Here is a 55,453-nt window from a genome sequence, read left to right as displayed (position 1 = left end):
GCTGGTTCTGCCCCGTCGGTAGGCACGCTTCTCCGCGGCGTCCTCCTCCGCGTCCTCCTCGGCGTCCTCCTCGGCGGGGCGTCCCCGAGCCGCGGCTCGGGGACGGCATGGGTGCGCCGTCCTCCTTCGCCGGCCTGGTCGTGCCGGGTGGCAGCGCCGCGACCGGCGCCCTGCTCGGTACGGGCCGCCCGCCGCCGTCCGGGAGGCCCTTGCGGGCGTACCGCTGCTGGGCCCGGTGGCGGGGCGCGGTGCGCACCCGCGACACCGGCGGGACGCCGCGAGTGGGACACGGCCCGGAGTGGGATACGGCCCGGAGAGGGACACGGCCCGGAGAGGGCGAGGACCCGGCGGAGTGACCAGCGGCGGCCGACGAGCCGTACACCCACCACCCGGCGCACCCGTGCGGCGCCACCGGCAGGAGGTGCTGGAGGACGGCACGTCCCATCGAGTGCCCCGCCAGGGAGAAGCGCTCCCGGCCGAGCGCGTCGTCGTCCCGCGCACCGTCCGCAAGGGCGCACCGTCGGCAAGCACGCACCGTCCACAAGGGCGTACCGTCCACAAGGGCGTACCGTCGGCAAGACCGTCGGCCGCCTCCGATCGCCGCTCCGAGCGGGCAGGCGCCGCCGCCCTGAGCGGCCAGGTGCCGCCGCTTCGAGCGGGCGGACGCCGCGGCCCTGAGCGGGCGCGCGGCGCGGGGTGGGGGCCACGGCGGGACCCCCGCGCCCGTCCGGGGCTACTACCCTTGACCCCGTGACTCTTCGCCTGTACGACACCAGCACCCGGCAGATCCGCGACTTCAGCCCGCTCGAGCCCGGCTGTGTCTCGATCTACCTGTGCGGCGCCACCGTGCAGGCCGCCCCGCACATCGGGCACATCCGCTCGGGTCTGAATTTCGACATCATGCGCCGCTGGTTCGTCCACCGCGGCTACGAGGTGACGTTCATCCGCAACGTCACCGACATCGACGACAAGATCATCGCGAAGTCCGCCGAGCAGGGCCGCCCCTGGTGGGCGATCGGCTACGAGAACGAGCGCGCCTTCAACGCCGCGTACGAGGCCCTCGGCTGCCTGCCGCCCACCAACGAGCCGCGCGCCACCGGCCACATCCCCGAGATGGTCGCGATGATGCGCGTCCTGATCGACCGCGGCCACGCCTACGCCGCCGACGGCAACGTCTACTTCGACGTGCGCTCCTTCCCGGAGTACCTCGGCCTGTCCAACCAGGACCTCGACAACCTCCTCCAGCCCGCCGGCGAGGGCGAGACCGGCAAGCGCGACCCCCGCGACTTCGCCATGTGGAAGGCCGCCAAGCCCGGCGAGCCGTACTGGGAGACGCCCTTCGGGCCCGGCCGCCCCGGCTGGCACCTGGAGTGCTCCGCGATGGCGCACAAGTACCTGGGCCGCGCCTTCGACATCCACGGCGGCGGCGTCGACCTGGTCTTCCCGCACCACGAGAACGAGATCGCCCAGTCCCGCGCCTTCGGGGACGGCTTCGCCCGCTACTGGGCCCACAACGCCTGGGTCACCATGAGCGGCGAGAAGATGAGCAAGTCGCTGGGCAACTCGGTGCTGGTCAGCGAGATGGTCAAGCGCTGGCGCCCGCTCGTGCTGCGCTACTACCTGGGCGGGCCGCACTACCGCTCCACCATCGAGTACAGCGAGGAGTCGCTGCGCGAGGCGGAGGCCGCCTTCGGCCGTATCGAGGGCTTCCTCCAGCGCGGCGTCGAACTGGCGGGCGGCCCCGGTGAGGCGGCTCCCGCCGAGCGCGTGCCCGACGCCTTCGCCGAGGCCATGGACGACGACTTCTCCGTGCCGCAGGCGCTGGCCGTCGTCCACACCACGGTGCGGCAGGGCAACGCCGCGCTCCGTGACGGCGACAGAGCCGCCGTCACCCGGGCCGTGGCCGAGGTGCGCGCGATGCTCGGCGTCCTGGGGATGGACCCTCTCGACCCGGCCTGGAGCAGTGGCTCCTCCGGCGAGGAGGCCGACCTGAGGTCCGTGGTGGACGCGTTGGTGGGCCTGGTGCTGGAGCAGCGGCAGGCGGCGCGGGCACGCAAGGACTACGCCGCCGCCGACGCCCTCCGTGACGAGCTGAAGCGCGCCGGCCTGGCCATCGAGGACACCCCCGCGGGCCCCCGCTGGGAGCTGACCGGCGACTGAGCGGCGACCGGCCATCGACCGGTCGCCGACCGGCCGCCGGCCGATCCGCGGCGGACAGGCGGCAGATCGGCGGCCGACCGGAGACCGATTCGCGGAGGGCCGGCGACCGACCGGCGGCGGACCGGCTCCCGGCCCGCCGGGGACCGGCCACCGCACGATCCCTCCGGCCACCGGGCGATCCCTCCGGTCCCCGTCCCCGTCCCCATTCCCGTCCCCCGTCCCCCGTCCCCATCCGCTTCCGCGGGCGGGGCGGGGGGCGGGTACCGGTACCGTTGACAGGCCGCACGTACATCCGAACCGCATCCGAACCAGCGATCCCCTACGCGAACCAGCGACCCCATAAGCGAGCAAGGTAGGTACCCATGCCCGGGAAGAAGAAGGGCCCCATGATCGGCAGCGGAGGGCAGCGCCGCCGTGGCCTGGAGGGCAAGGGCCCCACGCCGCCCGCCGAGATGCGCAAGGGCCATGCCAAGCAGCGCGCCGCCCAGGCGAAGGCGCGCCGTGCCCAGAACCGGCCGCAGCGGGGCCCCCGTGGCGGCAAGGGCACCGCGGAGCTGGTGGTGGGCCGCAACTCCGTGCTGGAGGCGCTCCGCGAGGGCGTCCCGGCCAACGCCCTCTACGTGCAGCAGTTCATCGACAACGACGAACGCGTCCGCGAAGCGGTCCGCGTCGCCGGTGAGCGGGGTGACATCCGCCTGGTCGAGGCGCCCCGGCCCGAGCTGGACCGGATGACGAACGGGCTCAACCATCAGGGCCTGGTCCTCCAGGTCCCGCCCTACGAGTACGCGCACCCGGAGGACCTGGCGGCGGCGGCCTACGACCGCGGCGAGGACCCGCTGGTCGTCGCGCTGGACGGGGTCACCGACCCGCGCAACCTGGGTGCCGTGGTCCGGTCGGTCTCCGCGTTCGGCGGGCACGGGGTCGTGGTGCCGGAGCGGCGCGCGGCGGGGATGACGGCCGGCGCGTGGAAGACCTCGGCCGGTACGGCGGCGCGCACGCCGGTCGCGCGCGCCACCAACCTCACCCGTGCGCTGGAGGGGTACAAGAAGGCGGGTCTGACGGTGATCGGGCTCGCGGCGGACGGCGACGTGGAGCTGGGCGACGTCGCGGCGCTGGACGGCCCGCTCGTGGTGGTCGTCGGCAGCGAGGGCAAGGGCCTCTCGCGGCTGGTGGGGGAGACCTGCGACCTGCGGGTGCGGATCCCGATGCCCGGTGGCGCCGAGTCGCTGAACGCGGGTGTCGCCGCGGGTGTCGTCCTCTACGAGGCGGCGCGCCGCCGCCGGGGCTGAGGCTCCCCGGCGCCCCCCGGCGCCCCTCGGTACCCCCTGGCCCGGAGTGCCCGGGGGCGCCCTGTCCGGAGTGCCCGGCCCCGGCGCGGAGTGCCTGGCCCGGGGTGCCGCCGCCCGCTTGACGGGCCTCCGACAGTTCGGGGCGGTCAAGGCAGTGTCCTAAACGTCCGTCACTCGGTTAGATGAGTGTGGACACCAGAACACCCCGCGCACCCGGTGCTTCGGGCCGCGGCTCTGGGCACAGCCCAGGGGGAAGCCCCCGCGGTTTCTTCGACGACGAGCCGGTGCTGAGCACGGTCAAGGTCCCGTCCGACCCCGCTGAGGTGGTCGTCAATCACGCGAGTTTCCGCGTGCGGCTCGGCGCGTCCTCGGCGCCGGCCGCCGTCTCCTCGTCGGTGGCCGCGCGCGCGGCCCTGGCGACCGCCGCCTCCACGGCGTCCCCCGCCCTCGTCCCCGCGGCCGCCGCGGGGTACCCGGCTCCGGCGTATCCGGTGACCCGTGGCGCCTCCGGGCGCGAGGCGGCGGCGTTCGAGGACACCGAGCCCCTCCCCGTCGCCGCCGGAACCGGCGCGTCCGCCGCGCCAGGCGCGTCCGCCGGGACCGGCCGCTACTCCGGCGCCGCTCCGGCGGCCCGGCGCCGCGCCCCCGTGGTGTGGAGCGGCGGAGCCGAACCGGACGACACGGGCGCCACGAAGGTGATCCAGGCCGCCCGCACGGCGGGCCTGGTCGGCTTCGCGGGCGCGCCCGCCGGCACCGGCACCGAGGCGGATCCGACGTCCACCCAGACGCTGCCCCGCGTCCCCGGGCGCCCCGCCCGGGCGCGGCGGCACGGGACGCGGCCCCGCCACCGTCGTCGGCCCGCCCCGCGGCCCCCAGCCCTCCGAGAGCGAACCGCCACCCCCGGCGGAGCCGCTGCTGAAGGGGGTGCGCCCGGCGCGCGGCGCGTTCGACGACGACCACGACGAGACCGCCGGATTCGGTTACGGCTCCGACGAGGACACCGGGGAACTGCGCACCGTCGGGCAGGACACCGGCGAACTGGACGCGGTCGGCTACCGGGGCCCGTACGGCGACCCCCACCACGGCCCCGGCCACGGCCCCCACGGCGCTCTCCACGGCGCCCCGTACCCGGCCGCCGCCGGTGCCGAGGACGACGAGGGCGAGGACAGGGCCCTCGACGCCGACGGCCGGCGCCGCCGCGACGGGGTGCGGCACGCCTACTACCCCGGGCGCCGGATGAACCTCGGCGTCGTCCTCCTCCCCCTGCGGATCTTCCTCGGCTTCATCACCGTCTACGCCGGGATGGGGAAGCTGTGCGACCCCGTCTACTTCGACGGCGGCGAGCGCGGCTCCATGGTCACCTGGCTGCGCTCCCTCGACCCGTGGACGATCGCCTCCCCGCTGCGCGACTTCGCCCTCGCCCATCCGGTCGGCTCCGGACTGACCGTGGCCTTCTCGCAGGTCATCGTCGGTGTGCTGACGATGTTCGGGCTGTGGCAGCGGATCGCCGCCGGGATCGGCGCGCTGCTGTCGGTGGCGCTGCTGCTGACGGTCAGCTGGAGCAGCGTCCCCGCCTACGAGGCACCCGACATCATCTACCTCGCCGCCTGGAGCCCGCTGATCATCGCGGGCGCACCCGTCTTCTCCGTCGACGGCAGGCTGGCGAGTGAGGCCTGGCGCAAGCTGGGGCCCCGGGTCGCGCTGTGGGACCTGCGCCGGCGCGTCCTGCGCCGGGGCGCCGTCGTCGCCACGGTGATCGTAGGGCTCGCCCTGCTCATCGGCTCGCTGCTGGGCAGCGCCGTGCGCTCCTCGCAGACGGCCACCGTCCCCGAGCGCGGCAAGATCCCCACCAACCGGCTGCCGGGCTCCCCGATGCCCCAGGTGCCCGGCCAGGGCCCGACCGCCGGCCAGGCCACCGAGGGCCCCGACGGCGGCGCCCACGGCCGTCGTGGCGCGGAGTCCCGCCGCAAGGACGGCCGCCCCTCCGCGAACGAGACCCGCCCAGGCGAACGGCGGGCCACCAGCGGCCCCCAGTCCACGCCCAGCCAGGGCCAGACGCAGGGCGCGGGCCCGGGCGCCCGGCAGGGTGCGACGACGCCCGGCCAGCAGCAGGGCACCACCGCGCCGCCCCGCCAGCTCCCGCAGGAGCCGCAGGCGACGACGGGCAACAGCACCGGCTCCCGTACCGGCCTCTCCCGTCAGTCGGACGCCTCGGGCGGCGGCTCCTCCACGGGTTCCGGAGGCGGCGGTGCCGCCTCCGGGGGCAGTGGCAGCGGCGGCCGTGGAGCGCTGGGCGGCCTCCTGGGCCGCTGACCGGGGCGTGGGCAGGCGGTTCCGCAGGTCGGGGGTGCCGCCTCGCGCCCCTCAGCCGTCAGGGCCGTCGGTCTCCCGAGAGGGACCGACGGCCCTGACGCGTTCGAGGTGGGCCTCGGGGACGTCATGACCCCGGGTGGGCCCACACTCGGGTGGGCCCACAGGGGCGCGCTGCCGCGCGGGCACAGGGGCGCGCTGCCGCGCGCCGGGCTCAGCGGTGTGCCGTACCGCCGCCAGCCAGTTCCTTCGCGGCTTCGGTGAGGTCCTTGGCGGTGTCGATGGCACGCCAGTAGGAACCCTGGGGGAGTGGGAAGCCCGCCAGGGCGCGTTCGCGGGCGAGGCGGGGGAAGGTGGTGCGCTCGTGGTCGCCGCGTTCGGGCAGCAGCCCGGCGAAACGGGGCGCGAAGACGTACACGCCCGCGTTGATCAGATAGGGCGAGGGCGGGGCCTCGATGAAGTCGAGGACGTGGCCGAACTCGTCGGTCTCCACGGCGCCCCACGGGATGCGCGGCCGGGCGAGCGCGAGGGTGGCGGTGGCGTCCCGTTCGGCGTGGAAGGCGGCCATCTCCCGCAGCGAGAACCGGGTCCAGATGTCACCGTTGGTCGCGTACCAGGGCTCGTCGGGACGCGGCAGGGAGCGCGCGGCGAACTTGAGCGCGCCGCCGCGTCCGAGAGGCTCCTGCTCGGTCACCGTGGTGACGCGGCAGGGGAGTTCGGCTTTGGCGAGCCACTCCTCGAGCACCTCGGCGAGGTGGCCGGAGGAGACGACGGCGTCGGTCACGCCCTCGGCCGCCAGCCAGGCCAGTTGGTGGCCGATGATCGGCACCCCCGTACCGGGGATCTCCACCATCGGCTTGGGGCGGTCGTCGGTGTACGGCCGCAGCCGTGATCCCTGTCCGCCTGCGAGGATCACGGCCTGGGTCGGATGCTGGGTCATGTGCCGCAGCCTATGCGCGCTGTGCGCGCGGGCGGCACCGCGCTGTGTGCCGCGGGGCGGTACGCGGGACGCTGCCCGCGGGGCTCAGCTCAGCTGGGCGACGCCGTAGGCGAAGGACGTGTCGCAGACGGGCCGCGAGAAGCGCTGCGCGCGCTGGGGGCCGTACTTGTGGACGGCCGCCTTGCCGAGCGCCCGCGCGATGGAGGTGCAGTGGCGGGCAAGCGCCGGCTTGCGGGCCACCGCGCGCTGGAGACCGGAGAGGGCCACCCCCGGGTCCTTCTCCTGGAGTTCGGCGATGAGGCGGTCGCGCAGGACGTCCTGCGGGGCGCGGTGGGCGGGGGCCGGCGGCGCGGCGGGCGTCGAGGCGGCGGCGGATGAAGCGTCGGGCGAGGAGGCGTCGGGCGAGGAGGCGTCGTGGGTGGAGGCGGTGAGGGCTTGCGAGTCCGCGGGCGAGGTGGCCCACGGGACGCTGGTGACGGCGAGAGTCCCGGACAGAACGAGCACGACCGGGAGTACAAGGGCGAGGGATCGGCCGATACGGCGGGCTGCGTGGTTCACGCCCGTGATGGTAGCGAGCGGTAGTGATTTGGCGACATTTTGTCACCATATCGAGGGACAGGGAAGGGGGTTGTTCGAGAAATGTCGCACGAAAGAGGGCCGTGTCGGGCGCACTGCCCGACACGGCCCTCGCGTTCAACTCGGCAGGGGAGGCCGGTGGTCGTTCACCGGACAGACCGACCGGTCGGTCCGCGAACCGCCCCCGCCCCGCCTCCCGCCTCCGGCTCAGTCGCTGAGGCGCTCGCCGGAGGAGGTGGAGAAGACGTGGGTCTCCCCGGCCCGCGGCACCACGTGGACGGTGGTGCCCTTCTCCGGAACACTGCGGCCGGAGACGCGGACCACCAGGTCGCACTTCTCGCCGCCGACGTCCGCGGTGCCGTACACGTAACCGTCCGCGCCGAGTTCCTCGACGACGTTCACGGTGACGGCGACACCCGCCGCCTCGTCCTTGGAGAGCTTCTTGCCGCTGTCGCCGCCCTCGCCGTTGACCACGTCGAAGTGCTCCGGACGGATACCGACGGTGACCGTCTTGTCGCCCTTGTCGGCCGCGGCCGCGATGGCGTCCCGCTCGACCGGCACCACGCTGTTGCCGAACTTCACCCCGCCGTCGGTGATCGGCACCTCGACCAGGTTCATCGCGGGCGAGCCGATGAAGCCCGCGACGAAGAGGTTGGCCGGGCGGTCGTACATGTTCCGCGGGCTGTCGATCTGCTGGAGCAGACCGTCCTTGAGGACGGCCACCCGGTCACCCATCGTCATCGCCTCGACCTGGTCATGCGTGACGTAGACCGTGGTGATGCCGAGCCGGCGCTGCAGGCCCGCGATCTGCGTACGGGTCTGCACACGCAGCTTCGCGTCCAGGTTGGAGAGCGGCTCGTCCATGAGGAAGACCTGCGGCTCCCGGACGATGGCCCGGCCCATGGCCACACGCTGCCGCTGGCCGCCCGAGAGCGCCTTCGGCTTGCGGTCCAGGTACTTGGTGAGGTCGAGGATCTTGGCCGCGTCCTCCACCTTCTTGCGGATCTCCGCCTTCGGCACCCCGGCGATCTTGAGCGCGAAGCCCATGTTGTCGGCCACCGACATGTGCGGGTACAGCGCGTAGTTCTGGAAGACCATCGCGATGTCCCGGTCCTTCGGCGGAAGGTGGGTCACGTCCCGGTCACCGATGCGTATGTTGCCCTCGTTGACGTCCTCCAGCCCCGCGAGCATCCGCAGCGAGGTGGACTTGCCACAACCGGAGGGACCGACGAGAACGAGGAACTCCCCGTCCGCGATCTCGATGTCGAGCTTGTCGACGGCGGGGGTCTCGGCACCCGGGTACACCCGGGTCGCCTTGTCGTAGGTGACCGTGGCCATGTTCGCTTCTCCTTCACCGGCAGGTACGTGCCGGACGATCCGTGGTAAAGGCGGAGGTGTAGTCCACTGCGTGGACCTGGCGAGACGCTAGCCTCTGATCCGGCTTTTGTCAGTAGTCCGACCGGCCCGATCCACCGCCCGGTACACTGCACGAGCGACACCGCACACGCCGCCTTAGCTCAGCTGGTTAGAGCATCTGTCTTGTAAACAGAAGGTCGTCGGTTCGAATCCGACAGGCGGCTCCAGTGGCTTCATGGCCGGTCAGAGGCCCCGTCCCGGGTGTGGGACGGGGCCTCTGTGGTGCCGTACAGCAGCGAAGTGCAGCAACCAGGGTGATCGCTACGGGCCGTTGCCGATGTGGTCATCTTCGCAGCGGGCTGAGCCGATGGGCGGGACAAGGAAGCGCTGGCCAGGAGCAAGATGATCAGGGTGGACCGCTGAAGCGGACCGCGCGCGTTGGCATCCTGTGACCGCCGCCGGCTCCTGTCTCCGCCCTCTCGACGTCGGCCTCGGACCACTCGGCCCCCATGCAGGCACAAGCCGATGCCCGCACCGGTTGCGGCGCTGGTGGCCACGTCGCTGTGTTCCACGAACAGCCCCTCCCGGTCATCTGTACCGAGGGGGAAGGCGGCGGGGCGGGTGGTGTAGCGCCAGTGGGTGGTCGCGCGGCGGCCGTCGGGCATCCGGCCTGGGCGAGGACGATGGCGCGAGCGTGGCGTCACCGGCCACCCCGCCGCAGCCTCAAGAAGCAGGCAATGAGGGCCGTGCCCGCCTCGGACCCGATCGCCGCGACTTCACTTCACCCCTTCACACGCAGGCGGGGACATTGGGTGGCCAACTATCGCCAACCGACACAGAGTGCCTGAGTACACGTACTCAACTTCCCCCAAAACGGGTCGGCCTGGGGCGCCGACTTGATAGGTTGCGAACTCTAGTTGTCACTGTCCCGTCGGTACCCCACCCCTGACGGGCACACTCAACCAGCGAGAAGCCACGGGGGCAGCGAGTGGTAGGGCGTTCGGCGATCTACGATGTGATCGGCGTGCCCGCCCCGCGTGCCACAGCCGAGCCTGACTCTTCGGCGATCAACGACTTGTCCCCCGACAGCCATGGGCCGGCGCGGATGCAGCTGGCAGGCCAGGCCCCATCCCATTCGGGTGAGACCGGTTCGGACGGGCAGACCGTCTCCGACCGGGCTGCCTGGCGCAAGGCCGCGCATGACACCGACCAACTCAAGCGCCCCGTCATCAGGGCCGGACTGCAGATGGCCTTCAACACGCTCAACACGCTCTTCGACGTAGACGGGGACGACGGGGACTTCGAGTGCGCCGGCGTCATCGACGACACCCTGAACAGCTCTTGGGCTGAGTACGCCAACAAAGTCGCAGACCGCTGCACCCGCCTGGCCGGCAGCATGCAGAACGCAGGCACCATGCAGCACAACAACGACGAAGAAAGCCGCGGCGAATTCGACCGGCTTTCACACCGCTACCGCGACACCCCCGGGCGGTAGAGAGGGTGAAATGGCAGACGCTCGCCAAGCTCGACACTGAAAAACTGGGCCGCGCCGCACGCGTCTACAAGAGCCTCTCCTCTGCGGGAGAACAGGGTAAAGACGGGCTCAACAACACCGTTTCTCCCGGCATCCGAGGCAAGCTCGAAGGCCGCGCCGCCAACGCTGCCCTGCGTCAAGTGGGCCAGCTCGCAGACAACTTCCACTACCTGCAGGTCCAGACCGGACTGATACGCACCAACATCGATCTGCTGCAAGAAATGCTCCGCAAAGCCCAGGTCAGGCTCCACCAGGCCCTGCGCGAGGCCGAGCGGGAAGGTTTCACCGTCGAGTCCGACGGCTCTGTCTCCTGCTCCACCGCCGGCTCGGAAGACGACGGCGGAAACAAACCCGACGGCGGCGCGGCCCACGGCGCCGACAGCGAGAAGAAGAGAGCCCTGGGGATCGCCCAGGAAATCTTCGATGCCGTCGAGCAAGCAACCGAAGCCGACAGGACGTACGCCCGCGTCCTGCGGCGCCTGAAAGCAGACGACGAACTGTACGTCTCGTCCGGGGACTGGAACGACACCGCTGCCGACACCAAAGTCTCCCGGAAAGCCGCCACCGAAGCCGGGGCCTACTTGCCCCAGCCCCCCGAGAGCGGGAGTCCACTGGAGAACAAGCGGTGGTGGGACCTCCTCGGCGACGAGGACAGGGACCACTACCTCGCCCTCTACCCCGCACAGATCGGCGCGCTCGACGGACTGCCCGCCGACATACGCGACGAAGCCAACCGCGCCGAGACGGCCACGACCAAAGGCCGCTACCAGACCGAACTCAACCAGCTGCTGACAGAAAGACCGTCCGGCTGGAAAGGCCGCAGGGATCACATCAACGACACCCTCAAGGGCATCGAAGCCATTGAGAGCCGCTTCGACCGAACCGGTATCAAGGGGCTTCCCCCTGCATACTTGCTCGGCTTCCACCCCAAGGGCCGCGGAGACGGGCGGATCATCCTGGCCGACGGCAACCCCGACACCGCCGACCACACCGCCATCCACGTACCCGGGACTACAGCGAAACTCTCCACCATCGACGGAGACCTGCACCGCATGGACCGCCTGTGGCGGCACTCGTCCACAGCGGCCGGCCCCGACGCCTCGGTATCGACGATCACGTGGCTGGACTACGACGCCCCCGACATCAACCCCGGCCACAACCCGACCCGTGGCAAGTTCGCCGACGAGGGCGCCGAACCCCTCCGGAGGTTCACCGAGGGCACCCAGGCCGCCCAGGGTGGGGCGGACGCCTCGCACACCACCGTCTCCGGCCACTCCTACGGCTCCGCGGTCGTCGGCGAAGCCGCCAAGGGCCACCGGCTCCCGGCCGACGACATCATGTTCCAGGGCTCTCCCGGCGTCCACGTACGCCGTGCGGAAGACCTCGGCGTCGGCGCCGACCACGTATGGGCCGTTGCCGCCGACAACACAGTCGATGACACCACGGTGCGCCAGGGAGGACGCGCCTTCCACGGCGGCGGCCCGGACCGGGCAATACCCACCGACAAGCGCTTCGGAGGCAACGTCATGGACTACGGCCCATGGAGAGGACCCATGGGGCATGGCAAGTACTGGGATGAGAATCGCGACGGCGACCCGACGGTCAGCCTGCGCAACATGGCCAAGGTAGTGGCCGGCGACTATGGCAACGTCACGCTCAAACAGTGACCGCTGCCGGAAAGCTACCGTTGCAGCCGCGCTGGTGACCCTGATTCCGCTGATGGGATGCTCGATCATGAAACGCACTGGCCCCGGGCGGGTCGCCAAGCCGTCGAAGGTACGCAGGATCCTCGGATATACACCCGAGGTGCGCGAGGTGCGACAGGCAGAGGACGAGGTCAACCGGATATCGTCCCGGCTGCTGGATGCCATGGGCATCCCCGGCACCCCAAGTGACCTTCCTGCCGCCGCCGGGCCGTGTAGCGCCGTCGACCCGGACTTCACCACTTACTACATCGTGGACCATCCCTGGGCACTGTGGAGAGCCGACGCGGACGATTTCGACACCGCCATGGAGAACCTGCGCTCCCGGCTTCCCGGCATGGGGTGGCATATCACCAAAGACGGACCCCAAAACAGTATGTTTCGTAACCCGGAGATCATTGCGGTACACACCATCTCCGGGCACCATGTGGCGATTGAGGCACTGAAGAAACGCTCAGGTGACCTCAAGCCACAGATCAGCGTCACCCTCGTCTCGCCCTGCTATCAAGCCCCGGAAGGCACCAACCTTTCCCGTGCCTGACAGGAGCCGCCGTGCCCACGACAGACGCGATGACGTTCCCCGACGACGCCCACGCCTCGCCGCACCCCAGCCCGCCGCCTCATACTGACCGAAGTTCTTATCGGCAGCCCAGGAGATCGCAGCCGCGTCCACGTCAGACCTGACAGCCGGCCGAGTGTGCACCCTGCGCGGTGCCGCCGGTCGGGCACCAACGCGTCCCTCCCTTTGCGGGGCCGATGGCCTCTGCCCCCTGTGCAGCCGTCTTCGGGGAGAACACCACATGAACGCTCCACGGGATATCGCGCGCATGCCGCCTGCGGCAGGTGCCCCGGCGGAGGTCTGGTACGCCTCCTACGGGTCCAATACGCACCGGGAACGGCTGGGTGCGTATATCGTCGGCGGAAAACCGGGTGGGGCGGCGCGGGGGTATCCGGGATGCCGGGACCGGACGATGCCGGTTCGGTCCCTTCCCGTCGTCCTGCCGGGAGTTCTCTATTTCGCGACGGAGTCTTTGGTGTGGGGCGGCGGGAGGGCGTTCTACGATCCCGCGTCCGCCGGTCGCACCTTCGCGGTGGCGCATCTGGTGACCGCGGGGCAGTTCTCCGATATCGCCGCGCAGGAGATGTACAGGGAGCCCGGTGCCGATCTCGATCTGACCGAGGCGCTGACGCACGGCCGGGCGCGCTTCGGTGACGGGCGGTACGAGACGCTGGTGTGCGCCGGTGCGATGGACGGTTGGCCGGTCCTCACCTTCACGGCGCCCTGGGGGCTCGCCGACCTGCCCGGTGTGCCTCCCACCGCGGCGTACGTCGAGCACCTGGCCTCCGGACTGCGGGAGACGGGTGCCTGGAGCGTTCGAGAGATCGCCGCGTATGTGGCCGCCTCACCGGGGGCGTCCGGACACTGGAGCGCGAGGGCGGTCAGGGAATTGCTCACCCGGTGAGGCGGTTCCACATTTCCGACGGGAGGGATTTCGGCGTGAAAGACGGGTTGGGGCGGGCGTCCGGGTTCCGACAGGGCGAGATTCTTTCGTCGGTGAGAATCTCCTTCAGGCCGCTGCGATCAGCTGCGCTGCCGGCCTTGGGAAGGCCATCCAGTCGGGTGCGCTGCCGCCGCTCCTGCCGACCTCCTCCTCTTTCTTCTTCAGGAAGGTGAGGAGTTGGGTAGTGGCCCCGAGAAGGGCGCCCAGGCCGCCGAAGAAAACACCGAGGGTTTCCAGAACCTGGAGAAACATCGTGTCGCCTCTCCGCGCACGGACCGGGCGCGCACTCCGAGTTTCAGAAGGACAGGAAAACGGTCCTAGAAAGCGGAGAAGATGAAGGATCCGGTCACTCCTGCAACTTCTCGCCGCTTACGGCTCACGTCCCGCTCTGCGGGGCGTCCACTGGTCCAGCCGGACATGCGGATCGACACGGAATCCTCCTCTCGCTTTCTCCTCGGAAGAAAAGAAGTGGTTCTACTTTAGTGGTCACGTCCCGTCTCGTACAGAGCCGAACGGGTGGGGCGTCGAATTCCGGCCACTGTCTTCCCCACTCTCCTGCCGTGCCCGATGCCTCAGGCTCCGTTGCCCTGTTCCGCGTTGAACTCCTCCACCCACTTCTCGTGCTGCGCGTAGTCGTCGGTGAAGCGGGTGTCCCCGGGCTTGACGGTGACGAAGTAGAGCCAGTCGCCGTCGGCCGGGGTGGTGGCGGCCTTGAGCGCTTCGGGGCCGGGGTTGTTGATGGGGGAGGGAGGGAGGCCCTTGTACCGGTAGGTGTTGTAGGGGGAGGAGATGCGGGTGTCGGCGTACGAGGTGTTGAGGGTGGAGCGGTTGAGCGCGTAGTTGATGGTGGAGTCCATCTGGAGGGGCATCCCGCGCCGGAGGCGGTTGTGTATGACGCGGGCGACCTTCCTCATGTCCGTGAGGGAGTCCGCCTCGGCCTGGGCGATGCTGGCGATGATGAGGGTGGCGTAGTCGTGCACGCCGGCCGCCGCCTGCCGCTTCCGCGCCGTCTTGGCCATGAGGGCGACCAGTGACGTCGGTGTCGTCTCGGACCGCACGGAATACGTGGCGGGGTAGAGGTAGCCCTCCGGGTTGCCCTTCGCCGCCGCCGGCAGTGCGAGCGTGCCCTTGCGGGCGGCGCGTTCCGCGGCCTTCTGCGTGGTGCCCTCGGGTACGGACAGCGCCTTGTCGGCCGCCGCGTACACCTGGGTGGCACGCCGTCCCTCTGGCACGACGAAGGGCGTCGTGGCCCATTCCCGCTGGTAGCGGATCAGCACGACGGCGGCCGCGGTCACGGCCAGCGCACAGAAGAGGGCCACCCCGATGAGCCATCGTTTCCGGTTCCCGGTCCTGGTGGTCATACGGGGAACGCTAGGGCAGCGGCGGCCCGTGCGGGGTGGGGACCACCCTTACGGGATGCCCCTATGAGACGTCCTTATGAGATGCCCTTCCGGGATGAGTACGACCTGGCCGGTCGTCCCCCGCGTCTCCAGTGCGCTGTGCGCTGTGCGCTGCGTGCGGTGCGCTGCGTGCGGTGCGCTGTGCGCGGCCGCCGCCTCGGCGAGCGGGAACGGGTGGACGAGCGGGGACGTGGTGTCGACCAGATGGACGCCTGCGGCCTACACAAGGACCCGGACCTGGCCGGGACCGGGCGACGGGTCGGGCACCTGCTCGTACGTCAGATTCCCGGTGGGTCCGAAGGCATCCGGGCGTCCAGGTGTTCAGGCGTACGGCGTACATGGTGCGCTCCTCGGTGAGGGGACGGCCGTGGCGGCCGCATGTCCGCCGAGCCTGCTCCTTGAAGTGTGGTTGAGGACAACCGGATCCGCATGGCGGGAAAGAGCAGTTCGAGGGCCGGCGTTGTCGGCGGGGAAGGGCAGCATGAGGGCATGGCGACATCAGCAGCGGTACGTGAAGCGCGGCGTCCCCAGGTCTCCCTGCCGGAGCTGCGGCCCTTCGAGGGGGAGGGGCTGGAGCCGGACGGTGACTACGACGGGGTGCGGTTCGAAGGGCTGGATCTGAGCGGGACGGACGGCGGCGGGGCGCGCCTGCTCGAAGTGGGGATGTACCGCTGCGCGCTGGACGAGGCCCGGCTGGGACGGTTGAGGGTGATCGATTCGGTGCTGGAGGGGGTGTGGGGGGTCGGCGTCGACCTGGTGGGCGCCGAACTGCGGGACGTGGAGCTGCGGGACGCCCGGCTGGGCGGCATCCAGATGCACGGGGCGCGGCTGAACCGGGTTCTGGTGCGGGGAGGGAAGATCGACTTCCTGAACCTGCGGCAGTCCACGCTCTCCGACGTCACCTTCGAGGGCTGTGTCCTCAACGAGCCGGACTTCGGCGGCGCCACGCTCCAGCGGGTCGCCTTCCGGGACTGTGTGCTGCGCCGCGCCGAGCTGAACCAGGTCCGGCTCAAGGACGTCGATCTGCGGGGTGCGACCGAGCTGGACATCGCGGTGGGCGTGGAACGGCTGGCGGGGGCCACCATCAGCCCGCATCAACTGATGGAGCTGGCACCGGCTTTCGCGGCGCAGATCGGGGTGCGAGTGGAGTCCTGAGGCCGGGTGGAGTCCTGGGGGCCGGGTGGAGGCCTGGGGCACGGTGGAGTTCCGGGGCCGGGGCGATTTCTGAGGCTCGGTGGCGTTATGGGGGCGGGGCGGGGCGGTTCCTGGGGACGGGGTGAGTCCTTGGGGCGGGCGGGGCTGCCCGGGCGGCGCCGGCGGGGGAAGGCCGGGCTCATACCCGGGGGTAGCGGGCCGTCAGGGTCCAGACGACCGGATTGTCGTCCAGGCCCTCGTGCATGTCGGTGAGGTCCGCGACCAGGTCGTGCAGGAAGTCGCGGGCCTCCCGGCGCAGCTCGCCGTGGGAGAAGGAGAGCGGTTCCGCGGCGCTGTCCGCGACCCAGTCGGCGGTGATCTCCACCCAGCCGAAGCGGCGCGTGAAGTGGAGCAGCTCGGTGGACTCGGTGAAGTCGAGCCGGGCGCGGTGGGGACCGGCGGAGCGGTTGCCGCGCGGATCGCGGTCGAGCTCCTCGGCGATGTCGCACAGCGCCCAGGCGAAGTCGAGGACCGGCACCCATCCCCAGGCTGTGGACAGTTCGCGGTCGGTGGTGGTGTCGGCGAGGTAGATGTCGCCGCAGAACAGATCGTGCCGCAGCGCGTGGGTGTCAGCGGTGCGGTAGTCCGTGTGGGGCGGGTCGGGGAAGCGGCGGGAGAGGGCGTAGCCGATGTCGAGCACGCCGTGATGGTGTCACGTCGCCGCGGCCCCTCCCGCTGCGGCGGGGTGGCGCCGCCCGTGGGAGGCGCCACCCCGTCATCGTGCGGAGACCGGCGGGTCTCAGACGTTGACGCCGAAGTCCTGGGCGATGCCCACGAGGCCGGAGGCGTAGCCCTGGCCGACGGCGCGGAACTTCCACTCGGCGCCGTTGCGGTACAGCTCGCCGAAGACCATCGCGGTCTCGGTGGCGGCGTCCTCGCTCAGGTCGTAGCGGGCGATCTCCGTCTGGTCGGCCTGGTTGACGATGCGGATGAAGGCGTTCCGCACCTGGCCGAAGTTCTGGCTGCGGTTCTCGGCGTCGTAGATCGAGACCGGGAAGACGATCTTGTCGATCTCGGCCGGCAGGGCGGCCAGGTTGACGTTGATCTGCTCGTCGTCGCCCTCGCCCTGGCCGGTGAGGTTGTCACCGGTGTGGACGATCGACTGGTCCGGGGTCGCCTTGTTGTTGAAGAACACGAAGTGCTGGTCGGAGTAGACCTTGCCCTGCGCGTTCACCGCGATGGCGCTCGCGTCGAGGTCGAAGTCGGTGCCGGTGGTGGTCCGCACGTCCCAGCCGAGGCCGACCGTGACGGCGCTCAGGCCCGGCGCCTCCTTGGTGAGAGAGACGTTGCCGCCCTTGGACAGGCTTACAGCCATGGGAGTGCCCTTCTGTCGTGATGAATCCCGTGTGGCCCCCGAGGGAACCACCCTCGCGGAACCGGGACCTCACCAGGGTCCCCGTCCCACGTCTCACCCTCCACAACGCTGTCGGGGGACGAGGGGGTTCCAGCTTTCTTTGCCTTCTTTGCTTTTCTGCCGCCGGCTCTCGTCGCGCCAAGGCCCGCCAACGCCCGCCAAGGGCCGCACCTCCGGAAATGCGGATGACGTGTGCGCGTCGAGGGCGGACCATGGAGGCATGTCCGGTCCCTATCGCATCCGTGGTGCGGTCTGTCTGCCCGAGGCCGAACTGATGTGGCGCTTCACCCGCTCGTCGGGGCCGGGCGGGCAGCACGTGAACACCAGCGACAGCCAGGTGGAGCTGCGCTTCGACCTCGCGCGCACCCAGGCGCTCCCCGAGGTGTGGAAGCGGCGCGTGCTGGAGCGGCTGGCGAACCGCCTGGTGGACGGCGGCGTGCTGGTCGTACGGTCGAGCGAGCACCGGTCCCAGTGGCGCAACCGCGAGACGGCGGCCGTGCGCATGGCCTCCCTCCTCGCGGAGGCGACGGCCCCGCCACCGCCGCCGCGCCGCAAGAAGAAGATCCCCCGCGGCATCAACGAGCGCCGGCTGCGGCAGAAGAAGCAGCGCGGCGAGATCAAGCGCGGCCGCTCGGGCCGCACCTGGGATTGAGCCTCCGTAGGGATTGAGCCCCCGTACGGGATTGAGCCCCCGTACGGGATTGAGCCTTCGTACGGATTGAGCCTCCGTACGGATCGAGTCTTCGCGCGGGACTGAGCCTCCGCACGCGATCGAGTCTTCGCACCTGGACCGGGCCTCCACGAGCGGACCCGGACCTTCATGCGCGGAACCGGGCCTCCACGCGCGGACCCGGGCCCCCACGAGCGGGACCGGACCTCCGCACCTGGGACCGGTTCCCACGAGCCGGACCGGACCTCCACGCCGCTCCCGGGCGTCCGGTGCGGCTCAGCGCAGGGAGCGGTACCGTCCGCTGTAGTACAGCAGGGGGCCGTGCTCGCCGTGGGTGAGGCGGGTGGCCAGGACGCGGCCGACGAGCAGGGTGTGGTCGCCCGCCGTCACGCGCTGTTCGGTGCGGCACTCGACCGCGGCCAGTGCTCCGTCGACCAGCGGGGCGCCGCTGGTGGCGCCGCGGGTGTGGGGCAGCTCCTGGAAGAGGAGCCGGTCGCTGAGCCGCGCCTTCATTGCGAAGCGACCGGCGGTCTGGGTCTGGGCGTCGGTCAGCAGGGAGACCGCCCAGTGGTCCTGGCGGGAGAGCAGCTCGTCCATCCGGGACCCCTCGCGCAGGCTGATCAGCACCAGGGGCGGGTCGAGGGAGACGGACATGAAGGCGGTGGCGGTCATGCCGACGTCCTCGCCGCGCGCGCCCTCCTCCGGGTCGTGCGCGGTGACCAGGACCACGCCGGCCGCCAGCCGCGCCATGGCCGCGCGGAACTCCTCGTCGCTCACCCCATCAGGATGGGGCATCGGATGGGCCTGGGGCACGTGGGTCGTCTGCTGCTGCACTGCGTGGGACACGCTGGCTACGCTAACCAGCCGTTTCCCGGGTGCGCATCGGGCCCGGGGACCAGGCGGGGCCTAGGACCGCCGTCAGGCGGAGGGCGGGGGCGACGGTTGTCCGGGGCAACGTTGTGCAGTCAACTCATAGCACACTGTTGTGACTTGAGTCACAGAGGGCATTAATTGTTGACCCTGTGTACCGGGTGAACAGCTCGCTGTGATTCAGTGGCCGTGGCATCCGCACAACGCCGACGAACGCCGAGCAACGCCGAAGGCGTCGAAGACGCCGACAAGTACACCGACGAACGCAGTCAGTGAGGCCCGCAAGCGACGGCACGAGCACCTGGAGTTGACGTACACGGCTCAGGGGGAGGGCTATGGAAACCGAGTCGGAGCCCTATGTCCGCCTCGCCAGTCTGCGCCGTTTGCATCACGTCGTGGCGCAGCTCAACACCGCCCGCAGCCTCGCCGACACCCTCCAGACCGTCGCGGACGGAGTGGTCGAGGGGCTCGGCTTCGAGATAGCGACGGTGAACCTGGTACGCGCCGACGGTGACCTCGTCGTCGCCGCCGTGGCCGGCAGCCCGGCCGCCGAGGCGATGATGGCGGGCCGCGTCGGCCCCCGCGCCTCCTGGGAGCGCCGGCTGGCGATGGGGGAGCAGTGGGGCGCGCTGCGCTTCGTCCCGTACACCGAGGGCTGGGTGCTGGACGACGATGACGTGCCGCAGTGGCACGCGCCCCAGCCGGTCAGCGACGCGCCCGACGCGTGGCACCCCATGGACCGGCTCTTCGCTCCGCTGTACGCCTCCGACGGCGAGCTGCTGGGCGTGCTGTCCGTCGACAAGCCGCGCAACGGCCGCCGCCCCGGCGCCTGGGGCTGCGAGGCGCTCCAGATGTACGCCTCGCAGGCCGCCATCGCCATCAGCAACGCGCGGCTGCGCTCGAACATGCAGCGGGCGCTGGTCCGGCTGGAGCGGGAGCAGCAGGCGCTGCGGGCCAGCGAGGAGAGCTTCCGGCAGGCGTTCGAGTACGCGCCCAGCGGGATGGCCATCGCGGAGATGGGCGGGGACCAGCACGGGCGGCTGCTGCGGACCAACGACGCGCTGTGCCGGCTGCTGGGCCGCCCGGCCGCCGCGATGCGCCGCTACTCCTTCTCCGACCTCGTCCACCCCGAGGACATCGGCGTGCTGCTGCGCACCTCGGCCGAGGGCGGCCGGGCCGAGCTGCGGCTGGCCCGGCGCGACGGGTCGTACGTGTGGGTCTCGCTGCGCAACTCCGTGGTCGCGGACGCCGCCGACGGGCCCCGCTATCTGCTCACCCACGTCGAGGACATCGAGGAGCGCAAGCGCCACGAGCTGCAGCTCGCGCACCGCGCCAGCCACGACTCGCTGACCGGACTGCCCAACAGCGCCGAGTTGCGGGCCCGCCTCTCCAGCAGGCTCTGCGCGATGCCGGGCCGCCCCACGGGCGCCGCCGCCGCGGCGGGCCAGGACGTGCCCGGGTACGGGACGGGCTACGGGACCGGGGACGGCTTCTGGGACCTGGAGGGGCTGGGCGGCGGTACGGCGGCGATATCCGGCACCGGGGAGCCCCTCTGGGACGGTGAGCAGCTGATGGGGCCGCACGGCCTCCCGGCCGGCTCCGGCGACGGTCCGGTGCCGCACCCCGACCCGCTCCACGAGCACGCGGTGCCACCCAAGGGCGACGGGCCGGGGGAGAAGGGACTCGCCGTCCTCTTCTGCGATCTGGACGGCTTCAAGTCGATCAACGACAGGTACGGCCACCACTGCGGTGACGCCGTGCTCATCGAGGTCGCCCGGCGCCTGACGGAGGGCGTGCGGGACGACGACACGGTCGCGCGGCTGGGCGGTGACGAGTTCGTGGTGCTGGCCGACGGGCTCGGTCCCGCGGAGGCCGAGGACCTCGCCGTCCGGCTGCGCAACGCGATCATCCCCCCCATGCAGGTTGACGGGCGTTCGGTGCGGGTAGGCGCCAGTTTCGGCATCGGCTGGGCAAGCTGCGGAATGACCGCCGAAGAGGTCCTGCAGTCCGCCGACCAGCGGATGTACGTGGAGAAGCGAGCCCGCTCCAAGGGGCAGCGCCGGGCGGGTTAGCGCACACCGGGCCGAGCGGGTGCGACCGTGCCGAGAGGTTCACCCGAGAGAGGTAGGCTCGCCCGGATACCTGACGCAGTAGGGAGTGAGGGGATGACTGCCGAGAACCAGGGCACGGGTGCCGCGCCGGAAGGGGGAGACGAGGACCCGTTCGCGTACCTGTACCGGCAGGAGGGAGGCGGTCAGCAGTCCGCGCCGCCCGGTCAGCAGCCCGGCGTCCCCCGCCGCTCCTTCAACCAGGTCCGCGCGGTCGGCGAGCGCCAGTACGGCTACGGCTACCCGCAGCAGCAGCGTTCCGGTTACGGCTACCCCCAGCAGGGTTCCGGTTACGGCTACCCCCAGCAGCCCCCGCCCCCGTCCCACCAGCAGCCCAGCCCGCACTACGCGGCACCCGAGACGGTGCCGGGCGGGCGCGCGGCGGCCCGCCAGCAGGGTGCCCAGTCGGGTGGTTACGGCCGCGGGGGCCGCAACCGCACCGGTCTGCTGGTCGGAGCGATAGCCGTGGTGGCCGCCGTGGTCATCGGGATCGGCGCCGCCATCGTCTTCAACCAGGGCGACTCGGACGATCCGCAGGCCAAGGAGACCGGCAACGGCCAGCAGGACGGCCAGGGCGGCAAGCAGGACGGCGGCAAGAAGGACGGGAAGCCGGACCACAAGCCCGCCCCCGGGACGATGCCCAAGGAGGACGCCGCCAGCCTCACCCTCGGCGGGGGCGCCACCGCGTCGAAGGACGTGCGGGGCGCCAAGGGCCAGGGCGGCGCCTACGTCGGGGGAATGAACCAGCAGGGCGCCTCGGTCACCTGGGATCTGAAGAACGTGCCCGCCGCCGGGAAGTACACCCTCCACGTCCGCTACGGCGTGCCCGGCAAGGACGCGGACGCCACCCTCACCATCAACGGGAAGCCCGAGGGCCGGCCGCTGCGGATGAAGAACTTCTCCGGGGCGGAGGAGGGCGACTGGGAGCACGGCTGGCAGAACACCTGGTCGAACATCCAGCTCACCAAGGGCCGCAACAACATCAAGATCTCCTGCGAGGCGGGCAACAACTGCGACGTCAACCTCGACCAGGTCTGGCTGGAGAAGGGCTGGAAGTAGCCCGGGCCGGGCAGTAGCCCCGGGCCGGGAGTAGCCCCGGGTCCCGGGAGGCACCCCGGGCCAGGCTCCCGGAAGCACCTCGGCCCCCCCGGGGGGCGGGAAGCCGCCACCGTGAGACGCCGGGAGCCCCCGCGGCGCGTGCCGCCGGGGCCCGCGCCCGTGGGGCCCCGACGCCCCTCCCGAGCCCGGCACCCAGGCCCCGAAGCTGGCACTCAGGCCCGAAGCCCGGAACCCAGGCCGCCCCGAAGCCGGCACCAGCTCCCAAGTCCGGCACCAGCATTCGAAGCCCGGCACTCAGCACCCGAAGCCTGGCACCCAGCTCCCGAGTCCGGCGCTCAGGACACCGGGCGACGTCCGGTGTCCTGAGCGCCGGGCGGCGACGCCCGTCCGGGGCCCTGAGGACCGCGCCCCGCGAGGGGTGGGCTCAGGGCGTTTCCGACTGGCGGACCCGCACCGACGGCAGCATCGTCGCGTACGTCGGCTCGTCGAACTCGCCTGCCACCGGGGAGCGCACCGTCGCCGCCGACAGGGCGACCGCGCGGGCCAGCCGGTCGGGCCACGGCAGGCCCTCGGCCAGCCCGGAGAGCAGCCCGGCGACCGCCGAGTCGCCGGCGCCCGTCGGATTGCCCGCCAGCCGCTCGGGCACCGCGGCGCTCCAGGTGCCGTCCTGGGTGACCAGCAGCATTCCGTCCGCGCCCAGCGAGGCCGCCACGGCGTGGGCACCCCGCCGCTGGGCCGCGCGGGCCGCGCGCAGCGGCTCGGCGGTGCCGGTGATCCCGGCCAGCTCCTCCGCGTTGGGTTTGATGATGTCCGGCCGGGCGGCCAGCCCTCGGCGCAGCGGCTCGCCGCTGGTGTCCAGCAGCACGGGGACGCGTGCCGTACGGGCCTCCCGCACGAGCGTGGCGTACGCGCCCACCGGCACCCCCGGCGGCAGGCTGCCGCACAGGGCGACCGCGACCGCTCCGCCGCCCAGCAGCTCGCGGTAGGCGACGAGGAAGGTCTCCCACTCCTCGGGGGTGACGTGCGGGCCGGGTTCGTTGAACTGGGTGGTGTCCCCGGTCGACTCGTCGACCACGCCGACGGTGCGGCGGGTCTGCCCGGCGACGGGGACCAGCGCGTCGGTGACGGGGGCCGTGCCGCTCCCGGCGGGGGGTGTGGCGTCGGCCGCCAGGAGGGTGCGCAGGACACGGCCCGTCTCGCCGCCGGCGAAGCCGGTGACGGTGCTCTCGAAGCCCAGCGCCGCCAGGACCCGCGCCACGTTGAGGCCCTTGCCGCCAGGGCGCTCGGTCACCTCGCGCACCCGGTGGGAGGCGTGCGGCACCAGATGGGGCACGCGGTAGGTCAGATCGAGAGCGGCATTGAGCGTGACGGTCAGGATCACCAGCGCGCACCACCCTCACCCGTCGGACAACGGTTCATCACACACAATCCAGAACAAACGACACCACGGCTCTACCGGCCGCGCGAGCGATCATGCCATTGGAAGCGCCACCGGGCGACCCCCCGTACCAGCTCAGGGGGTGTGCACCGGCACCACCCAGGTGCCGTGGCGCATGACTCCGGCCAGGTCGAAGTTCTCGTCCAGCACCACCAGGTCGGCCAGCTTGCCCGGCTCCAGCGAGCCCACCCGGTCGGCCACGCCCAGTAGCCGCGCGGGGTTGGCGGACAGTGCGGCGACCGCGTCGGTGACGGGCAGCCCGTCGATGGTGACGGCGCGCTTGAAGGCCTGGTCCAGGGTCAGTGTCGAACCCGCGATCGAGTCGCCCTCGACCAGCCGGGCCACCCCGTCCCGCACCTCGACCTCCAGGTTCCCCAGCGGGTAGCGGCCGTCCCCCATGCCCGCCGCGCCCATGGCGTCGGTGATGAAGGCGACCCGGTCCCGGCCCGCCGCGCGGAACGCCAACTGGAGCGCCGCGGGGTGCAGATGGACGCCGTCGTTGATCAGCTCGACGGTGATCCGCTCGTCCTCCAGCAGGGCGGCCACCGGTCCTGGCTGCCGGTGGCCGAGCGGCGGCATCGCGTTGAACAGGTGCGTGGCCACCGTCGCTCCGGCCTCGATCGCCTCGCGGGTGCCCTCGTAGCCGTCGTCGGTGTGCCCGATGGCGGCGATCACCCCGCTGTCGGCCAGCAGCCGCACCGACTCCAGGCCGCCCCTCCGTTCGGGGGCCAGCGTCATCATCACGGCACGGCCGCGCGCGGCGTCCAGCAGCTTGCGCACATCGGCGGGGTCGGGGTCGCGCAGCAGCGACTCCTCGTGGGCTCCGCGCCGGTTGCAGGAGATGAACGGGCCCTCGAAGTGGACGCCCGCCAGGTCGCCCTGTTCGGCCAGTTCGCTCAGCGAGCCGGCCTGCCGGGACAGGTCGTCCAGGTCGCCGGTGACCGTGGAGGCGACCATGGTGGTGGTGCCGTGCCTGCGGTGGGTGTCGATGGCGGTCAGCGACTCCTGGTGGGTGCCGGCCGAGAAGGACGCGCCTCCGCCGCCGTGCACGTGGAGGTCCACGAAACCGGGCACGATCCAGTGGCCGGTCAGATCGAGCGTCTCCGTTCCGGGCCCGGCGGCGGGCGGGTCCTGCGGCCCGGTAGCGGAAGGGGCGCCCGTCCCACCGGACGGCGAGGTGCCGGGGCCGTCGGCGACGAGGGTGGTGCCCTCCACCGTCAGCCTGCCGTCCTCGCGCACCCCGTCGGGCAGCACCACCCGGGCACCGGTCAGCACCGTTCGCTTGCTCATCGGCTCGCAACCTCCGCGGAGAGTAGGTCCCAGGCGAGGAGCCCCGCGCCCAGGCAGCCCGCGGCATCCCCGAGCGCCGCGGGCACGATGGCCGGGAGTGGCTGGAACGTGACCTTCTCGCGGACCGCCTCCCGGAGCGGTTCGAAGAGGGTGTCGCCCGCCTCGGCGAGGCCACCGCCGATGATCAGTGTGCGCGGGTCGAGCAGGGTCAGTCCCGTGACCAGGCCGGTGGCGAGCGCGTCGACGGCCTCCGCCCACACCTTCCGGGCGCGCGGGTCGCCCGCCTCGACCGCCTTGGCGGCGTCCGCGGCCGTCGCCCGCGGGTCGCCGCTGGCCTCGGCCCACGCGGCGCCGACCGCGGAGGCGGAGGCGAGCCGTTCCAGGCAGCCGCGCTGACCGCAGCCGCACGGCGGGCCGTCGGGGCGTACGACGATGTGGCCGATCTCCCCCGCGCTGCCGTGCGCGCCCGGCTCGACGCTGCGGCCGATCCCGATGGCGCCCGCGATGCCGGTGCCCAGCGGCACGAACAGGTAGCGGTCCACGCCCTCGCCCGCGCCGATGCGCCCTTCCGCGAGCCCGCCGGTGCGCACGTCGTGCCCGAGCGCCACCGGCAGCGGGGGCAACTCCGCGGACCGGCCCCGGCCCAGACGCTCGCTCAGCAGCGCGCGGAAGGGGACGTCCCGCCAGCCGAGGTTGGCGGAGAAGACGGCCACGCCCCGCGCGTCGTCGACGATCCCGGGGACGGCCACTCCGGCGGCGGACGGCTCGGTGCCGTACCGTTCCACGCCCAGGGCGCGCAGGTCGGCGGCGAAGTCGAGGACCCCCTCGACCACGGCTTCGGGGCCGCGCTCGCGCCCGGTCGCCCGGCGAGCCTCGTGCAGCAGTTCGTTGCCGCTGCCGATGAGGGCGGCCTTCATTCCGGTGCCGCCGACATCGAGGGCGATGACGTACGGCACGGCGGGTGCGGTGGGGGCCTCGTCAGGGGTACTCACGCGGGACAGTCTCCCGCGAGAGCACTGTAAAGGTCTAGTCCACTCTTCCGGGGATCTTCTTGGGAGTCTTCTCGGGGGTCTTCTCCGGGGGAACTTCTCGGGGTCTTCTCCGGGCTGCTCCCCCGGAGAACTTCTCCGGGAGGGGGCCGGAAGGTCCGTTCCCCGGAGAACTTCTCCAAGAAGGGGGCTGGAACGTCCGTTTCCGGATTTTTCTTTCCGGAGCCCGAACGGAAGCCAACCTGATTCCGTACCGGTATCGAGCACCTGTAGACGGTCCGGGGTGCGCGGAGAGAGACTCCCGACCGACGGACCGGGGTTGGTGGTGCCGGAGTGGCGCGGGAGGCCCGAGGCGCCAGGGGGTCCGGAGAACGTTCTGAGGTTCGCAGGGTCTCGACAGGGGTGTGGAGAAGAATGAGACGGCGTCGTTTCCTGGGGATGGCCGCGGCCGGTGCGGTCGGAGCGGCGGGGGTGCCCGCGCTGACCGGTTGCGGAAAGGGCCCGGGATCCGCCGATGTCACGCTGCGCCTGGTCGCCGCGGATTACGGAAGTCCGGGTGCCCACAACAGTTCGAAGGTCTACTGGCGGAAACTCGCCGACGCCTTCGCCGCCGAGAATCCCGGCATCAAGGTCGATGTCACCGTCCACAGCTGGAACGAGATCGGCAAGAAGCTCACGGACATGGTCGACGCCGGTGACCCGCCGGACCTCGCCCAGGTCGACTCGTACGCCAACTGGGCGGCCGAGGGCAAGCTCTACAAGGTCAGCGAGCTGCTGCCCATCCCCGCCCAGGCCGAGTTCCTCACCTCGCTGGCGGAGGCGGGCGAGGTGCGGCGCGTCCAGTACGGGCTGCCGTTCGTGGCCAGCACCCGCGTCCTCTTCTACAACAAGGACCTCTTCGCCAAGGCCGGGCTGAACCCGAAGAAGCCGCCCCGCAGTTGGGACGAGCTGAAGTCGGCGGCGCGCACCCTCAAGCAGGCCGGGGTGAAGATCCCCTACGGTCTGCCCCTCGGCCCCGAGGAGGCGCAGGGCGAGGCGCTGATGTGGATGCTCGGCAACGGCGGCTCCTATGTGGACAGCGTCGGCAACTACACCATCAACTCCCCCGAGAACATCGAGACGATGGAGTGGCTGCGCGACAACCTCGTCACCCCGGGGTACACCGAGCCCGACCCCCAGCGTGTGAACCGGCAGAAACTCTTCGACGCCTTCACCGCGGGCGAGGTCGCCGTCCTCAACGGCCACCCCACCCTGATGCAGCAGGCCGACAAGAAGGGCATCTCCTACGGCACCGGAAAGCTGCCCGGCCGGGGCGGTCCCGCCGAGGGCACCCTCGGCGTCGCCGACTGGATGATGGCTTTCCGCGAGCACGGCCACCGCGAGGAGTGCGGCAAGTTCCTCTCCTTCGTCTACGAGGAGAAGAACCACTACGACTTCGTCTCCCAGTACGGGCTGCTGCCCGTCACCACCAGCGCCTCCGAACGGATGCGGGCCGACGAGGAGCAGAAGAAGCTCTGGCCGTTCCTCGACCAGCTCTCCAGCGCCGAGTTCTACCCCGTCGGCAAGGTGTCCTGGGCGGGCACCACCGCCGGTCTGAAGAAGACGATCGGCCAGGCCGCGATGAAGGGCGGCGACCCCCGGAGCGTGCTCACCGCGCTCCAGCGCGAGGCGGACGCGGCGGAGAAGGCGGGGTCGTAGCCCCGGCGGCTGTCGGTGGCGGTGCGTACGGTTGGGGCATGAGCGGTACGCACGGCGACGGCAACGGGGAGAGGGACGGGGACGAGGCCGGGGACGAGGCCAGGGACGGGGAGGGCGGCGCCGGCGGCGTCGCGGGCGGTGGCGCGGAGGAGGGCGGGGGTGCCGGGGTGCCGGGGCTCACCGACGAGGACCGGGCCGTTCTCGGCTTCGCCGCCCGCGGCTGGCCCTCGCCCGGCGAGAAGGAGCGCGCCATCCGTGAGCGCCTCGGCATGTCGCCCGTGCGCTACTACCAGTACCTCAACGCCCTGCTCGACGACCCGCGGGCCCTGGCGCACGACCCGGTGACGGTCAACCGCCTGCGGCGGCTCCGCCAGGCGCACCGGGACCGCACCCGCTGATCCGCCGCCGGTCCCGGTCGACTGTCCCCGTCGGCGGTCCCCGTCGGGGGGCCTCCTGGTTAGGGTGCGGCTATGTCGCTTCCTGAACCGGAGACGGAAGAAGGGCGCGCGGGGCTCGCCGCGCTCCGCACCGACCCCGCGCGCGCCGTGCTCGCGCTCGACTTCGACGGGACGCTGGCGCCCATCGTCGCCGACCCGGGCGCCGCACGGGCGCACCCCGGGGCGGTACCGGTGCTCGGCCGGCTCGCGCCACGGCTGGCGGGCGTCGTCGTGATCACCGGGCGTCCGGCGGCCGACGCCGTCGCCTACGGCGGCTTCGCGGCGGCCGAGGGCCTGGAGGGCCTCACCGTGCTCGGCGCCTACGGGGCCGAGCGCTGGGACGCCGCCGACGGGGTGGTGCGGGCCCCCGAACCCCCCGCCGGGGTCGCCGCCGTACGGGAGGAACTCCCCGCCCTGCTCGACGGAGCGGGGGCGCCCGAGGGCACCTGGACGGAGGACAAGGGCAGGGCGCTCGCCGTGCACACCCGGCGCACGGCCTCCCCGGACGAGGCCTTCGCCCTCCTGCGCGACCCCCTGTACGCCCTCGCGGAGCGGCACGGGCTCGTCGTCGAGCCCGGCCGCATGGTGCTGGAGCTGCGGCCCCCCGGCGTCGACAAGGGCGCCGCCCTCACCGGCTACGTCCGCGAACGGGCCGCCACCACGGTGGTCTACGCCGGGGACGACCGGGGGGACCTGCCCGCCTACGACGCCGTGGGCGCCCTCCGCCGGGAGGGCGTGGGCGGGCTGCTCCTCTACAGCGCCCCCGAGGCCGGCGACGAGACGGTGCCGGACCTCGCCCGCCGTGCGGATGTGACGGTGCGCGGACCGGCGGGCCTGGTGGAGTGGCTGCGGGGGCTGGCCGGACTGCTGTAGCGGGCGTCCCGGCTCCCCGGCCGGAACCTTCGCCCCCTCAGGAGCCGAGTTCCTTCAGCTGGTCGAGGAGCCAGCGGGTGGGGGGATGGGCGGTGGCGGTCCGGGCCAGGCGCTCGGAGCGGGCCTTGCGGGCGGCGGCGTCCAGTTCGAGGGCGGCCCGCAGGGCGTCGGCCGTCTCCCGCACGTCGAACGGGTTGACGCAGAAGGCGTCGGGCGCCATCTCCTCGTGGGCGCCGGCCTCCCGGGAGAGGACCAGGGCGCATCCCTGCTCGGAGAGGACGGGGATCTCCTTCGCGACCAGGTTCATCCCGTCCCTGATGGGGTTGACCAGCGCGACGTCGGCCATCCGGTAGGCGGCCAGGGAGCGGGCGAAGTCGTCCTTGACGTGGAGGACGACGGGGGTCCACCCGGGCACCCCGAAGTCGGCGTTGATCTGCTCGGCGACCCGGCCGACCTCGGCCGTGTAGTCGCGGTAGAGCGCGAGGTCCTGCCGGGAGGGGTAGGCGAACGCGACGTGGACGACGCGTTCGCGCCACTCGGGGTGGTCGGTGAGCAGCCTGCGGTAGGCGTGCAGCCCGCGCACGATGTTCTTGGACAGCTCGGTGCGGTCCACCCGCACGATGGTGCGGCGCCGGCTGCCGTCGGGGGCCGTCCCGATCTGCGCGCGCAGCTGTTCCATCCTCGCGGCGACGTCGTCGCGGTGGGCCCGCTCGCGCAGGAAGTCACCGTCCGCGCCCAGGGGGTGCACCCCGATCCGGGTGGTGCGGTCCTGGTAGGTCACCGAGAGCGCCGGGCCCGTGCCGCCGACGGAGGCGCCGAGCACCCGCTCGCAGCACTCCGCGAACAGCCGGGCCCAGCGGGCGGTCAGGAACGCGGCGCGGTCGGCGCCGAGCATGCCGCGCAGCACCCGCTCCGCGATGTCGTCGGGGAGCAGCCGGAAGTAGTCGGCGGGCGCCCAGGGGGTGTGGGAGAAGTGGCCGATCCGCAGGTCGGGGCGGCGTTCCCGGAGGAGTCCGGGGACCAGCGTGAGGTGGTAGTCCTGCACCAGCACGGCCGCGCCCTCGGCGGCCTCCTCGGCCAGGGCGTCGGCGAAGGCCGCGTTGTACGCCTCGTAGGCGGCCCACTGGCGGGAGAACTCCACATCGAACGCGGGTTCGAGTGGGGTCTGGTACAGCATGTGGTGGGTGAACCACAGCACCGAGTTCGCGATGCCGTGGTAGGCGGCCTCGAAGGTGGTGGCCGGGACGTCGAGCATCCGCACGGCCTGGCCGCCGGTGTCCCCGCGCTCCAGGTGGCCTCCCGTGCGCCGGGCCGCCTCGCGGTCACCCTCGCCCAGCGCCGCGCACACCCACACCGCGTCCGCCTCGGGCCCGATGGCCGACAGGCCCGAGACGAGGCCGCCGCCGCCGCGTTTGGCGGTCAGGCTGCCGTCCTCCTCCAGCGCGTAGGACACCGGCCCCCGGTTGGAGGCGACGAGGACCTGTGCCGGCGTGTGCGACGACGATGCTCCCTGAGGTGTTGCTCCAGCGACCATGCGCCGAGCCTAGCCGCGAGCGAATCCGCTCAAACGTACACGTGGCCGTACGCCTCACCACACGCCTCACCACACGCCTCGCCCCGGCGGCCGGTCACCGGCCGCCTCAGGCCGCCACCCGCCGCCGCCCGTACTCGGGCACCGTGCACATCGGCGGGCGCTCCTCGGCGTCCACGAGGTGGGAGCGGGGGACGAAGGACCCCTCCTCGCCGCGCTCGAACTGGGTCAGCGGCGTCACCCCGGACCGGCCGGTCAGCAGGCCGTCGGCGTCCCGGCGGGCGCCCCCGTGCCCGTCGGCACCCGGGCCGCGGGCGATCCGCCGCTCCGCCGTCGCGTAGATGGCGGTGGCCATCCGGCCCAGTGCCTGCCCGTCCTGGTTGCGGTGCAGCCTCACCCCCACGTCGACCTGGGCCAGCGCGTCCAGGCCGACCAGGTCGAGCGCGTCCACCAGCAGCCCCAGCTCCACCCCGTAGCCGACGGGGAACGGCAGCCGCTCCAGCAGCGAGCGGCGGGCCGCGTACTCGCCGCCCAGCGGCTGGACGATCCCGGCCAGCCGCGGCCAGTGCAGATTGAGCAGCGGGCGCGCCACCAGCTCGGTCACCCGGCCCCCGCCCCCGGGGCTGTCCCGCAGCGGACGGTCGTACATCGCCTTGACCAGCTGCACCTCCGGCTCGGTCAGCAGGGGGCCGACGATGCCGGTGACGAAGTCGGGAGAGAACTCCCTCAAGTCGGCGTCGACGAAGCAGACGATGTCGCCCCTGGTCGCCATCAGCGACCGCCACAGCACCTCGCCCTTGCCGTGCCGGGCCGGCACCCGGGGCAGCACCTCGTCGCGGTGGACGACCGTGGCACCGGCCGCCGCCGCCACCTCACCGGTGCGGTCGGTGGAGCCGGAGTCCATGACGACCAGCTCGTCCACCAGCGCCGAGCCGGCCCCCGGGTGCGGCGAGGCCAGCTCCCGGCGGATCACCGAGACGATGTCGCCGACGGTGGCTTCCTCGTTGAGCGCGGGCAGCACCACGCTGACCGTGGTACCGGTGCGTCGCTTGGCCGCCAGCAGCGCCTCCAGCGGCCGGTCGGCGGCGCGCCAGGAGCGGCGCCGCAGCCAATGGCCCACTTCATCGAGCACGTGCGCGCCTTCCTGTAGTCCGGCCGGGTCCGACGGGGGTCCCGGGTGGTCCGTCTGGCCTCGGCGGTGCGTCATCTCGCGGTTCGGACGTCCCTCTCAAGCGTGACCGCCGTCGGTTACAGTCTTGAACAACGCAGGTGACCTCCGCATCTCGGGGGCCCCGGCGTCACATGCCCGAGCGGCCCCGCGGCCGCCCGGTGCCCATAGTGCAGCTCATCCAGAGGGGCAGAGGGAACGGCCCGTTGAAGCCCCGGCAACCATCCCGCGATCCGCGTGTACGCGGACTTCCAGGCGAGACCGCCTCGTGGGGACGGTGCCAATTCCGGCCCGTGGCGAGATACGACACGGGGAAGATGAGGAGAAAGGGCCTCGCCTCACATGGCTGTGCAAACAGTTGCAGCGGACAGCACGACTCCCGACGCCGCCGAGAAGACCGGCGGCTCCCCTTTCGACCTCGGTGCCGCGGTCGCCCTCTCCTGTCGCGAGTGCGGCACCCGCACCCCGCTCGGCCCCAGCTTCGTCTGCCTGGAGTGCTTCGGCCCGCTGGAGGTCGCCTACGAACTCCCCACCGGTGACCCGGAGGGCCTGCGCAAGCGCATCGAGGCCGGGCCCGCCTCGATGTGGCGCTACGCCCCGCTGCTGCCGGTGCCCGCCGACGTCGCGGACAAGCCCAACCTGAACCCCGGCTTCACCCAGCTGGTCAAGGCCGACCGGCTCGCCGCCGAGCTGGGGGTCACCGGCGGGCTCTACGTCAAGGACGACTCCGGCAACCCGACCCACTCCTTCAAGGACCGCCCGGTCGCCATCGCCCTGGAGGCCGCCCGCGCCTTCGGCCTCACCACGCTCTCCTGCTCCTCGACCGGCAACCTGGCCGGCGCGGTGGGCGCCGCCGCCTCCCGCGCGGGGCTGCGCTCCTGCGTGTTCATCCCCGACGGGCTGGAGCAGTCCAAGGTCGTGATGGCCGCCGTCTACGGTGGCGAGCTGGTCGCCATCAACGGCACGTACGACGACGTGAACCGCTTCTGCTCCGAGCTGATCGGCGACCCGCTCGGCGAGGGCTGGGGCTTCACCAACGTCAACCTGCGCCCGTTCTACGCCGAGGGCTCCAAGTCGCTGGCGTACGAGATCTGCGAGCAGCTCGGCTGGCGGCTGCCCGACCAGATCGTCATCCCGGTCGCCTCCGGCTGCCAGCTCGTCAAGATCGACAAGGGGCTGCGGGAGCTGATCCGGCTCGGGCTCGTCGAGGACAGGCCCTTCCGGATCTTCGCGGCCCAGGCCGAGGGCTGCTCGCCGGTCTCGCGTGCCTTCAAGGAGGGCACCGACGCGGTCCGCCCGGTCAAGAAGCCCGACACCATCGCCAAGTCCCTCGCCATCGGGGACCCGGCGGACGGGCCGTACGTGATCGACATCTGCCGGCGGACCGGCGGCGCCGTCGAGGACGTCGACGACGCGCAGATCGTCGACGCCATCCAGCTGCTCGCGCGGACCGAGGGGGTCTTCGCGGAGACGGCCGGTGGCGTCACACTGGGCGTGACGCGCAAGCTGATCGAGGCGGGGGCGCTCGACCCGACCCTCACCACGGTCGTGCTCAACACCGGTGACGGCCTCAAGACGCTCGACGCCGTGGCCCCCACGGCGCGGCCCACGGCCCTGATCCGGCCCAGCCTCGACGCCTTCCGTGCCGCCGGTCTGGCCTGACCGCACCCGTCCGGCCCCCGCGGCTCCCACCGACGTCAGGAAGAAGACGACACCATGAGCGTTAACGTCCGGATTCCCACCATCCTGCGGACCTACACCGACGGCCGGGCCGAGGTCAGCGCCGAGGGCGCGACCCTCGCCGAGGTCCTGGCCGACCTGGAGAAGAACCACACGGGCATCAGCGCCCGGGTTCTCGACGACGCGGGCAAGCTGCGCCGCTTCGTCAACGTCTACGTCAACGACGACGACGTCCGCTTCGAACAGGGGCTGCAGACCCCGACGCCCGACGGCGCGGGCGTCTCCATCATCCCGGCGGTGGCCGGCGGGTGAGCCGCCGCCGCGCGGACCCGCCGGTGACCCGCCGGTAGCGTCCGCGCCCGCCCGCACCAGCGCGATCGCCCCTTTCCGGCCCGGCCGGGGAGGGGCGATTCCGTGTTCCGGGAGACGGTAGAGTGACGGAAGTTCTCTCGCGTTTCCCCGCATGACTTCCCGGCCGGTTGCCGGCGGCGAACCGGAGCGTGTCAGCAACGCGACAAGTCGAAGGCGAAAACGCGGTCGCAATTGTCGTGTTGACCCCGTATGCCTGGCCCGACTTGCCCCGCTCCCACCGCAGTTGAGGCGTTATTTCCGATCAGCCGTGCCCAGAATTCTCGTCCGATTGACCTGTTGCAGAGGGCGTCCGTGCAGATACATTCAGCGGCGGTCGACGCGTTCCGGCGCACGCCCCCGCTCGCTCGTGGGGGTGAGGTCTGACCCGGGTTCGCGAAGTGCGGGCTCGTGCAAGGGCCAGTAATAGGGGAGTTAGGAATGGCTCAGGGCACCGTCAAGTGGTTCAACGCGGAGAAGGGGTACGGCTTCATCGCGGTCGACGGTGGTGCGGACGTGTTCGTCCACTACAGCGCGATCCAGATGGACGGTTACCGCACCCTGGACGAAGGGCAGCGGGTCGAGTTCGAGATCTCTCAGGGGCAGAAGGGGCCGCAGGCGGACATGGTCCGCGTGACCGGCTGAGTTGCCGCCGGACTGCGGGACGCCGCAGATCTCGGGCCAGCAGAGATCTCAGGCAAGCAGATCCCAGGCAAGCGGGAAGGGGCCGCACCTCTCGGGGTGCGGCCCCTTCTTGTGCGCACCCGGTTTCTTGTGCGCACCCGGTCCCAGCACCCGGTTCTTGTGCGCACCCGGTCCCAGCACCCGGTTCTTGTGCGTACCCGGCGGGGGACGCGCCCCGTCAGGGCGCCAGGGCCGGGGGCACCCCACGCGGCGTCCCCACCGCGCTTGCACTCTCCATGCCCGAGTGCTAATCATTGGGTTAGCACTCTACGTGCGAGAGTGACAGTCAAGGACCGGGTCGGTGAGGTCCGCGGGCCGGGTGGGGAAGGAACCGCCGGGTCGCAGGCCGTCCGTCGCGGGCGCCACGCGGTCCGGAGAAATCCAACCCTCCCCTTGCGTCGGGCATGGGGGAATCCAGGGAGGACCAACCCACATGGCCAAGATCATCGCCTTTGACGAGGAGGCGCGGCGCGGTCTTGAGCGTGGCATGAACCAGCTTGCCGACGCCGTCAAGGTCACGCTCGGCCCCAAGGGCCGCAACGTCGTTCTGGAGAAGAAGTGGGGCGCCCCCACCATCACCAACGACGGTGTCTCCATCGCCAAGGAGATCGAGCTCGAGGACTCCTACGAGAAGATCGGCGCGGAGCTGGTCAAGGAGGTCGCCAAGAAGACGGACGACGTCGCCGGTGACGGCACGACGACCGCGACCGTCCTGGCCCAGGCGCTGGTCCGCGAGGGTCTGCGCAACGTTGCCGCGGGCGCCAACCCGATGGCCCTCAAGCGCGGTATCGAGCAGGCCACCGAGGCTGTCTCCGCCGCCCTGCTGGAGCAGGCCAAGGACATCGAGACGAAGGAGCAGATCGCCTCCACCGCCTCGATCTCCGCCGGCGACGTCCAGATCGGTGAGCTGATCGCCGAGGCCATGGACAAGGTCGGCAAGGAAGGCGTCATCACCGTCGAGGAGTCGCAGACCTTCGGTCTCGAGCTGGAGCTCACCGAGGGCATGCGCTTCGACAAGGGCTACATCTCCGCCTACTTCGCCACCGACATGGAGCGCATGGAGGCGGAGCTGGAGGACCCCTACATCCTCATCGTCAACTCCAAGGTCAGCAACGTGAAGGACCTCCTTCCGCTGCTGGAGAAGGTCATGCAGTCGGGCAAGCCGCTGCTGATCATCGCGGAGGACGTCGAGGGCGAGGCCCTCTCCACGCTGGTCGTCAACAAGATCCGCGGCACCTTCAAGTCCGTCGCCGTCAAGGCCCCGGGCTTCGGCGACCGCCGCAAGGCCATGCTCGGCGACATCGCCATCCTCACCGGCGGCCAGGTCATCTCCGAGGAGGTCGGCCTCAAGCTGGAGAACGCCACCCTCGACCTGCTGGGCCGCGCCCGCAAGGTCGTCATCACCAAGGACGAGACCACCATCGTCGACGGTGCGGGTGACAGCGAGCAGGTCGCGGGCCGCGTGAACCAGATCCGCGCCGAGATCGAGAACAGCGACTCGGACTACGACCGCGAGAAGCTCCAGGAGCGCCTGGCGAAGCTGGCCGGCGGCGTCGCCGTCATCAAGGCCGGTGCCGCTACCGAGGTGGAGCTGAAGGAGCGCAAGCACCGCATCGAGGACGCCGTCCGCAACGCGAAGGCGGCCGTCGAGGAGGGCATCGTCGCCGGCGGTGGCGTGGCCCTGCTGCAGGCCTCCTCGGTCTTCGAGAAGCTGGAGCTGGAGGGCGACGAGGCCACCGGTGCCGCCGCCGTCAAGCTGGCCCTGGAGGCCCCGCTCAAGCAGATCGCGGTCAACGCCGGCCTCGAGGGCGGCGTCATCGTGGAGAAGGTGCGCAACCTGACCCCGGGCCACGGTCTGAACGCGGCCACCGGCGAGTACGTCGACATGATCGGCGAGGGCATCCTCGACCCGGCCAAGGTGACGCGCTCCGCGCTGCAGAACGCCGCCTCCATCGCGGCGCTCTTCCTCACCACCGAGGCCGTCATCGCCGACAAGCCGGAGAAGGCCGCCGCGGGCGCCGACGCGGCTGCCGCCGGTGGCATGGGCGGCATGGACTTCTGAGAAGTCCGGCCCGGGCCCCACGGCACGTCCGTGCGGCTCCGCCGCCCGCTGAGGCAGCACAAGGGCGGGCACCCCTGCGGGGTGCCCGCCCTTCGCCTGTCCGGGAGGGGCCCCGGTACCTGCCGGAGCCCTGGGGAGGGGCTCAGCCCACCTCGACGTCCGGGAAGCAGAGGCAGCCCTTGATCTCGGACACCTGGCCGAGGGGCTCGGGGTAGGACCAGGCGATGTCCTCGGCGCCGCCGTCGGCCAGGGACCAGTAGGAGGCGGTGCCCTTGAAGGGGCAGCGGGTGCGGGTGTCGGACGGCACCAGCAGGTCGGTGCGCACGTCCTCGGGCGGCAGGTAGTACCGCACCGGGTAGCCGGTCTCGCTGAGCAGCAGCGGGCGGCTGCTGTCGGCCAGGACCCGGTCCCCGTGCGTCACCCGTACGCGTTCGGTGCCCTCTTCGACGGTGATCGTGTGGCCTGTCGCGCTCATGGTGCGGTCTCCCTTCCGTGGTGGCCGGCTCCTCGTCGGCGGCCGGCTCGGACACCGAAGAGTGCCAAAGCCGGCGGCCCGAGTCCCGTCATCTCCACCGGCACCGTGCGGTGCGTCTCCCAGCCGGCGCGGTCGAGGCGGAAGCGGTGCAGCGTACGGGCCCTGCCCTGGACGGCTTCCACGGACATACCGTCCGGTCGGTACCCCAGTTTCTCCGAGACCCGGCGGGAGCGGGGGTTGTCCGCCATGGCGGCCGACGTCATGCAGCGGGCGCCGAGCCCCTCGAACGCCAGGTGCAGCAGCGCGGCCCGCATCTCGGTGCCGAACCCCCTGCCCTGGTACGCCGCACCGAGCCAGGAACCGGTCTGGCACTCCCGTACGACCGAGAAGTCGTCGGCCCTCAGATCGTGGCGGCCGATCACCGTGCCGTCGTGCACCACGGCCATGCTCAGCGTCCACGCGTCCGGACGCCAGTTCGCGATGGTGGACAGAACGTGCTGGAAACAGCCGCGCTTGCGCTCCTCGGGGCTCGCCGCGGTCCACGGGACGCTGAACGGCATCTCGTCGTCACCGTGCACCTTGCCCGCGGCCAGCTCGGCCATCGCGGCGAGCGCCCGGCCGTCGGGCAGGCGCAGTTCCAGGCGGGGCGTCGTCAGTCTCAGCCCGTACAAGGGCCATACCCGCGCTTCCATGACGGGAGACTGCCGAAGCGGGACGGGAACGTCGAACGAATTACCGACGAGCCCCGCCACCCCCGCCCTCCACGAGTCCGGCCACCCCGTCGAGGAAGGTGGCGAGACCCAGCTCGAACAACTCGTCCAGCCGCAGGTCGTAGCCGTCCTCGCCGAGCGTTTCGAGGAGGCGGGTGAAGGTCGGGTAGGCGCCGGAGGCGATCAGCGACGTAAGGGCTCCGGCCTGCTGGTCCAGCCACTCCTGCTCGGTGAGGCCGGTGCTGCCCCGCGCGGCGTTCTCCCGCTCCCACTGGACGGCCAGCCCCTGGATGTGGCTGTAGAGCAGCACGTTGAGGTTGAACATGGTGGTCGGTGGCAGGCCGTGGCCGTCCAGCGCGCCGAGCATCCACTCGGAGTACCGCATCAGGTTCGGCAGGAGGAGCGGACGGGTCAGCGGGCCGATCTGGGCCAGCCACGGGTGCGCGCGGTGCAGCTCCCACAGCGAACGGGCGCCCAGTGCCAGCCGGGCGCGCCAGTCCGCCGCCGGCTCGCCGGCGTCGCGCGGCGGCAGGGGGAGTTCGCCCAGCACGGCGTCCGCCATCAGAAGCACGAGATCGTCCTTGCCGTTCACATGGCGATAGGCAGCCATCGTGGCGCTGCCGAGACGGGCGGCCACGCCGCGCATCGAGAGGGCGCCCATCCCTTCGGCGTCGGCGATCTCGATGGCGGCGCGTACGACGCGGTCGCGGGTCAGCTCCCGGTCGCGGCCCTGCTCACCGCCCCTGCTCCGCTCACGGCCCTTGCCCTGCTCGCCGGCGGGCTGCGGTGCGGCGGTTGACGGCGCGGCGGTTGACGGTGCGCCGGCCGGCGGTGCGGCGGGTGCGGCTTCCGGGCGGTGGAGTCCGGAGCCGGGGGCCTTGGGGGCGACCACCGTGCCCGCCCGTGGGCGGGCCTCCACCAGCCCTTCCAGGCGCAGCGCCGTCAGCGCCTTGGTCGCCGTGGCGAGCGCGACGTTCCACTCGCGGGCGAGCTGCCGGGTGGAGGGCACCCGGTCGCCCGGTGCCAGCTCTCCTGCGGCGATGCGCCGCCGCAGCTCGGAGGCGATGCGCAGATAGGGGGGTGTGGGGTGGGTCACAAGGCGTCTCCTCGGCCAGCTGTACTAGGACAGAGGCTAGCAGGGTGAAGAGGGCCGACCGGGTGCGGTGCTGCTCAACTGCCCTAGTACAGAACGGTAACCAGCCGGTTGGCGGCAGGCTGCGTACGCCGTACATTCAGTGCGCGAAGCTGTCCGCAGAGTGCGTACAGCGTACGAAGGAGAACGCCATGAAGACGGTCCTCATCTCCGGTGCCGGCGTCGCCGGTCTTGCCCTCGCCCGCCTGCTCCGCACCCACGGCTTCGCGCCGACCGTCGTCGAGCGCGCCCCCGCCGTACGCCCCGGCGGCCACGCCATCGACGTGCGCGGCGTGGCGCTGGAGGTGCTCGCCCGCATGGGCCTCCTCGACGAGGCCCGCCGGATGCGCACCCGTCTGCGGGGCATGTCGATGCACGACGGGGACGGCAACGAGCTGTGGCGGACGACCGAGATGACACTCAGCGGCGGCCGGCTGGACAGCGACGACATCGAACTGCTGCGTGAGGATCTGACGGCGCTGCTCCACCGAAGTGTCCGCGAGGACGCCGAGTTCCTCTTCGGCGACTCCCTGACCGGGCTCGACCAGGAACCGGCAGGAGTCCGCACCACCTTCGCCTCCGGCGCCCGCCGCACGTTCGACTACGTCGTGGGTGCGGACGGACTGCACTCCGCGGTCCGCCGCCTGGCCTTCGGCCCCGAGGCGGGCTGCTTGCACCACCTCGGCTCCCACCTGGCCGTCTTCACCACCGACAACTTCCTGGGTCTCCAGGACTGGCAGATATGGGCTCAGGGAGAGGGCGCCGGCTACTGCCTCTACCCCGCGCGGGGCAACACCCAGCTGCGGGCCACCCTCGGCTTCACCTCGCGGCCGCTCGACTACGACCACCGCGATGTGGAGCAGCAGAAGGCGCTGCTCGCCGCCCATATGGCCCCTCTCAAGGGGCACACCCCGAAGCTGCTGGAGGCCATGCGCACGTCACCCGACTTCTTCTTCGACGCCATGGCACAGGTGCGCCTGGATCACTGGGCGCGGGGCCGCGTCGCGCTCGTCGGTGACGCGGGCTACTGCCCCTCCCCGCTGTCCGGGCAGGGCACCAGCCTGGCCCTGGCCGGCGCGTACGTCCTGGCGGACGAGCTGCGCCGCTGCGCCGACCCCGCCGTCGCCTTCCCCCGCTACGAGCAGCGCCTCGCCCCCTTCGTCGCCCGGAACCAGGCCCTGGCGACCGAGAACCGGGAGCTGGCGGCCGAGGAGCCCGGCCAGGGGGCCTCGGAGGAGTCCCTGGAGCGGGCGAAGAACGCCCTCTCGCTGGACGTCCTGGCGGAGTGACGGACAGCCGGCCTCCTGGCGGGGTGACGGACAGCCGGCCGTCCAGCGGGGTGACGGGCAGGGGAAGGGGGCGCGTTGAGAGACTCGTGACGTGCTCACTCTCCGCTCCCTCGCCCTGTTCGTCGCCGCCGCACTGCTGGAGATCGGGGGAGCGTGGCTGGTGTGGCAAGGGGTGAGGGAGCACCGGGGGTGGGCGTGGACCGGCGGCGGGGTCGCCGCGCTGGGGCTCTACGGCTTCGTCGCCACGCTCCAGCCGGACGCGGACTTCGGGCGCGTGCTGGCCGCGTACGGCGGCGTCTTCGTCGCGGGGTCCCTGGCCTGGGGCATGGTGGCCGACGGCTACCGCCCAGACCGCTTCGACGTCCTCGGGGCCCTGGTCTGCCTCGCGGGAATGGCCATGATCATGTACGCACCGCGTCGCTGAGGCTGAATTCCGGTGACGGAGTGTGCTCGGTCTCTTGGCGGTGGGTGGGGGTGTGGGGGGTTGGTGGGGGGCTGGTTGTGAGGGCGCCCATAGGGGCCAGGTCACATACGAAGCAGCCTAGGATGTCCGATTCGCCCCACATGGGGTTATCCGGTGGGGTGCTGGTTTCAGACGATTCTGGATAGTACGTCACATATTTGTGCCGGTGGGGAGCCGGTCCGCAGGGTGGGTGCCAGGTCGCGAGGAGACCGGGCAGCCGCCCGGGACGACGCGGCCGGACAAGTCCCCCCACGAAAGGCACTCCGCTCGCATGCGTACCGCTCTCAAGTCCCGCATCGCCACCGCCGGACTGACCACCCTGGGCGCCGCCGGCATCGCCACCGCGGCCCTGACCGGCACCGCCCACGCCGCCACCCAGCCCGAGACCAAACCCGCCACCCCGAGCGTCGACATCGCGGGCACCGCCTCCGCCGCCTCGATGGCCAAGTCCGTCACCACCCAGGCCGCCAACGCCGCCAAGGCCAAGAGCGAGGCCAAGGACAAGGGCGAGGCCAAGGACTACCCGGACAACCTGGACGGGTGGATCCGCGAGGCGATGGCGATCATGAAGAAGCACGGCATCCCCGGCTCCTACGACGGCATCAAGCGCAACATCATCCGCGAGTCGGCCGGCGACCCCGACGCCGTCAACGACTGGGACATCAACGCCCGGAAGGGCATCCCCTCCAAGGGCCTGCTCCAGGTGATCCAGCCCACCTTCGACCAGTACCACGTCAAGGGAACCGCCGACAAGCTCACCGACCCGGTCGCCAACATCGTCGCCGCCTGCAACTACGCCGCCGACCGCTACGGCTCCATGGACAACGTCGACTCCGCCTACTGAGCCGACACCCAACGGCGACCCCACAACACCACACACGCATGCGACACCCGGAGCGGGTCGGAGGAACACCCTCCCACCCGCTCCGCCGCGTGGTGAGCCGGTCGGCGGTGTACCGAACAGGGCATGAACATGGGCTGATTTTCCGTTCGTCTGTTTCTGTGGAGTATTCGGGCCTGTGGGCGGTAAGGTCTGAAACGCCCGTGAAAGCGCCGCTGTTACGGGCTTCCATCAGCGTCCTCATGAGAACGGGAAGTGCAGATATGGCCCCAACTCTTCGCCTCCGTACCGCCGTTGCCGGCCTCGTGGCCGCCGGGCTGGTCGGTGCGGGTGCCGCCACGGCGACCGCCGCGCCGGCGGACACCTCGGCCGCGTCCACAACGGCCGCCAAGACCAACACCGTCACTGCCGACCGGACCGATGTGAAGCAGTGGGAGCAGTTCCGGCTGCGGGGGAAGGTGACGGGGATCAAGGCCGGAACTACCGTGCGCCTCCAGCAGAAGCAGCGAGACACCTGGAAGACGCTGCCGGGCACCTCGTCGGTGAACCGGTCGCTGGACTACTCGATACGCGTGAAGCTCGGCATCAAGGGCGGCAACGAGATCCGTACGCTCGTCGGGGAGCAGCCCTCGAACGTGGTGAAGGTGACCGTGCGCTGAGCGGCGGACCGGCGGGCCTCGGGGGTAGTGCTAGGTACACCTTCGATACGGGTCCCAGCTGGCTGGGACCCGGCCCGCCGGGTGGCGAGAGTGGAGGCATGACAACGACGACGCACTCCGCGTACAGCCAGACCGGCCCGCCGGCGCAGCAGTCGGCACCGACGGTTCCCGCCGACCGTGACGGCCGCGGGGGGCGCTTCGGCCGCGAGGTGGGCTATCTGCTCTCCGGACTGCCGCTGGGCATCGCCTCGTTCGTGTTGATGATCGCCGGCTTCGCGCTCGGCGCCTCCACGCTGATCCTCTACATCGGGCTTCCCGTCCTGGCCGCGACGCTCTCGATGGCGCGCTATCTGGCCCGGGTGGAGGCCGACCACATCGCCACCGTCACCGGCCGGCCGCTGCGGTCGGGGACGTCCGCGGCGGGGCAGGGCGGGCGGCGCGGCGGACGCTGGGCCACGGTGCGGGATCCGCAGGCGTGGCGCGACCTGGTCCACGCCGTGCTCGCCTTCCCGGTGCGGCTGGTGAGCTTCTGCTTCACGCTGGTCTGGCTGGTGGGCGGCGTGGGCGGGCTGACCTACGGCCTGTGGTCCTGGTCGATACCCCGGGACGGCAACGACGGCCTGATGGACCTCGCCTTCGGCGTCTCGGGGCGCGGTGCCGACATCCTGTTCAACACGGCCGTCGGCGTGTTCTTCCTGGTGTCGACGGTCCCGATGGTGCGTGGGCTCACGGTCACGCAGACGGGGCTCGGCCGGGTGCTGCTGCGGCGCGGCGAGATCTGAGGCCGGCGCGGAGCGCCGGTCGGCGGGCGGCGGTACCGCCGGGAGCGAGTCGCAGCCCATCGGGCACGGCCGCATCCCCACCGGCCACGGCCACGGCCACGACCACGACCACGGTCGCGGGCCGGCTCCCGAGCGGCGAGCGGGCGCGACTGCTGCCATGCTGGCTGGGAGAGCCGGGACGCGCGTGGTTTCGTACGAGGCCCACCGGATTCCGTCACCAGGCCGGGCCCCCCGGGGGCCGCGCGCCGCAGGCACGACAGCAGACCCGCCCCGCCCGCCGGAGGTTCCGCATGCTGACGACCGACTTCGTTCCGGGTACCCCGAACTGGCTCGATCTGGGCGCGCCCGACATTGACGCCGCCGTCGCCTTCTACACCAGCGTCTTCGACTGGGAGTTCCAGTCGGCAGGACCGAACGCGGGAGGCTACGGGTTCTTCCAGCGAGGGGGGAGGACGGTGGCGGCCGTCGGCCCGCTGATGGAGGAGGGGGCGAGCCCGGCGTGGACGCCGTACTTCCACACGCGGGACGCGGACGCCACCCGCGCCGCCGTCGAGGGGGCGGGCGGCACCGTCAGGGCCGCGCCGATGGATGTGTTCACCGCGGGCAGGATGGCCCAGTTCTCGGACCCGACCGGTGCGGACTTCGGCGTGTGGCAGCCGGGGGACACGGTGGGGCTCGACGTGGTCATGGAGCCGGAGACCCTGTGCTGGACGGAGCTGTACTCGACGGACGCGGCGGCGGCGAAGGACTTCTACACGACGGTCTTCTCCTGGAGCTACGAGGACATGTCGATGGGTGACGACCTGGTCTACACCGTCTTCTCCGTGCCGGGCGGCGGCCGGGAGGGGGACACCGGCCAGGGCGGCATCATGCAGCTCCCGCAGGAGAACAGGGACGCCGGCTCGGCCTCCGAGTGGCATCCGTACTTCGCCACGGAGGACTGCGACGCGACATGCACCAGGGCGACCGGGGCCGGGGCCACGGTGATGATCCCGCCGACGGACGCGCCCGGGGTGGGCCGTCTCGCGATGCTGAAGGACCTGGCGGGGGCGCCGTTCGCGCTGATCAAGGGTGACCCGAACATGGGCTGAGCCGGACCGCCGGAACCCGGCCGGGACGGGGGCCGGCCGGGACGGGGCGGGGGCCGGGAGGACCGGGAAGTGCTCCCGGGGGTTCTGAGGGTCCCGGGCTGAGGTGCTCGCCATACCGACCGGCTGGTATGTGCGGTGAGAGGGTCCGGGCCGCGTGTGCTCCGGTTGGTGCTTCCCGTTGTATTGGATCGGGCGGTACACAACTGCTACCGTACGGCTCATGGCCCGACCCAGGTTGTTCGACGAGGAGCGGGCCCTGGACGCGGCCATGCGCGCGTTCTGGGAGAAGGGGTACGAAGCCACCTCGACCCAGGATCTGTGCGAGGCGACAGGTCTGGGGCGCAGCAGCATCTACAACACCTTCCACAGCAAGCACGATCTGTTCCGGCGCGCGTTGACGCGCTATCTGGAGGCGATGACCGCGAAGCAGCTGGAGATTCTGGAGCAGGCCGAGCGGCCCGCGCTGGAACGGATCGAGGCGATGTTCGCCCGGATCGTCGAGCAGGAGGTCGAGCAGCGCCGGGACGGGCGCAGCATCGGGTGCCTGTCCGTCAACGCCACCGTCGAACTGGCGGCGCGGGACCCGGAGATCGACCGGCTGCTGGCGCGGGATCTCGAGGCGCGGCTGGCGTCGCTGCGCGGCGTCATCGAGGCGGGGCAGCGGGCCGGTGAGATCGCGGCCGGGCAGGAGCCCGAGGTGCTCGCCCGGTTCGTGAACGCCGTCATCGGCGGCATGCGGGTCTCCGGGCAGGGGGGTGCCGACCGCTCGGCGCTGGAGGGGATCGCCGCGACCGCCATGACGGCACTTCGCAGCTGACGAGTGGCGCGCTCTCTCCCGGGGGGGGGGGGTGCCCCCCCGAGGGGGGCGGCGGGGGTGGGGGGTGAGACGTCCGCCGGCCGCTGCGGCTTTTTTCTGGCCAAGTTCTGTACTGATCCATCCATAACTAGTGCGAAGTCGGCGCCACACCACCGACCACTCGGGAGACACACATGCCACTGACCGTCTATCTCATGGCCGCGGGGATCTTCTCCATGGTCACCAGCGAGTTCCTCGTCGCGGGGCTGATGCCGCAGATCGCCGACGGCCTGGACGTCAGCATTTCGCAGGTCGGCTATCTCGTCACCGTGTTCGCCGCCGCGATGGCGTTCGGCGGACCGCTCCTCGCCGCCGGGGTGCTCCGGATGCGGCCGAAGCAGGCGCTGATGCTGCTGTTCGGGATCTTCCTGGCCGGGAACGTCCTGGCCGCCTTCGCCCCCAACTATGCGGTGATGGTCGTCGCACGGCTCGTCACCGGTACCGCCTCGTCCGCGTTCCTCGGTGCGGCGATCTCCCTCAGCGTGCGCGTCGCCCGCCCGGGACAGGCCGGGCGCGCCGTCTCCACGGCACTCAACGGGCTGATGCTCGGCACCCTCCTCGGGCTGCCGCTGTCCACCTTCGTCGGCGAACGGTACGGCTGGCGCGCCGCGTTCTGGGCCGTCACGGCGATGACGGTGGTCTCGGCCGTGCTGACGCTGGTACGGGTGCCGCGGATGGAGCGGGGACGGAACGCGGGCGGGGCCGAGGGCGGGCTGCGCCAGGAACTGGGCGTCTTCCGCAGCGGCCGGCTGTGGCTGGTGCTCTCCACCAGCACCTTGATCATCGGTGCGACGTTCTCCGCGTTCAGCTACTTCAACCCGATCCTCACCGAGATCGCGGGCTTCTCGTCCGGGAGCGTGCCGCTGCTGCTGATCGCCTACGGCGCGGCCAACCTGGTCGGCAACGTGGTGGTCGGCCGCCTCGCCGACCGGCACACCACCGCCGTCCTGCTGGTCGGACTGGTCAGCAACGGCGTCTTCCTCGCCGCCTTCGCCCTGCTGGCCGGGTCCCGCGTCGGCGCCGTGGTCTTCATGCTGGCCATCGGACTGGTCGGCATCACCATGAACCCGGCGATGGCTGCCCGTGTCCAGCGCGCGGGCAACAGCGGTCCACTGGTCAACACCGTCCACTCCTCGTGCATCACCCTCGGCATCATCATCGGCTCCGCGCTCGGCGGCGCCGCCATCCCGCACTTCGGGCTTCTCTCCCCCGTGTGGATCGGGGTGGGCATGGCCGGCCTGGGTGTCCTCACCCTCCTCCCGGATCTGCGGCACGGACGCCGTCGCACACCGGAGGCGCCCGTGCCGCCGTCCCCGGAGGAGCAGCGGCCGAAGGCCCCTGCGGCCACCTCCTGCTGACGGCTGACGGCTGACGGCTGACGGTTGACGGCTGACCGCCCGAGGGGGCCCGGGTCCGCTGAAGGGCCCGGGCCCCGGCCGGCTCAGACGAGCGAGCCGGGGCCGCCCGCCGGAGCGGGAGCGGGCGCCGCTTCCTTGCCCTGCGGCGGTTCCGGGTTCCGACCGGACACCGCAGGGGCCTCCCCCTCGGCGGGAACGTTCAGTTCGGTCAGCATCTGCTTGCTGAAGCCGAAGAAGTACGTCGCCACGAAACCGGCCACATAGCCGGCCGCCAGGCCCAGGGCGTAGATCGCGGCGATGGCGCCGAGGCCGTGGTTGCCCTTGAGCAGGGGGAAGAGCGCCCAGCCGGAGGGGCCGATGGCGGTGGAGCCGACCGAGGTGCCCAACTGGTAGAAGAGGCCGACGACGCCGCCGCCGAACGCGCCGCCCACACAGGCGGTGATGAACGGGCGGCCCAGCGGCAGCGAGACGCCGTAGATCAGCGGCTCGCCCACACCGAGGAAACCCGCGGGCAGGGCGGAGCGGATGGTCTTGCGGATCGAGGTGTTGCGGCGCAGCCGCAGATAGATGGCGACCGCGGCGCCGACCTGGCCCGCGCCGGCCATCGCGAGGATGGGCAGCAGGACCGTGTAGCCGCTCTGGTCGATCAGGGTGGTGTGGATGGGGATGAGCGCCTGGTGCAGTCCCAGCATCACCAGCGGTAGGAAGAGCCCACCCAGCACGAATCCGGCCGCCGCTCCGCCGTGCTGGAGCAGCCAGTCGGCGAGGTGGCCGATGCCGGTGGCGATCTCGCCGCACACGAACATCAGGCCGAAGAGCGTCACCAGCCCGGCGACCAGCACCGTGACCGTCGGTGTGACGAGGACATCGACGGCGGACGGTACGACGCGGCGGCACCCCTTCTCCACGTACACCGCCAGCAGGGCCGCGAACAGGGCGCCCAGCACGCCGCCCTGTCCCGGTGCCAGCTTCTCGCCGAACGCGGAGACGTCCGCGACACCGGGGAAGACGATGACGGCCGCGGCGGCGCCCCCCAGGATCGGGGTGCCGCCGAACTCGCGTGCGGTGTTGAGGCCGACGAAGACCGCGATCAGCGACATGAAGCCGCTCGCGATGGCGGTCAGCGCCGGGGTGAGCGCCGGGAGCCAGCCCGCGTTGGTGAACAGCCCGTTGAGGCCCGCGACGATGCCGCAGCCGATCAGCGCGGGGATGAGCGGGACGAAGATGTTGGCGATCCGGCGCAGCATCAGCTTCACCGGCGTCGCGTTCTTCTCCTTGCGTGCCGCGCGGATCGCCGCGCCCTCGGCGGCGAGGTCCTCGGCGGTCCTGGGGGCCGCCGGCGCGGCCGCGGCGGCCTCCTCGCGGGCCAGCGCCTCGAACTCCGGCGTCACCCGGGCGACCTTCCCGGGGCCGAGCACGATCTGGTACGTGTCGTCCTCGACGACCCCCATCACGTCCGGGAGGGCCTTGAGGGGCTCGTCCTGGACGAGGGAGCGGTCGGCGAGGCCGAGCCGCATGCGGGTCATGCAGTGGGTGACGGAGGTGACGTTCGCCGCGCCCCCGACGAGGGGGAGGATCGCCTCGGCGATCCTCCGGCTGGGATTCCCGCCGGAGCCGGAGCCGGAGCCGGAGCCGGAACCCGAACCCGAACCCGATTCGGAGTCGGAGTCAGAACCCGAACTCGAACCCGAACCGGAGTCGGAGTCGGAGTCAGAACTCGAACTCGAACCCGAACCGGAGCCGGCGAAGGAGCCGGCACTGGTGCCCGGGTCGCCGGGGGAGCTGTCGGCGGGGCGGTCGGGGGTTCCGCTGTCGTCAGCGCTGTCTTTGGTGCTGTCTGTGCTCATGGTGCAGTCGCTCTTCTTTGAGTGGTGCCATGGTGCGGTCGGGGGTGGCGGGTGGGCCGGGTGGTGCGTGCGGTTCAGGCGTCACGGTCCGATGTGTCAGAGGCGCCAGAGGCGCTCGAGGCGTCCGAAGTGCTCGGGGCATCCGAAGTGCTCGAAGTGCCCGAGGTACCCGAGGTACCCGAGGTACCCGAGGCGTCCGTGGCGGCAGCCAGTGCCGCCCGCAGGTGCCCGTGCGACGCGGCCAGCAACCGTTCCGCCGTCGGACCGTCGACCCCGCCCAGCAGGGTGAGGATCGCGGCCTTGACCTCGCCGTCGGTCGCCGCCAGCGCGGTTTCGATCTCGTCGTCCGGCGCGCCCGTCGCCAGGGCGACGATCCGCCGGGAGCGTGCCCGCAGCTTCTCGTTCGAGGCGCGCAGGTCCACCATCAGATTCCCGTAGGTCTTGCCCAGCCGGATCATGGTGATGGTGGAGAGCATGTTGAGGACGAGCTTCTGTGCCGTGCCGGCCTTGAGCCGGGTCGAGCCGGTCAGCAGCTCCGGCCCGACCACGACCTCGATGCCGTGTTCGGCGGCGGCCGCGAGCGCCGAGCCCTCGTTGCAGGCCAGCCCCACGGTGAGCGCCCCGCGGGCGCGGGCATGGGTGACGGCGCCGACGGCGTAGGGCGTCCGGCCGGAGGCGGAGATGCCGACCACCGAGTCGTCGGCGGACAGCCCGAGCGCGTCCAGGTCGGCCGCGGCCGTCTCGGCGCTGTCCTCGGCGCCCTCGACCGAGGTGACCATCGCGCCGGGACCGCCCGCGATCACCCCGGTGACCTGGCCCGGAGCGGTGTTGAAGGTGGGCGGGCACTCACTGGCGTCCAGCACCCCCAGGCGGCCGGCCGTGCCCGCGCCCGCGTACAGGAGGCGACCGCCGCGTGCCATCCGTGCCGCGATGGCGTCGATCGCGGCGGCGATCTGCGGCAGCCGGGCGGCGACGGCGGTGGGAACGGTGCTGTCCTCACCGTTCATGATCCTCGCGATCTCCAGCGTGGGCAGCCGGTCGATCTCCGCCAGCTCGCTGCGGAATGCCTCGGTCGTGAGGGTGTCCAGCTGCCGGCGCAGCGCGTCGTAGCGCTCGGAACCGGCCTCCGGACCGGAAGCGGAACCGGCCTCCGGACCGGGCTCGGGGTCGGGGTCGAGGGAGGTGGTCGGCTGTGGCGTCGTCATCGGGGGGCGGCTTCCTGTGGCTCGGGGAGGAGGGCGAGGGCGAGAAGGGAAGGGATGGGAGTGGAGAGGAGGGGGGAGGGGAGAGAGGGGAGGGGACGGACCGGTTTCAGCGGCCCCGGGGCCGGGGGGAGTGCCGGTGTGCCAGCGCCTCGTACGAGGCCGAGAGCGCGGGCGCGGCCGTCTCGTACGTACGCTGGGCCACCCCTATGAACAGGCAGTCCACGACGAGCAGCTGGCTCGTTCTGCTGGACATCGCCGCCGGGCGCAGCTCGCTCTCACGGGCGGTGGAGGTCGTCAGGACGTGGTCGGCGTACTGGGCGACCTCGCCGTCCGGGCGGCCGGTGAGGGCGATGGTGGTCGCGCCCCGGTCGAAGGCGACCCGCAGCGGTTCGATGACGTCCACCGTCCGCCCCGAGTGGGTGATGGCGAGTGCCACGTCGCCCGCCCGCAGCTGGACGGCGTTGGTGACGGCCAGGTGCGGGTCCGCATGGCTGTGCGCGACCATGCCGATGCGCAGCAGCTTCTGCGCCAGATCCTGGCTGACCAGGCCCGAGGCGCCGACGCCGTAGACGTCGATGCGCCGCGCGCTCGCCATCGCGGCGACGGCGGCCTCGACCTGGGCGATGTCGAGCGCGGCGGCGGTGTCGGCGAGGGTCTGCTGCTCGTCGAGGGCCAGTTTGGCGACCACGTCGGCGATCGGGTCGTCGACGACGATGTCGGCGGTCACGGCGGGGGCCGCGCCCGACTCCTGCTGCGCGGCCAGGCCCGCGAGGGCCAGCCGCAGGTCGCGGTAGCCGGGATAGCCGAGCAGACGCGAGGTGCGCACGACGGTGGCCTCGCTGGTGCCGGTGCGCTCGGCCAGGCCCGTGACGGTGAGTTGCGCGCACCCGGCGGGGTCGCCGGCGACGGCCTCCGCCACCCGCTGCATGGAACGGGTCATCGACGGCGCCATGGTGCGGACCTTGGCCGCGAGAGCGGTCGGCCCGGGACGCGCCTGGCCCGGCACCCGCGACGTGGCGGGCTGCGGCCGGGGCTCGGACTGCGGCCCCGGTCCGGACTGCGGCCGGGGCTCGGGTGGCGTCGGGTGCTCGGGCTGCGGACGGCGCTCGGGCTGCCGGGAGGCGAAAGTTTCCTTCACGTCGCTGCTCACGGGTGGAAGATATTTTCGATTCGCCTGTCCGTCAATGCTTTGTGCGGCACTTGGCGGCCCGCCGGCCGGGAGCGCGGGCGGTCGCGAGCTGTGAGCCGCCCGGGGCGGCAGTGGTGCAATGGAGGTATGGAACCTCGAGACTCCGCACCCGGTGCGGGCCCGCCCGACGAGGCCCGGCACCAGGACGAACTGGAACGCGCCCTGCACGCCGCCCGCGCGCTGATCCTCGCCGACCTGGAGGCGAGCGACGTGGCGCGCGCCGACATCGTCTCGCTGGTCGAGGAGTCGGTCACCCACCGCCGGTGGTGGGTGGGGCAGTGGCCCGAGGGCGTCTCGTACGTGGACGGCCTGGTCGCGCAGGACGTCCAGGACGCGCTGCTCGAACGGTACGGCCGGTGGCCCGTCTGCCCGGTGTGCGTCGGCGCGGACCTCCACGCCCTGGAGGTCGAACCCGAACTGGGCGAGGAACCGCACTGGGTCTGCGGAAAGACCTCGACGGTGGTCGCCCGGGTGGGCTACCTGGGCGGCAAGCTGTGAGCGCGCGGCGCGTGCCCCCGGGCGGACGGCGATGACGGTCTACATCGATCCGCCGATCTGGCCGGGGCACGGGCGGATGTGGTCGCACCTGGTGAGCGACACCTCGTACGAGGAACTGCACGCCTTCGCGGCGGGCCTTGGCTGTCCGCGGCGGGCCTTCGACGGGGACCACTACGACATACCGTCCGGACGGTACGACGCCGCCGTACGGGCCGGAGCCGTCGAGGTCGGCTCCAAAGAACTGCTGCGCCGGCTGACGGAGGCGGGCCTGAGGCGCCGCAAACGCTGAGGCCCCACTAGTACTCCAGTCAGAAATCGTTGCCTGAGCTGGTCGGTTTCGTTGTGCTGGACATGGTGGGAATGGATGATGCCTGCTTGTGGGCTGCGGAGTTGGAGTCGGTGTTCGCGCGGGTTGCGGGCCGGTTCTCAAGGGTGGATCTGCGGTGGCGGATGCGGGACTACGTGCGTGGTCTGCTGGCTCCGGTGGAGCGGAAGAACGGCTGGCAGCTCGCCGAGTACGCAGGTCACCGCGGGCCAGCAGGCTTCCAGCATCTGCTGAACGGTGCGGCCTGGGACGTCGATGCGGTCCGTGACGACCTGCAGCAGTACGTCGCCGAGCGCCTCGGCGCCCCGGACGGGGTCCTGATCGTGGACGACACCGGCTTCCTCAAGAAGGGCACCACGTCCGCTGGGGTGCAAAGGCAGTACTCGGGTACGGCCGGCCGGACGGAGAACTGCCAGATCGGAGTCTTCGCCGCCTATGCCTCGGCCAAGGGCAGAGCGCTGGTGGACCGGGAGCTGTATCTGCCGAAGTCCTGGATCTCGGATGCGGAGCGGTGCCGGGCGGCGAAGGTCCCTGGCAGTCGCGGTTTTGCGACCAAGGGCGAGCTGGCCCGCGCGATGATCCTGCGGGCGCTGGCCTCACGCCTGCCGGTCGCCTGGGTGACGGGCGACTGCGCCTACGGACAGGAATGGCGCATGCGCCGCACCCTGGAAGAAGCCGGGATCGGCTACGTCCTGGCCGTGCCGAAGTCACAGCAACTGCACGCTCCCTTCGGCCGTATCGACCAGGCCATCGCTGATGCCCCCGGCGAGGCATGGGAACGCCACTCCTGCGGCGACGGTGCCAAAGGCCCGCGCCTCTACGACTGGGCCGCCGCACGCCTGCCGGCGATCGGCGCCTTCGACGGCGACCGGCCCACCCACGAGCGGTGGGTACTGGGCCGCCGCAGCATGGCCCGCCCGGACGAGATCGCCTACTACCTCGCCTACGCCCCCAACGGCACCAGCGTTGCTGACCTGGTCCGAATCGGCGGCTCGCGCTGGGCGATCGAGGAAGCCTTCCAAGCCGCCAAGAACGAATGCGGCCTCGACCAGTACGAGGTCCGCCGCTATCCGGGCTGGTACCGCCACATCACCCTGACCATGCTCGCCCACGCGTTTCTGTCTGCCGTCGCGGCCCAGACCACCGAAAGGGGGGCCGCAGAAACGACCCCACCAGCACCATCCGCTTCACAGTGGCAGAGATCCGCAGACTCCTGGACACTCTTCTGCCCCGCCCCACACCCCGCACCGGAGCAGTCATCCACGCCCTGAACTGGTCCCTCTGGCGCAGACAACACCAAGCGACTGCCCGCCGCTGCCACTACCGAAGAAGAACCAGCTCAGGCAACGATTTCTGACTGGAGTACTAGGGCTGAGCCGCCCCAGTGCTGTGGCCGCACAAGCGCTGAGGCGCCACAAGCGGTGAGGCGCCACAAGCGGTGAGCCGCCCACGTGCTGGAGCCTTTGCGCGAATACTGAGGTTTCACAGCTCTGAGGCTCCACACGTGCTGAGGCTTCACAAGTGCTCAGGTCCGCCCCCGGGACCGGGCCCTCACGCCCCGGCGTGCTCCCGTTCCCGTACGCCGGTCCCGGACGTGGCGACCACGCGGGAGCGGGCGTGCACCCGGGAGGACACGGCCGTCGTCACCACGCCGGCCGCCGCCATGGCCGCGCCGACCCAGGCGACCGCCGCGTAGCCCCACCCGGCGGAGATGGCCAGGCCGCCGAGCCAGGGGCCCACCGTGTTGCCGATGTTGAACGAGGCCGTGGTGGTGGCCCCGGCCAGGGTGGGGGCCGCGTTGGCGGCGTTGAACATCCGGGCGTTGAGGGCGGGGGCGGTGGTGAAGGCCGTCACCCCGAGCATCAGGGCGAGCGCGATCGCCGCGAAGCGGTACTCGGCCAGCAGCGCCAGCAGGGCCAGTACGGTCGTGGAGGCGGCGATGCCGCCGTACATGGTGCCGAACAGGTGCGCGTCCGCGATCCGGCCGCCGATCACGGTGCCGATCAGCCCGCCGACGCCGAACAGCGCCAGCACGCTCGGCACCCAGCTCTCGGGCAGCCCCGCCACATCGGTGAGCAGCGGTGCGAGGTAGGAGAAGAGCGCGAAGACGGCACCGGCGTTCAGGGCGATGGTCACCAGCGCGAGCCAGACCTGCTTGTCGCGGTAGATACGCAGCTCACGGCGGAGGTTGGGGGCCTGGTCACCGGTCGGTACGGCGGTGCGCGGCACCAGGGCCACCACTCCCACCAGGCCGACGGCCGCAAGCCCGGCCACCGCCCAGAACGCCGAGCGCCATCCGGCCTGCTGGCCCAGGAACGAACCGGCGGGCACGCCTGCGATGTTGGCGATGCTCAGCCCGCCCACCATGATCGCCATGGCGCGGGCCCGGGCGTCCTGGGGGACGAGCGAGACGGCGACCGCCGCGCCCACGGCCCAGAACCCCGCGCAGGCCAGGGCGCTGACGACGCGGGAGGCGAACAGCACCTCGTAGCTGGGGGCGAGCGCGCCCGCGACCTGCCCCAGCATGAACACCGCGAGCAGGCCGATCAGCGTCGTACGCCGGGGCAGCCGCAGTGTGGCGGCCGCCAGCACCGGCGCCCCCACCACCATGCCCACGGCGAACGCGGACACCAGCAACCCCGCTTTGGGGATCGACACCCCCAGGTCCCGGGCGAGGGGTTGCAGGATGCCGGAGAGCATGAACTCGGAGGTTCCGAGCGCGAAGACGGAGAGTCCCAATATGTAGACAGAAAGCGGGACACGAGTGGCGGACGGCTTGTCGGTCAGGTGATCGGCAGGCATGCCGTCCACAACCAGCCCCCCGCCTGCTTCATTCCCGGCTCCGCTACCCGCCGCTCCCGGCTCCCGCTACCCGCCGAGCAGTTCCAGTTCCGTTGTCAGATTGTGGCGGGCCGTGGCCTCCCACCGGGACCGGGCGTAGGGGGTGCGGAAGAGCACGGGCAGCGCGAGCAGTTGGCGCAGCACGTCGGCGCGGCCCTCGCGGAAGGCGGCGTCGGGAACGAAGCCGTACTCCTGGCGGACCTCGGCGGCGTAGTGCGCGTACTGCTCGGGCGAGCCCGCCAGGACGGCGAGGTCGGCGTCGCACAGCAGTGCGCCGTTGACATCGTCCGGTGCGGGGTCGTGCGTGACCGTGAGCCGGACGAGCCGGGCCACCTCCGCCGTGCGCGCCGCGGGGACGCCGGCCTCCGGCAGCGCGCGTTCGGCCAGCCGGGCGCTGCGCTCCTCGTTCTCGCTGCGGTCGGGACGGTAGACGGCGTCGTGGAACCAGGCGGCGAGCCGGACGGCGGCCGGGTCCGGTTGGGGTTCCGTTTCTGGTTCCGGGTTCGGTTCCGGTTCCGGTTCCGCTACGGCCGACTCGTCGTACCGCGCGACCAGTTCGTCGACGCGGTCGAGGACGGCACGCAGGTGGGCGGTCGTGTGGTAGCGGCGGTGGGGCTCGGCCCAGCGGCGGAGGAGGTCTCGGCCGTACGGGGCGGGGTCGGGCCCCTCGGCGCCCTCGCGGGCGTCGAGCAGGAGCGTCGTCCAGCGCGTGAGGAGGCCCGCGGCGTCCTCGTCCGGTGCGCCGCCGGGGGTTTCCGTCGTCACCATCCCTCCATTGTGGTCCGAAACGGTCCACCAGGTGATCGGCGTCTTCCGGCGGTTCCCGCCGTATGGCAGTCTGTGCGATATGTCTAGACCAATTCTTGAGGTGATCGCGCTCAGCGCGGAGGACGCGGCCGCCGCGGAGGCCGGAGGGGCCGACCGCCTTGAGGTAGTCGCCGACATCGCGGCCGACGGGCTCAGCCCCTCCCGCCGGACCGTCGCCGCCGTCCGGGAGGCCGTCGACATCCCCTGCCGGGTGATGCTGCGGCTCACCGACGGCTTCCACGCCGGAGGCGACGCCGGGATCGAGCGGCTGTGCGCGCGGGCGGAGGAGTTGCGGGCCGAGGGCGCCGAGGAGTTCGTCCTCGGCTTCCTCGACGACGCCGGCCAGGTGGACCTGCGGGCCGTCGAAGCGGTGGCCGGTGCCGTCGCCGGGTGCCCGTGGACGTTCCACCGCGCGATCGACCGGGCCGCCGACCGCGACGCCCTCCGCAAGCAGCTCGCCGACGTGCCCGGCCTCGACGCCTACCTCACCGCCGGCTCGGCGGACGGCGTCACCGACGGCTACGACGTCCTCCTCTCCGAGGCCGCCCGCACCGCGGCGGGCGAACCCGGGTACAGCCCCCGGCTCCTCGTCGGCGGCGGACTCACCCTCCCGCACGTCCCCGGTCTCCTCCGGGCCGGCGTCACCGCCTTCCACATCGGCTCCGCCGCCCGCCCCCAGGGCTGGCACGCCCCCGTGGACCCCGCCGCCGTCCACCAGTGGCGCCGCTCCCTGGATGACGCCTGACCGCGACTCCGGCCGGACGGCCGACACGGCGACGGGGGCCGGTCCGACCGGCGCGGGGGCAGGCTGCCTGGCGGGGCCGGCCGCTTGGCGGGGGCGGGCTGCTTGGCCGGGGGGGGG

At 71.9% G+C, this 55,453-nt stretch carries 53 protein-coding genes, 1 tRNA gene, 1 pseudogene and 1 riboswitch (1 of these 56 running past the window's edge); of the genes and pseudogenes, 32 read left to right on the top strand and 23 right to left on the bottom strand.

What is annotated here, in order from left to right:
- The 3 genes from ispF to rlmB all read left to right on the top strand — a co-directional run.
- Window positions 1-22 carry the 3' end of a 2-C-methyl-D-erythritol 2,4-cyclodiphosphate synthase gene (gene ispF, locus FM076_RS15005; RefSeq protein WP_180217775.1) on the top strand. It extends 545 nt beyond the left edge of the window, so only the last 22 of its 567 coding nucleotides appear in the window; its start codon lies off the left edge, out of view; it ends in the stop codon at window positions 20-22.
- A gap of 728 nt (window positions 23-750) precedes the next feature.
- On the top strand, window positions 751-2,160 hold the full coding sequence (gene cysS, locus FM076_RS15000) for a cysteine--tRNA ligase (protein ID WP_173871095.1): 1,410 nt from the start codon (window positions 751-753) through the stop codon (window positions 2,158-2,160).
- A 362-nt stretch (window positions 2,161-2,522) separates the two neighbouring features.
- A complete protein-coding gene (gene rlmB / locus FM076_RS14995) occupies window positions 2,523-3,449 on the top strand; it encodes a 23S rRNA (guanosine(2251)-2'-O)-methyltransferase RlmB (protein WP_173871093.1) in 927 nt (308 codons plus the stop codon).
- A 334-nt stretch (window positions 3,450-3,783) separates the two neighbouring features.
- Here rlmB and FM076_RS34970 read toward each other — a convergent pair whose 3' ends face one another.
- Window positions 3,784-3,987, bottom strand: coding sequence for a hypothetical protein (locus tag FM076_RS34970; RefSeq protein WP_173871091.1), 204 nt, complete (start codon window positions 3,985-3,987; stop codon window positions 3,784-3,786).
- 386 nt (window positions 3,988-4,373) lie between these two features.
- Between FM076_RS34970 and FM076_RS33795 the strand changes: the two genes are divergently transcribed.
- Window positions 4,374-5,762: a DoxX family membrane protein gene (locus tag FM076_RS33795; RefSeq protein WP_345945019.1), complete on the top strand. Its 1,389-nt coding sequence runs from the start codon at window positions 4,374-4,376 to the stop codon at window positions 5,760-5,762.
- A 211-nt stretch (window positions 5,763-5,973) separates the two neighbouring features.
- Here FM076_RS33795 and FM076_RS14980 read toward each other — a convergent pair whose 3' ends face one another.
- The 3 genes from FM076_RS14980 to FM076_RS14970 all read right to left on the bottom strand — a co-directional run bounded on the left by FM076_RS14980 (window position 5,974) and on the right by FM076_RS14970 (window position 8,613).
- A complete protein-coding gene (locus FM076_RS14980; protein ID WP_173871089.1) occupies window positions 5,974-6,699 on the bottom strand; it encodes a nucleotidyltransferase family protein in 726 nt (241 codons plus the stop codon).
- A gap of 84 nt (window positions 6,700-6,783) precedes the next feature.
- Entirely contained in the window at window positions 6,784-7,257 is a 474-nt protein-coding gene (locus FM076_RS14975; protein WP_173871087.1) for a hypothetical protein, read from the bottom strand.
- A gap of 225 nt (window positions 7,258-7,482) precedes the next feature.
- Window positions 7,483-8,613 carry an ABC transporter ATP-binding protein gene (locus tag FM076_RS14970; protein ID WP_173871085.1) on the bottom strand — a complete coding sequence of 377 codons (1,131 nt, stop codon included), beginning with the start codon at window positions 8,611-8,613 and terminating at the stop codon, window positions 7,483-7,485.
- A gap of 168 nt (window positions 8,614-8,781) precedes the next feature.
- Between FM076_RS14970 and FM076_RS14965 the strand changes: the two genes are divergently transcribed.
- Window positions 8,782-8,858 (top strand) — tRNA-Thr (locus tag FM076_RS14965).
- Between the two features lie 282 nt (window positions 8,859-9,140).
- Here FM076_RS14965 and FM076_RS35320 read toward each other — a convergent pair.
- Window positions 9,141-9,319: pseudogene (locus FM076_RS35320) on the bottom strand (AraC family transcriptional regulator); the annotation flags it as partial.
- A gap of 327 nt (window positions 9,320-9,646) precedes the next feature.
- Between FM076_RS35320 and FM076_RS33790 the strand changes: the two are divergent.
- From FM076_RS33790 to FM076_RS14945, 4 genes are all read left to right on the top strand, one after another.
- On the top strand, window positions 9,647-10,126 hold the full coding sequence (locus FM076_RS33790) for a hypothetical protein (protein ID WP_173871083.1): 480 nt from the start codon (window positions 9,647-9,649) through the stop codon (window positions 10,124-10,126).
- 5 nt (window positions 10,127-10,131) lie between these two features.
- A complete protein-coding gene (locus tag FM076_RS14955; RefSeq protein ID WP_173871081.1) occupies window positions 10,132-11,832 on the top strand; it encodes an alpha/beta hydrolase in 1,701 nt (566 codons plus the stop codon).
- A gap of 34 nt (window positions 11,833-11,866) precedes the next feature.
- Window positions 11,867-12,409, top strand: a complete 543-nt coding sequence (locus tag FM076_RS14950) for a hypothetical protein (RefSeq protein WP_173871079.1) — start codon at window positions 11,867-11,869, stop codon at window positions 12,407-12,409.
- A 430-nt stretch (window positions 12,410-12,839) separates the two neighbouring features.
- Entirely contained in the window at window positions 12,840-13,331 is a 492-nt protein-coding gene (locus tag FM076_RS14945) for a histone deacetylase (RefSeq protein ID WP_345945018.1), read from the top strand.
- A 105-nt stretch (window positions 13,332-13,436) separates the two neighbouring features.
- Here the strand turns inward: FM076_RS14945 and FM076_RS14940 are convergent, their stop codons facing one another.
- Window positions 13,437-13,622, bottom strand: a complete 186-nt coding sequence (locus tag FM076_RS14940; RefSeq protein ID WP_173871076.1) for a hypothetical protein — start codon at window positions 13,620-13,622, stop codon at window positions 13,437-13,439.
- Between the two features lie 320 nt (window positions 13,623-13,942).
- A complete protein-coding gene (gene mltG, locus FM076_RS14935; protein WP_173871074.1) occupies window positions 13,943-14,731 on the bottom strand; it encodes an endolytic transglycosylase MltG in 789 nt (262 codons plus the stop codon).
- A 528-nt stretch (window positions 14,732-15,259) separates the two neighbouring features.
- Here mltG and FM076_RS14930 point away from each other — a divergent pair.
- A complete protein-coding gene (locus tag FM076_RS14930) occupies window positions 15,260-15,925 on the top strand; it encodes a pentapeptide repeat-containing protein (protein WP_173871073.1) in 666 nt (221 codons plus the stop codon).
- Window positions 15,926-16,103: 178 nt separating this feature from the next.
- On the opposite strand, the gene FM076_RS14925 is transcribed toward FM076_RS14930, so the two are convergent.
- Together FM076_RS14925 and FM076_RS14920 are read right to left on the bottom strand one after the other, a co-directional pair.
- Window positions 16,104-16,604, bottom strand: a complete 501-nt coding sequence (locus FM076_RS14925) for a hypothetical protein (RefSeq protein ID WP_173871071.1) — start codon at window positions 16,602-16,604, stop codon at window positions 16,104-16,106.
- A 99-nt stretch (window positions 16,605-16,703) separates the two neighbouring features.
- The gene (locus tag FM076_RS14920) at window positions 16,704-17,279 is read right to left on the bottom strand and encodes a TerD family protein (RefSeq protein WP_173871069.1); all 576 of its coding nucleotides are present in this window, start codon (window positions 17,277-17,279) and stop codon (window positions 16,704-16,706) included.
- Between the two features lie 259 nt (window positions 17,280-17,538).
- On the opposite strand from FM076_RS14920, the gene arfB reads away from it, so the two are divergent.
- The gene (gene arfB / locus FM076_RS14915; RefSeq protein WP_173871066.1) at window positions 17,539-17,970 is read left to right on the top strand and encodes an alternative ribosome rescue aminoacyl-tRNA hydrolase ArfB; all 432 of its coding nucleotides are present in this window, start codon (window positions 17,539-17,541) and stop codon (window positions 17,968-17,970) included.
- A gap of 294 nt (window positions 17,971-18,264) precedes the next feature.
- Here arfB and FM076_RS14910 read toward each other — a convergent pair whose 3' ends face one another.
- Window positions 18,265-18,783 (bottom strand): flavin reductase family protein, encoded by a 519-nt coding sequence (locus tag FM076_RS14910; protein WP_243274927.1) that lies wholly within the window; start codon window positions 18,781-18,783, stop codon window positions 18,265-18,267.
- A gap of 410 nt (window positions 18,784-19,193) precedes the next feature.
- Between FM076_RS14910 and cdgB the strand changes: the two genes are divergently transcribed.
- A complete protein-coding gene (gene cdgB / locus FM076_RS14905; RefSeq protein ID WP_173871065.1) occupies window positions 19,194-20,930 on the top strand; it encodes a diguanylate cyclase CdgB in 1,737 nt (578 codons plus the stop codon).
- Between the two features lie 93 nt (window positions 20,931-21,023).
- Entirely contained in the window at window positions 21,024-22,025 is a 1,002-nt protein-coding gene (locus FM076_RS14900) for a hypothetical protein (protein ID WP_173871063.1), read from the top strand.
- A 424-nt stretch (window positions 22,026-22,449) separates the two neighbouring features.
- On the opposite strand, the gene FM076_RS14895 is transcribed toward FM076_RS14900, so the two are convergent.
- From FM076_RS14895 to FM076_RS14885, 3 genes are all read right to left on the bottom strand, one after another.
- On the bottom strand, window positions 22,450-23,406 hold the full coding sequence (locus FM076_RS14895; RefSeq protein ID WP_173871061.1) for a hexose kinase: 957 nt from the start codon (window positions 23,404-23,406) through the stop codon (window positions 22,450-22,452).
- Between the two features lie 132 nt (window positions 23,407-23,538).
- Window positions 23,539-24,753, bottom strand: coding sequence for an N-acetylglucosamine-6-phosphate deacetylase (gene nagA, locus FM076_RS14890; protein WP_173871059.1), 1,215 nt, complete (start codon window positions 24,751-24,753; stop codon window positions 23,539-23,541).
- Window positions 24,750-25,709, bottom strand: a complete 960-nt coding sequence (locus FM076_RS14885; RefSeq protein WP_173874751.1) for an ROK family protein — start codon at window positions 25,707-25,709, stop codon at window positions 24,750-24,752. The genes nagA and FM076_RS14885 overlap by 4 nt, the downstream gene beginning before the upstream one ends.
- Window positions 25,710-26,156: 447 nt before the next feature.
- Between FM076_RS14885 and FM076_RS14880 the strand changes: the two genes are divergently transcribed.
- From FM076_RS14880 to otsB, 3 genes are all read left to right on the top strand, one after another.
- The gene (locus FM076_RS14880; RefSeq protein WP_173871057.1) at window positions 26,157-27,440 is read left to right on the top strand and encodes an extracellular solute-binding protein; all 1,284 of its coding nucleotides are present in this window, start codon (window positions 26,157-26,159) and stop codon (window positions 27,438-27,440) included.
- A 38-nt stretch (window positions 27,441-27,478) separates the two neighbouring features.
- Window positions 27,479-27,838: a DUF3263 domain-containing protein gene (locus FM076_RS14875; protein ID WP_173871055.1), complete on the top strand. Its 360-nt coding sequence runs from the start codon at window positions 27,479-27,481 to the stop codon at window positions 27,836-27,838.
- A gap of 72 nt (window positions 27,839-27,910) precedes the next feature.
- Window positions 27,911-28,750 carry a trehalose-phosphatase gene (gene otsB / locus FM076_RS14870; protein WP_173871053.1) on the top strand — a complete coding sequence of 280 codons (840 nt, stop codon included), beginning with the start codon at window positions 27,911-27,913 and terminating at the stop codon, window positions 28,748-28,750.
- A 37-nt stretch (window positions 28,751-28,787) separates the two neighbouring features.
- On the opposite strand, the gene FM076_RS14865 is transcribed toward otsB, so the two are convergent.
- Both FM076_RS14865 and FM076_RS14860 read right to left on the bottom strand, forming a co-directional pair.
- A complete protein-coding gene (locus FM076_RS14865) occupies window positions 28,788-30,284 on the bottom strand; it encodes an alpha,alpha-trehalose-phosphate synthase (UDP-forming) (RefSeq protein WP_173871051.1) in 1,497 nt (498 codons plus the stop codon).
- A gap of 106 nt (window positions 30,285-30,390) precedes the next feature.
- A complete protein-coding gene (locus FM076_RS14860) occupies window positions 30,391-31,413 on the bottom strand; it encodes a glucosyl-3-phosphoglycerate synthase (protein ID WP_173871048.1) in 1,023 nt (340 codons plus the stop codon).
- 210 nt (window positions 31,414-31,623) lie between these two features.
- Window positions 31,624-31,773, top strand: a riboswitch (SAM riboswitch).
- Between the two features lie 18 nt (window positions 31,774-31,791).
- Between FM076_RS14860 and thrC the strand changes: the two genes are divergently transcribed.
- The 4 genes from thrC to groL all read left to right on the top strand — a co-directional run bounded on the left by thrC (window position 31,792) and on the right by groL (window position 36,223).
- The gene (gene thrC, locus FM076_RS14855) at window positions 31,792-33,111 is read left to right on the top strand and encodes a threonine synthase (protein ID WP_173871046.1); all 1,320 of its coding nucleotides are present in this window, start codon (window positions 31,792-31,794) and stop codon (window positions 33,109-33,111) included.
- Window positions 33,112-33,165: 54 nt separating this feature from the next.
- Window positions 33,166-33,441, top strand: coding sequence for a MoaD/ThiS family protein (locus FM076_RS14850; RefSeq protein ID WP_173871044.1), 276 nt, complete (start codon window positions 33,166-33,168; stop codon window positions 33,439-33,441).
- Between the two features lie 477 nt (window positions 33,442-33,918).
- Window positions 33,919-34,122 (top strand): cold-shock protein, encoded by a 204-nt coding sequence (locus FM076_RS14845; protein ID WP_016472377.1) that lies wholly within the window; start codon window positions 33,919-33,921, stop codon window positions 34,120-34,122.
- A gap of 472 nt (window positions 34,123-34,594) precedes the next feature.
- Window positions 34,595-36,223 carry a chaperonin GroEL gene (gene groL / locus FM076_RS14840; protein ID WP_173871042.1) on the top strand — a complete coding sequence of 543 codons (1,629 nt, stop codon included), beginning with the start codon at window positions 34,595-34,597 and terminating at the stop codon, window positions 36,221-36,223.
- Between the two features lie 142 nt (window positions 36,224-36,365).
- Here the strand turns inward: groL and FM076_RS14835 are convergent, their stop codons facing one another.
- The 3 genes from FM076_RS14835 to FM076_RS14825 are packed head-to-tail and all read right to left on the bottom strand — an operon-like array spanning window position 36,366 to window position 38,504.
- Window positions 36,366-36,698, bottom strand: coding sequence for a DUF427 domain-containing protein (locus FM076_RS14835; protein ID WP_173871040.1), 333 nt, complete (start codon window positions 36,696-36,698; stop codon window positions 36,366-36,368).
- Window positions 36,695-37,390, bottom strand: a complete 696-nt coding sequence (locus FM076_RS14830; RefSeq protein ID WP_173871038.1) for a GNAT family N-acetyltransferase — start codon at window positions 37,388-37,390, stop codon at window positions 36,695-36,697. Before FM076_RS14830 ends, FM076_RS14835 begins: the two co-directional genes overlap by 4 nt.
- 40 nt (window positions 37,391-37,430) lie before the next feature.
- Window positions 37,431-38,504: a TetR/AcrR family transcriptional regulator C-terminal domain-containing protein gene (locus FM076_RS14825; RefSeq protein ID WP_173871036.1), complete on the bottom strand. Its 1,074-nt coding sequence runs from the start codon at window positions 38,502-38,504 to the stop codon at window positions 37,431-37,433.
- Between the two features lie 188 nt (window positions 38,505-38,692).
- Between FM076_RS14825 and FM076_RS14820 the strand changes: the two genes are divergently transcribed.
- The 8 genes from FM076_RS14820 (at window position 38,693) to FM076_RS14785 (ending at window position 45,879) form a co-directional block, all read left to right on the top strand.
- On the top strand, window positions 38,693-39,829 hold the full coding sequence (locus FM076_RS14820) for an FAD-dependent monooxygenase (protein ID WP_173871034.1): 1,137 nt from the start codon (window positions 38,693-38,695) through the stop codon (window positions 39,827-39,829).
- 91 nt (window positions 39,830-39,920) lie between these two features.
- Window positions 39,921-40,253, top strand: coding sequence for a YnfA family protein (locus FM076_RS14815; protein ID WP_173871032.1), 333 nt, complete (start codon window positions 39,921-39,923; stop codon window positions 40,251-40,253).
- 310 nt (window positions 40,254-40,563) lie between these two features.
- Window positions 40,564-41,136: a transglycosylase SLT domain-containing protein gene (locus FM076_RS14810; protein ID WP_173871030.1), complete on the top strand. Its 573-nt coding sequence runs from the start codon at window positions 40,564-40,566 to the stop codon at window positions 41,134-41,136.
- Between the two features lie 260 nt (window positions 41,137-41,396).
- A complete protein-coding gene (locus FM076_RS14805) occupies window positions 41,397-41,792 on the top strand; it encodes a hypothetical protein (protein WP_173871027.1) in 396 nt (131 codons plus the stop codon).
- 98 nt (window positions 41,793-41,890) lie between these two features.
- Complete coding sequence (locus FM076_RS14800) at window positions 41,891-42,574, top strand: sensor domain-containing protein (RefSeq protein ID WP_173871025.1); 684 nt, start codon at window positions 41,891-41,893, stop codon at window positions 42,572-42,574.
- A gap of 290 nt (window positions 42,575-42,864) precedes the next feature.
- Entirely contained in the window at window positions 42,865-43,665 is an 801-nt protein-coding gene (locus FM076_RS14795; protein ID WP_173871022.1) for a VOC family protein, read from the top strand.
- A gap of 220 nt (window positions 43,666-43,885) precedes the next feature.
- Complete coding sequence (locus FM076_RS14790; RefSeq protein WP_173871021.1) at window positions 43,886-44,482, top strand: TetR/AcrR family transcriptional regulator; 597 nt, start codon at window positions 43,886-43,888, stop codon at window positions 44,480-44,482.
- A 173-nt stretch (window positions 44,483-44,655) separates the two neighbouring features.
- Window positions 44,656-45,879, top strand: a complete 1,224-nt coding sequence (locus FM076_RS14785; protein ID WP_173871019.1) for an MFS transporter — start codon at window positions 44,656-44,658, stop codon at window positions 45,877-45,879.
- An 83-nt stretch (window positions 45,880-45,962) separates the two neighbouring features.
- Here FM076_RS14785 and FM076_RS14780 read toward each other — a convergent pair whose 3' ends face one another.
- From FM076_RS14780 to FM076_RS14770, 3 genes are all read right to left on the bottom strand, one after another.
- Window positions 45,963-47,726, bottom strand: a complete 1,764-nt coding sequence (locus tag FM076_RS14780; protein WP_243274507.1) for a PTS transporter subunit EIIC — start codon at window positions 47,724-47,726, stop codon at window positions 45,963-45,965.
- Window positions 47,727-47,800: 74 nt separating this feature from the next.
- Window positions 47,801-48,931 (bottom strand): N-acetylmuramic acid 6-phosphate etherase, encoded by a 1,131-nt coding sequence (gene murQ / locus FM076_RS14775; protein WP_243274506.1) that lies wholly within the window; start codon window positions 48,929-48,931, stop codon window positions 47,801-47,803.
- A gap of 106 nt (window positions 48,932-49,037) precedes the next feature.
- On the bottom strand, window positions 49,038-49,937 hold the full coding sequence (locus FM076_RS14770) for an SIS domain-containing protein (RefSeq protein WP_173874748.1): 900 nt from the start codon (window positions 49,935-49,937) through the stop codon (window positions 49,038-49,040).
- A gap of 270 nt (window positions 49,938-50,207) precedes the next feature.
- On the opposite strand from FM076_RS14770, the gene FM076_RS14765 reads away from it, so the two are divergent.
- The 3 genes from FM076_RS14765 to FM076_RS14755 all read left to right on the top strand — a co-directional run bounded on the left by FM076_RS14765 (window position 50,208) and on the right by FM076_RS14755 (window position 52,214).
- On the top strand, window positions 50,208-50,618 hold the full coding sequence (locus FM076_RS14765) for a hypothetical protein (protein ID WP_173871017.1): 411 nt from the start codon (window positions 50,208-50,210) through the stop codon (window positions 50,616-50,618).
- Window positions 50,619-50,649: 31 nt separating this feature from the next.
- Entirely contained in the window at window positions 50,650-50,907 is a 258-nt protein-coding gene (locus tag FM076_RS14760) for a DUF4031 domain-containing protein (RefSeq protein WP_173871015.1), read from the top strand.
- A gap of 71 nt (window positions 50,908-50,978) precedes the next feature.
- Window positions 50,979-52,214 (top strand): IS701 family transposase, encoded by a 1,236-nt coding sequence (locus FM076_RS14755; protein WP_173874747.1) that lies wholly within the window; start codon window positions 50,979-50,981, stop codon window positions 52,212-52,214.
- 280 nt (window positions 52,215-52,494) lie between these two features.
- Here the strand turns inward: FM076_RS14755 and FM076_RS14750 are convergent, their stop codons facing one another.
- A complete protein-coding gene (locus FM076_RS14750) occupies window positions 52,495-53,745 on the bottom strand; it encodes a Cmx/CmrA family chloramphenicol efflux MFS transporter (RefSeq protein WP_173871013.1) in 1,251 nt (416 codons plus the stop codon).
- Window positions 53,746-53,811: 66 nt separating this feature from the next.
- Window positions 53,812-54,552 carry an HD domain-containing protein gene (locus FM076_RS14745; protein ID WP_173871011.1) on the bottom strand — a complete coding sequence of 247 codons (741 nt, stop codon included), beginning with the start codon at window positions 54,550-54,552 and terminating at the stop codon, window positions 53,812-53,814.
- A 79-nt stretch (window positions 54,553-54,631) separates the two neighbouring features.
- Here FM076_RS14745 and FM076_RS14740 point away from each other — a divergent pair, with 79 nt between their 5' ends.
- A complete protein-coding gene (locus FM076_RS14740; protein WP_173871009.1) occupies window positions 54,632-55,336 on the top strand; it encodes a copper homeostasis protein CutC in 705 nt (234 codons plus the stop codon).
- Window positions 55,337-55,453: the final 117 nt, after the last annotated feature.

It is taken from the genome of Streptomyces albus subsp. chlorinus, assembly GCF_013302895.1.
In the GTDB taxonomy this organism is placed as follows: Bacteria; Actinomycetota; Actinomycetes; order Streptomycetales; family Streptomycetaceae; genus Streptomyces; species Streptomyces chlorinus.
Note: the sequence above shows the minus strand (reverse complement) of the source record. Positions and strands in the feature narration are given on the sequence as shown.

What these genes read in the sequence shown, in the direction of transcription:
- rlmB (WP_173871093.1), top strand. Translation starts at nt 2,523, where the DNA reads ATGCCCGGGAAGAAGAAGGGCCCCATGATCGGCAGCGGAGGGCAGCGC.
- FM076_RS14980 (WP_173871089.1), bottom strand. Translation starts at nt 6,699, where the DNA reads ATGACCCAGCATCCGACCCAGGCCGTGATCCTCGCAGGCGGACAGGGA.
- FM076_RS14970 (WP_173871085.1), bottom strand. Translation starts at nt 8,613, where the DNA reads ATGGCCACGGTCACCTACGACAAGGCGACCCGGGTGTACCCGGGTGCC.
- FM076_RS14945 (WP_345945018.1), top strand. Translation starts at nt 12,840, where the DNA reads ATGCCGGTTCGGTCCCTTCCCGTCGTCCTGCCGGGAGTTCTCTATTTC.
- FM076_RS14940 (WP_173871076.1), bottom strand. Translation starts at nt 13,622, where the DNA reads ATGTTTCTCCAGGTTCTGGAAACCCTCGGTGTTTTCTTCGGCGGCCTG.
- mltG (WP_173871074.1), bottom strand. Translation starts at nt 14,731, where the DNA reads ATGACCACCAGGACCGGGAACCGGAAACGATGGCTCATCGGGGTGGCC.
- FM076_RS14930 (WP_173871073.1), top strand. Translation starts at nt 15,260, where the DNA reads ATGGCGACATCAGCAGCGGTACGTGAAGCGCGGCGTCCCCAGGTCTCC.
- FM076_RS14920 (WP_173871069.1), bottom strand. Translation starts at nt 17,279, where the DNA reads ATGGCTGTAAGCCTGTCCAAGGGCGGCAACGTCTCTCTCACCAAGGAG.
- arfB (WP_173871066.1), top strand. Translation starts at nt 17,539, where the DNA reads ATGTCCGGTCCCTATCGCATCCGTGGTGCGGTCTGTCTGCCCGAGGCC.
- FM076_RS14910 (WP_243274927.1), bottom strand. Translation starts at nt 18,783, where the DNA reads ATGCCCCATCCTGATGGGGTGAGCGACGAGGAGTTCCGCGCGGCCATG.
- cdgB (WP_173871065.1), top strand. Translation starts at nt 19,194, where the DNA reads ATGGAAACCGAGTCGGAGCCCTATGTCCGCCTCGCCAGTCTGCGCCGT.
- FM076_RS14900 (WP_173871063.1), top strand. Translation starts at nt 21,024, where the DNA reads ATGACTGCCGAGAACCAGGGCACGGGTGCCGCGCCGGAAGGGGGAGAC.
- nagA (WP_173871059.1), bottom strand. Translation starts at nt 24,753, where the DNA reads ATGAGCAAGCGAACGGTGCTGACCGGTGCCCGGGTGGTGCTGCCCGAC.
- FM076_RS14880 (WP_173871057.1), top strand. Translation starts at nt 26,157, where the DNA reads ATGAGACGGCGTCGTTTCCTGGGGATGGCCGCGGCCGGTGCGGTCGGA.
- FM076_RS14875 (WP_173871055.1), top strand. Translation starts at nt 27,479, where the DNA reads ATGAGCGGTACGCACGGCGACGGCAACGGGGAGAGGGACGGGGACGAG.
- otsB (WP_173871053.1), top strand. Translation starts at nt 27,911, where the DNA reads ATGTCGCTTCCTGAACCGGAGACGGAAGAAGGGCGCGCGGGGCTCGCC.
- FM076_RS14865 (WP_173871051.1), bottom strand. Translation starts at nt 30,284, where the DNA reads ATGGTCGCTGGAGCAACACCTCAGGGAGCATCGTCGTCGCACACGCCG.
- thrC (WP_173871046.1), top strand. Translation starts at nt 31,792, where the DNA reads ATGGCTGTGCAAACAGTTGCAGCGGACAGCACGACTCCCGACGCCGCC.
- FM076_RS14850 (WP_173871044.1), top strand. Translation starts at nt 33,166, where the DNA reads ATGAGCGTTAACGTCCGGATTCCCACCATCCTGCGGACCTACACCGAC.
- FM076_RS14845 (WP_016472377.1), top strand. Translation starts at nt 33,919, where the DNA reads ATGGCTCAGGGCACCGTCAAGTGGTTCAACGCGGAGAAGGGGTACGGC.
- groL (WP_173871042.1), top strand. Translation starts at nt 34,595, where the DNA reads ATGGCCAAGATCATCGCCTTTGACGAGGAGGCGCGGCGCGGTCTTGAG.
- FM076_RS14835 (WP_173871040.1), bottom strand. Translation starts at nt 36,698, where the DNA reads ATGAGCGCGACAGGCCACACGATCACCGTCGAAGAGGGCACCGAACGC.
- FM076_RS14830 (WP_173871038.1), bottom strand. Translation starts at nt 37,390, where the DNA reads ATGGAAGCGCGGGTATGGCCCTTGTACGGGCTGAGACTGACGACGCCC.
- FM076_RS14820 (WP_173871034.1), top strand. Translation starts at nt 38,693, where the DNA reads ATGAAGACGGTCCTCATCTCCGGTGCCGGCGTCGCCGGTCTTGCCCTC.
- FM076_RS14810 (WP_173871030.1), top strand. Translation starts at nt 40,564, where the DNA reads ATGCGTACCGCTCTCAAGTCCCGCATCGCCACCGCCGGACTGACCACC.
- FM076_RS14805 (WP_173871027.1), top strand. Translation starts at nt 41,397, where the DNA reads ATGGCCCCAACTCTTCGCCTCCGTACCGCCGTTGCCGGCCTCGTGGCC.
- FM076_RS14800 (WP_173871025.1), top strand. Translation starts at nt 41,891, where the DNA reads ATGACAACGACGACGCACTCCGCGTACAGCCAGACCGGCCCGCCGGCG.
- FM076_RS14795 (WP_173871022.1), top strand. Translation starts at nt 42,865, where the DNA reads ATGCTGACGACCGACTTCGTTCCGGGTACCCCGAACTGGCTCGATCTG.
- FM076_RS14790 (WP_173871021.1), top strand. Translation starts at nt 43,886, where the DNA reads ATGGCCCGACCCAGGTTGTTCGACGAGGAGCGGGCCCTGGACGCGGCC.
- FM076_RS14785 (WP_173871019.1), top strand. Translation starts at nt 44,656, where the DNA reads ATGCCACTGACCGTCTATCTCATGGCCGCGGGGATCTTCTCCATGGTC.
- FM076_RS14780 (WP_243274507.1), bottom strand. Translation starts at nt 47,726, where the DNA reads ATGAGCACAGACAGCACCAAAGACAGCGCTGACGACAGCGGAACCCCC.
- murQ (WP_243274506.1), bottom strand. Translation starts at nt 48,931, where the DNA reads ATGACGACGCCACAGCCGACCACCTCCCTCGACCCCGACCCCGAGCCC.
- FM076_RS14765 (WP_173871017.1), top strand. Translation starts at nt 50,208, where the DNA reads ATGGAACCTCGAGACTCCGCACCCGGTGCGGGCCCGCCCGACGAGGCC.
- FM076_RS14760 (WP_173871015.1), top strand. Translation starts at nt 50,650, where the DNA reads ATGACGGTCTACATCGATCCGCCGATCTGGCCGGGGCACGGGCGGATG.
- FM076_RS14755 (WP_173874747.1), top strand. Translation starts at nt 50,979, where the DNA reads ATGGATGATGCCTGCTTGTGGGCTGCGGAGTTGGAGTCGGTGTTCGCG.
- FM076_RS14750 (WP_173871013.1), bottom strand. Translation starts at nt 53,745, where the DNA reads ATGCCTGCCGATCACCTGACCGACAAGCCGTCCGCCACTCGTGTCCCG.
- FM076_RS14745 (WP_173871011.1), bottom strand. Translation starts at nt 54,552, where the DNA reads ATGGTGACGACGGAAACCCCCGGCGGCGCACCGGACGAGGACGCCGCG.
- FM076_RS14740 (WP_173871009.1), top strand. Translation starts at nt 54,632, where the DNA reads ATGTCTAGACCAATTCTTGAGGTGATCGCGCTCAGCGCGGAGGACGCG.